This is a genomic window from Streptomyces sp. NPDC003023, from assembly GCF_042888225.1.
GTDB lineage: Bacteria > Actinomycetota > Actinomycetes > Streptomycetales > Streptomycetaceae > Streptomyces.
The window spans coordinates 102,232-159,902 of sequence record NZ_JBIAPL010000006.1; the positions used below are offsets into that span (position 1 = coordinate 102,232).

Annotated in this window: 45 protein-coding genes, 2 tRNA genes and 2 pseudogenes (1 of these 49 running past the window's edge); 20 read left to right on the top strand and 29 right to left on the bottom strand. The window is 69.8% G+C overall.

The window, feature by feature from the left end:
• The 15 genes and pseudogenes from ACFYV1_RS20790 to ACFYV1_RS20860 all read right to left on the bottom strand — a co-directional run.
• A pseudogene (locus tag ACFYV1_RS20790) lies at positions 1 to 650 on the bottom strand (ribonuclease E/G); the annotation flags it as partial.
• 233 nt (positions 651 to 883) lie between these two features.
• Positions 884 to 1,663 carry a TIGR03936 family radical SAM-associated protein gene (locus ACFYV1_RS20795; RefSeq protein ID WP_389396993.1) on the bottom strand — a complete coding sequence of 260 codons (780 nt, stop codon included), beginning with the start codon at positions 1,661 to 1,663 and terminating at the stop codon, positions 884 to 886.
• 121 nt (positions 1,664 to 1,784) lie between these two features.
• A complete protein-coding gene (locus tag ACFYV1_RS20800) occupies positions 1,785 to 2,294 on the bottom strand; it encodes a hypothetical protein (protein WP_389396994.1) in 510 nt (169 codons plus the stop codon).
• Between the two features lie 261 nt (positions 2,295 to 2,555).
• Entirely contained in the window at positions 2,556 to 2,765 is a 210-nt protein-coding gene (locus ACFYV1_RS20805) for a hypothetical protein (protein WP_389396995.1), read from the bottom strand.
• 83 nt (positions 2,766 to 2,848) lie between these two features.
• Positions 2,849 to 4,774, bottom strand: a complete 1,926-nt coding sequence (locus ACFYV1_RS20810) for a TIGR03960 family B12-binding radical SAM protein (protein ID WP_389396996.1) — start codon at positions 4,772 to 4,774, stop codon at positions 2,849 to 2,851.
• Positions 4,775 to 4,824: 50 nt separating this feature from the next.
• Positions 4,825 to 6,342, bottom strand: a complete 1,518-nt coding sequence (locus ACFYV1_RS20815) for a CHAD domain-containing protein (protein ID WP_389396997.1) — start codon at positions 6,340 to 6,342, stop codon at positions 4,825 to 4,827.
• 142 nt (positions 6,343 to 6,484) lie between these two features.
• A complete protein-coding gene (gene rodA / locus ACFYV1_RS20820) occupies positions 6,485 to 7,684 on the bottom strand; it encodes a rod shape-determining protein RodA (protein ID WP_389396998.1) in 1,200 nt (399 codons plus the stop codon).
• Positions 7,685 to 7,687: 3 nt separating this feature from the next.
• Complete coding sequence (gene mrdA, locus ACFYV1_RS20825; protein WP_389396999.1) at positions 7,688 to 9,859, bottom strand: penicillin-binding protein 2; 2,172 nt, start codon at positions 9,857 to 9,859, stop codon at positions 7,688 to 7,690.
• 16 nt (positions 9,860 to 9,875) lie between these two features.
• Positions 9,876 to 10,547, bottom strand: a complete 672-nt coding sequence (gene mreD, locus ACFYV1_RS20830; protein WP_389397000.1) for a rod shape-determining protein MreD — start codon at positions 10,545 to 10,547, stop codon at positions 9,876 to 9,878.
• Between the two features lie 16 nt (positions 10,548 to 10,563).
• Positions 10,564 to 11,613 (bottom strand): rod shape-determining protein MreC, encoded by a 1,050-nt coding sequence (gene mreC, locus ACFYV1_RS20835; RefSeq protein ID WP_389397001.1) that lies wholly within the window; start codon positions 11,611 to 11,613, stop codon positions 10,564 to 10,566.
• 130 nt (positions 11,614 to 11,743) lie between these two features.
• Positions 11,744 to 12,763 (bottom strand): rod shape-determining protein, encoded by a 1,020-nt coding sequence (locus tag ACFYV1_RS20840; RefSeq protein ID WP_389397290.1) that lies wholly within the window; start codon positions 12,761 to 12,763, stop codon positions 11,744 to 11,746.
• Between the two features lie 257 nt (positions 12,764 to 13,020).
• The gene (gene ndk / locus ACFYV1_RS20845; RefSeq protein WP_389397002.1) at positions 13,021 to 13,434 is read right to left on the bottom strand and encodes a nucleoside-diphosphate kinase; all 414 of its coding nucleotides are present in this window, start codon (positions 13,432 to 13,434) and stop codon (positions 13,021 to 13,023) included.
• Positions 13,435 to 13,525: 91 nt separating this feature from the next.
• Entirely contained in the window at positions 13,526 to 13,873 is a 348-nt protein-coding gene (locus ACFYV1_RS20850; protein ID WP_389397003.1) for a DUF4233 domain-containing protein, read from the bottom strand.
• A 7-nt stretch (positions 13,874 to 13,880) separates the two neighbouring features.
• Positions 13,881 to 15,407 (bottom strand): bifunctional folylpolyglutamate synthase/dihydrofolate synthase, encoded by a 1,527-nt coding sequence (locus ACFYV1_RS20855; protein ID WP_389397004.1) that lies wholly within the window; start codon positions 15,405 to 15,407, stop codon positions 13,881 to 13,883.
• A 134-nt stretch (positions 15,408 to 15,541) separates the two neighbouring features.
• Positions 15,542 to 18,163 carry a valine--tRNA ligase gene (locus ACFYV1_RS20860; RefSeq protein ID WP_389397005.1) on the bottom strand — a complete coding sequence of 874 codons (2,622 nt, stop codon included), beginning with the start codon at positions 18,161 to 18,163 and terminating at the stop codon, positions 15,542 to 15,544.
• A 137-nt stretch (positions 18,164 to 18,300) separates the two neighbouring features.
• On the opposite strand from ACFYV1_RS20860, the gene ACFYV1_RS20865 reads away from it, so the two are divergent.
• Positions 18,301 to 19,269 (top strand): hypothetical protein, encoded by a 969-nt coding sequence (locus ACFYV1_RS20865; RefSeq protein ID WP_389397006.1) that lies wholly within the window; start codon positions 18,301 to 18,303, stop codon positions 19,267 to 19,269.
• Between the two features lie 76 nt (positions 19,270 to 19,345).
• On the opposite strand, the gene clpX is transcribed toward ACFYV1_RS20865, so the two are convergent.
• The 5 genes from clpX to ACFYV1_RS20890 form a co-directional block, all read right to left on the bottom strand.
• Positions 19,346 to 20,635, bottom strand: coding sequence for an ATP-dependent Clp protease ATP-binding subunit ClpX (clpX, locus tag ACFYV1_RS20870; protein ID WP_389397007.1), 1,290 nt, complete (start codon positions 20,633 to 20,635; stop codon positions 19,346 to 19,348).
• Between the two features lie 148 nt (positions 20,636 to 20,783).
• Positions 20,784 to 21,494, bottom strand: coding sequence for an ATP-dependent Clp protease proteolytic subunit (locus tag ACFYV1_RS20875; protein WP_389397008.1), 711 nt, complete (start codon positions 21,492 to 21,494; stop codon positions 20,784 to 20,786).
• 41 nt (positions 21,495 to 21,535) lie between these two features.
• Positions 21,536 to 22,141, bottom strand: a complete 606-nt coding sequence (locus tag ACFYV1_RS20880) for an ATP-dependent Clp protease proteolytic subunit (protein WP_389397291.1) — start codon at positions 22,139 to 22,141, stop codon at positions 21,536 to 21,538.
• Positions 22,142 to 22,425: 284 nt separating this feature from the next.
• Complete coding sequence (gene tig, locus ACFYV1_RS20885; protein ID WP_389397009.1) at positions 22,426 to 23,814, bottom strand: trigger factor; 1,389 nt, start codon at positions 23,812 to 23,814, stop codon at positions 22,426 to 22,428.
• A 150-nt stretch (positions 23,815 to 23,964) separates the two neighbouring features.
• Positions 23,965 to 24,041, bottom strand: a tRNA-Pro gene (locus ACFYV1_RS20890).
• Between the two features lie 142 nt (positions 24,042 to 24,183).
• Here ACFYV1_RS20890 and ACFYV1_RS20895 point away from each other — a divergent pair.
• Positions 24,184 to 24,254 (top strand) — tRNA-Gly (locus ACFYV1_RS20895).
• A 284-nt stretch (positions 24,255 to 24,538) separates the two neighbouring features.
• Here ACFYV1_RS20895 and ACFYV1_RS20900 read toward each other — a convergent pair.
• A complete protein-coding gene (locus ACFYV1_RS20900; RefSeq protein ID WP_383072735.1) occupies positions 24,539 to 24,733 on the bottom strand; it encodes a hypothetical protein in 195 nt (64 codons plus the stop codon).
• Positions 24,734 to 25,154: 421 nt separating this feature from the next.
• Between ACFYV1_RS20900 and ACFYV1_RS20905 the strand changes: the two genes are divergently transcribed.
• The gene (locus tag ACFYV1_RS20905; RefSeq protein ID WP_389397010.1) at positions 25,155 to 26,321 is read left to right on the top strand and encodes an acyltransferase family protein; all 1,167 of its coding nucleotides are present in this window, start codon (positions 25,155 to 25,157) and stop codon (positions 26,319 to 26,321) included.
• Positions 26,322 to 26,689: 368 nt separating this feature from the next.
• A complete protein-coding gene (locus ACFYV1_RS20910; protein ID WP_389397011.1) occupies positions 26,690 to 27,856 on the top strand; it encodes an acyltransferase family protein in 1,167 nt (388 codons plus the stop codon).
• A gap of 16 nt (positions 27,857 to 27,872) precedes the next feature.
• On the opposite strand, the gene ACFYV1_RS20915 is transcribed toward ACFYV1_RS20910, so the two are convergent.
• Positions 27,873 to 28,328, bottom strand: a complete 456-nt coding sequence (locus ACFYV1_RS20915) for an HD domain-containing protein (protein WP_389397012.1) — start codon at positions 28,326 to 28,328, stop codon at positions 27,873 to 27,875.
• Positions 28,329 to 28,516: 188 nt separating this feature from the next.
• On the opposite strand from ACFYV1_RS20915, the gene ACFYV1_RS20920 reads away from it, so the two are divergent.
• The gene (locus ACFYV1_RS20920) at positions 28,517 to 29,737 is read left to right on the top strand and encodes a cation:proton antiporter (protein WP_389397013.1); all 1,221 of its coding nucleotides are present in this window, start codon (positions 28,517 to 28,519) and stop codon (positions 29,735 to 29,737) included.
• Here ACFYV1_RS20920 and ACFYV1_RS20925 read toward each other — a convergent pair.
• From ACFYV1_RS20925 to ACFYV1_RS20935, 3 genes are all read right to left on the bottom strand, one after another.
• Entirely contained in the window at positions 29,694 to 30,839 is a 1,146-nt protein-coding gene (locus ACFYV1_RS20925; RefSeq protein WP_389397014.1) for a PP2C family protein-serine/threonine phosphatase, read from the bottom strand. The genes ACFYV1_RS20920 and ACFYV1_RS20925 overlap by 44 nt on opposite strands.
• 510 nt (positions 30,840 to 31,349) lie before the next feature.
• Positions 31,350 to 32,162: an Fpg/Nei family DNA glycosylase gene (locus ACFYV1_RS20930; RefSeq protein WP_389397015.1), complete on the bottom strand. Its 813-nt coding sequence runs from the start codon at positions 32,160 to 32,162 to the stop codon at positions 31,350 to 31,352.
• Between the two features lie 69 nt (positions 32,163 to 32,231).
• Positions 32,232 to 32,720 (bottom strand): ribose-5-phosphate isomerase, encoded by a 489-nt coding sequence (locus tag ACFYV1_RS20935; protein ID WP_389397016.1) that lies wholly within the window; start codon positions 32,718 to 32,720, stop codon positions 32,232 to 32,234.
• A 126-nt stretch (positions 32,721 to 32,846) separates the two neighbouring features.
• Between ACFYV1_RS20935 and ACFYV1_RS20940 the strand changes: the two are divergent.
• Positions 32,847 to 33,059 (top strand): annotated as a pseudogene (locus ACFYV1_RS20940) (amino acid transporter); the annotation flags it as partial.
• A gap of 315 nt (positions 33,060 to 33,374) precedes the next feature.
• Here the strand turns inward: ACFYV1_RS20940 and ACFYV1_RS20945 are convergent.
• On the bottom strand, positions 33,375 to 33,959 hold the full coding sequence (locus tag ACFYV1_RS20945; protein WP_389397017.1) for a biotin transporter BioY: 585 nt from the start codon (positions 33,957 to 33,959) through the stop codon (positions 33,375 to 33,377).
• Positions 33,960 to 34,453: 494 nt separating this feature from the next.
• Between ACFYV1_RS20945 and ACFYV1_RS20950 the strand changes: the two genes are divergently transcribed.
• On the top strand, positions 34,454 to 35,872 hold the full coding sequence (locus ACFYV1_RS20950; RefSeq protein WP_389397018.1) for an amino acid permease: 1,419 nt from the start codon (positions 34,454 to 34,456) through the stop codon (positions 35,870 to 35,872).
• A gap of 277 nt (positions 35,873 to 36,149) precedes the next feature.
• Positions 36,150 to 36,785, top strand: a complete 636-nt coding sequence (locus ACFYV1_RS20955) for a superoxide dismutase (protein ID WP_389397019.1) — start codon at positions 36,150 to 36,152, stop codon at positions 36,783 to 36,785.
• Between the two features lie 148 nt (positions 36,786 to 36,933).
• Here ACFYV1_RS20955 and ACFYV1_RS20960 read toward each other — a convergent pair whose 3' ends face one another.
• Positions 36,934 to 37,572 carry a DsbA family protein gene (locus ACFYV1_RS20960; RefSeq protein WP_389397020.1) on the bottom strand — a complete coding sequence of 213 codons (639 nt, stop codon included), beginning with the start codon at positions 37,570 to 37,572 and terminating at the stop codon, positions 36,934 to 36,936.
• 116 nt (positions 37,573 to 37,688) lie between these two features.
• Here ACFYV1_RS20960 and pepN (ACFYV1_RS20965) point away from each other — a divergent pair, with 116 nt between their 5' ends.
• Complete coding sequence (gene pepN / locus ACFYV1_RS20965) at positions 37,689 to 40,280, top strand: aminopeptidase N (protein WP_389397021.1); 2,592 nt, start codon at positions 37,689 to 37,691, stop codon at positions 40,278 to 40,280.
• Between the two features lie 308 nt (positions 40,281 to 40,588).
• On the top strand, positions 40,589 to 41,611 hold the full coding sequence (locus tag ACFYV1_RS20970) for a hypothetical protein (RefSeq protein WP_389397022.1): 1,023 nt from the start codon (positions 40,589 to 40,591) through the stop codon (positions 41,609 to 41,611).
• Here the strand turns inward: ACFYV1_RS20970 and ACFYV1_RS20975 are convergent.
• Positions 41,587 to 42,054, bottom strand: a complete 468-nt coding sequence (locus ACFYV1_RS20975) for an NUDIX hydrolase (RefSeq protein WP_389397023.1) — start codon at positions 42,052 to 42,054, stop codon at positions 41,587 to 41,589. The two genes, ACFYV1_RS20970 and ACFYV1_RS20975, sit on opposite strands and share 25 nt — an antisense overlap.
• Before the next feature lie 197 nt (positions 42,055 to 42,251).
• Here ACFYV1_RS20975 and ACFYV1_RS20980 point away from each other — a divergent pair, with 197 nt between their 5' ends.
• The 10 genes from ACFYV1_RS20980 to ACFYV1_RS21025 all read left to right on the top strand — a co-directional run bounded on the left by ACFYV1_RS20980 (position 42,252) and on the right by ACFYV1_RS21025 (position 56,805).
• Positions 42,252 to 45,581, top strand: a complete 3,330-nt coding sequence (locus ACFYV1_RS20980) for a S8 family serine peptidase (RefSeq protein ID WP_389397024.1) — start codon at positions 42,252 to 42,254, stop codon at positions 45,579 to 45,581.
• 167 nt (positions 45,582 to 45,748) lie between these two features.
• Entirely contained in the window at positions 45,749 to 46,777 is a 1,029-nt protein-coding gene (locus ACFYV1_RS20985) for an aspartate-semialdehyde dehydrogenase (protein WP_389397025.1), read from the top strand.
• Between the two features lie 185 nt (positions 46,778 to 46,962).
• Entirely contained in the window at positions 46,963 to 49,542 is a 2,580-nt protein-coding gene (pepN, locus tag ACFYV1_RS20990; protein WP_389397026.1) for an aminopeptidase N, read from the top strand.
• A gap of 240 nt (positions 49,543 to 49,782) precedes the next feature.
• Entirely contained in the window at positions 49,783 to 51,357 is a 1,575-nt protein-coding gene (locus tag ACFYV1_RS20995) for a sensor histidine kinase (RefSeq protein ID WP_389397292.1), read from the top strand.
• Entirely contained in the window at positions 51,354 to 51,770 is a 417-nt protein-coding gene (locus ACFYV1_RS21000; RefSeq protein ID WP_389397027.1) for a roadblock/LC7 domain-containing protein, read from the top strand. Before ACFYV1_RS20995 ends, ACFYV1_RS21000 begins: the two co-directional genes overlap by 4 nt.
• Positions 51,767 to 52,126, top strand: coding sequence for a DUF742 domain-containing protein (locus ACFYV1_RS21005; protein WP_389397028.1), 360 nt, complete (start codon positions 51,767 to 51,769; stop codon positions 52,124 to 52,126). The genes ACFYV1_RS21000 and ACFYV1_RS21005 overlap by 4 nt, the downstream gene beginning before the upstream one ends.
• On the top strand, positions 52,107 to 52,727 hold the full coding sequence (locus tag ACFYV1_RS21010) for an ATP/GTP-binding protein (protein WP_389397029.1): 621 nt from the start codon (positions 52,107 to 52,109) through the stop codon (positions 52,725 to 52,727). Before ACFYV1_RS21005 ends, ACFYV1_RS21010 begins: the two co-directional genes overlap by 20 nt.
• Entirely contained in the window at positions 52,724 to 54,157 is a 1,434-nt protein-coding gene (locus tag ACFYV1_RS21015) for a cytochrome P450 (RefSeq protein ID WP_389397030.1), read from the top strand. The genes ACFYV1_RS21010 and ACFYV1_RS21015 overlap by 4 nt, the downstream gene beginning before the upstream one ends.
• 170 nt (positions 54,158 to 54,327) lie before the next feature.
• Positions 54,328 to 55,422 carry a selina-4(15),7(11)-diene synthase gene (locus ACFYV1_RS21020; RefSeq protein WP_389397031.1) on the top strand — a complete coding sequence of 365 codons (1,095 nt, stop codon included), beginning with the start codon at positions 54,328 to 54,330 and terminating at the stop codon, positions 55,420 to 55,422.
• 24 nt (positions 55,423 to 55,446) lie between these two features.
• The gene (locus ACFYV1_RS21025) at positions 55,447 to 56,805 is read left to right on the top strand and encodes a cytochrome P450 (protein ID WP_389397032.1); all 1,359 of its coding nucleotides are present in this window, start codon (positions 55,447 to 55,449) and stop codon (positions 56,803 to 56,805) included.
• A 718-nt stretch (positions 56,806 to 57,523) separates the two neighbouring features.
• Here the strand turns inward: ACFYV1_RS21025 and ACFYV1_RS21030 are convergent.
• On the bottom strand, positions 57,524 to 57,671 hold the 3' portion of the coding sequence (locus ACFYV1_RS21030) for a hypothetical protein (protein ID WP_389397033.1). The gene runs 83 nt beyond the window's last position; the window shows 148 of its 231 coding nt (coding positions 84–231); the start codon falls outside the window, past its right edge; it ends in the stop codon at positions 57,524 to 57,526.

A 57,671-nucleotide genomic window follows, 5' to 3' on the forward strand; every position in this document is an offset into this window, starting at 1 on the left:
GCACCACCGGCCTCCGCCTCCACAGCCTCCGCCGCGGAAGGCGCACCGGCCGGAGCCGTCGCCTTACGAGTCGCACGACGACGCGCACGCGGCGCGGGCGCCTCCTCCGACTCCACGACCTCACCCTGCTCGCCCCGCTCCACAGCGACCGGCGCACCCGCCGGAGCAGAAGCCCGACGACGCCGACGCGGCGCAGCCGCCTCAGCAGCAGCGGACTCGACACCAGCGGCCTCGGCGGTCACCGCGGTCCCGTCACCGGCACCACCGGCCTCCGCCTCCACAGCCTCCGCCGCGGAAGGCGCACCGGCCGGAGCCGTCGCCTTACGAGTCGCACGACGACGCGCACGCGGCGCGTCGGTCACGGCCTGCGCCACCTGGGCCGCCTCTGCGGCGGCGGGCTCGGGCGTGTCTTCCGCTGCCTTGTCGGAGCCCTCCACGACCGCACCCACGGCGGCGACGGCCGGGATCACGGCCTCGGCGGCCTGTACCTGCGCGGCGCCCGTGTCGGCACCCCCGGTCGCCTGCGGCGCCCCCGCGGGTCGCGACGCGGCGCGACGCCGACGGCGCGGCGGCAGGGTGTCGCTGGGACTGTTGTTGTGGTCTTCGTTCTCGTTGTTTCCGGCGGTGCCGGATTCGGTCGGCTCGAGCATGCGGGCGGTTCTCCCGTCACGCTCCCGGGCGCCGCGCCTGGTTCCGGTCCGGCCGCGGCCCGCGTGATGTCCGCGGTGCCGCCGTCCGGGGCGCGTGCGCCGCACGGGAGCTGATGTCTGGCTCGCCGGTTCCGTACGCGATGTACGCACGGCCTGGCGAAAGTCTTCTGTGTCATCGCGCGGCCCGACCCAGGTGGCTCCCGAGTGCAAGAGCCGCGCTACGACGACCGTCCTTACGCGGCGGGACCTTCCGGCGCCGTCGCAGAAGCGGTCCCGGCGGCCGTGGGTGGAGCGGCCGGGGCTGCCTCGCGGTCGGGCGCGAGCGGGTCGGTCACCGTGCCGGACTCCTCGTCGAAGAGCCCCTGCGCCAGCCTGGTCACCGCTGCGGGGACCGGCGGCGCCAGGTCGGCCACAGCTCGGAGACCGGACAGGACGTCGTCGGGTCGCACGGCAGGTGTCACGTGCCGAACAACCAGCCGCAGTATCGCACAGGGCCCGTCCTCGGTCCTATCGGACGCCGCGGGAGAGGCCACGAGGTCGGACACGGCGCCGCGGGCGTCGAAGGTGCGCATGCCGTTCTTCGTCTTCCGCTGGACCTCTACGGCCTCGGCGGCGAGGAAGGCGGCCACGGCATTCTCGGCGTCCTGCGGCGCGACACCTTCCAGGCGCAGCTCCCACACGGAGGCGGTGAGCCGGTCGGCGAGGCCCGACGTGCGGGCCTCGACGGCGTCGGTGATGTCGAGACCGCCCGGCAGCGACTCGTCCAGCAGCTCGCGCAGCTTGTCCGGGTCGCGGTGCTCGGTGAGGGCGATCTCCAGATACTCGGCCTCGCTGCCCGTACCGGTGGGGGCGGCATTGGCGTACGACACCTTCGGGTGCGGGGTGAAGCCCGCCGAGTACGCCATGGGCACCTCGGCGCGCCGCAGCGCCCGCTCGAACGCACGCTGGAAGTCACGGTGGCTGGTGAACCGGAGGCGGCCGCGCTTGGTGTAGCGCAGTCGGATGCGCTGCACCGCAGGTGCGGGCGGCGGGCCTTCGGGCTGTCGCTTGCCCAGTGGTTCTTCTCCTCGGTGTGGAGCGACGCGGGTGGCGCGCCGCCCTCAAGTGCGGGGTGCTCCCCGGGGGCCGACCGGTTCACCCCCGCTTGAGCAGGGAGATCTCGGATTCGGCCGCCGCGCCGGGAACGGTCTGTGTTTGTTGTCTGCCACCCAGGTTACGCGCCTGCCCCGCCCTGTCCGCCACGGACCGCTGCGCACGGGGCGCGCCGAACAACGCCCGCCAGGCGTCGCGCCTGGCCTGCCGTACGGTTTCGCGAACCGATGCCGGCACCGCCGCGGCCGCGCGTGCGGCCCGCGCGGCGGCCTTCGCGGCGGGGCGCCACAGGGAGTCACGCACGAAGTGTCCGACCGGGGTGCACACCTCGCGCCAGAACCAGCGGACCGGCCGGCCGACCAGATTCCACGCGAGCCACTTCAGGCCCCAGCCCACAGCGCGCGAGATGTGGCCCGCGATCCGCCAGGCCACGCCCACGGCCGCCGCGATCTCCCGGCCGACAGGGGCGAGGACGTACCGGTGGAGCCAGACCGCGGGCGCCACGAGCAGCGTCCTGACCAGCCATGCGAGAACCCGCCAGAGCGCTCGCACCAGCCAGGCGCGGGCACGAGGAGCAGGTGCTCCACCAGCCAGGCGATGCCGTGCCCCACCGGGGTCAGCACCTGCCGGTGGACCCACACCAGAGGCGCCACCACCCCGTACGTCACCACAGGCACCACCACGTACCGCCACAACGCCACCCACGGCCCTAGAACAACGCCTTGCCCACGAAGACGGCCGGCCAGGCCACGCCGCGCCCGACGGGGGCGATCACGTTCTCGAAGAACCAGGCCGGCACGCGCCCCAACGGCCTCAGCAACAGGCGCTCAGCGGCCGGCCGCAGACCACGAGGACGTCCCACACCATCCGGACGGGAACGACGACGAGCAGGACCACGATGCGCACCGGGATCCGGATGAGCCGGACGAGGCAGCCGTCACCCGGTTCGTGGTCCTCGGGCGCCGTGTGCGCGCCGAGGAACGAGGCGTGGACCCCCGCATGCGGGGCGATGAGGTGCGGCATCCCTCATTGTGACGAAACGGAGGAGGGCCCGGCCACAGGTTTGTTTCCCTGCGGCCGGGCCCTCCCCCGATGCGCGGCGGACGCTACTTCACGACGGTCAGCGGGAGCAGCTTCTTGCCGGTGGGACCGACCTGAATGTGCGTGTCCATCTGCGGGCAGACGCCACAGTCGAAGCACGGCGTCCAGCGGCAGTCCTCGACCTCGGTCTCGTCGAGCGCGTCCTGCCAGTCCTCCCAGAGCCAGTCCTTGTCGAGACCGGAGTCCAGGTGGTCCCAGGGCAGGACCTCCTCGTACGTGCGCTCACGCGTGGTGTACCAGTCGACGTCCACGCCGAAGTCCGGCAGCGTCTTCTCGGCGCACGCCATCCAGCGGTCGTACGAGAAGTGCTCGCGCCAGCCGTCGAAGCGGCCGCCGTCCTCGTACACGGCGCGGATGACGGCACCGACACGGCGGTCACCGCGCGAGAGCAGGCCCTCGACGATGCCGGGCTTGCCGTCGTGGTAGCGGAAACCGATCGAGCGGCCGTACTTTTTGTCGGCCCGGATCTTGTCGCGCAGCTTCTCCAGACGCGCGTCGGTCTCCTCCGCGCTCAGCTGCGGCGCCCACTGGAACGGCGTGTGCGGCTTGGGCACGAACCCGCCGATGGACACCGTGCAGCGGATGTCGTTCTGCCCGGAGACCTTGCGGCCCTCGGCGATGACGTTGACCGCCATGTCGCCGATCTGCAGCACGTCCTCGTCGGTCTCCGTCGGCAGACCGCACATGAAGTACAGCTTCACCTGCCGCCAGCCGTTGCCGTAGGCGGTGGAGACCGTACGGATCAGGTCCTCTTCGGAGACCATCTTGTTGATGACCTTGCGCATGCGCTCGGAGCCGCCCTCGGGGGCGAAGGTCAGACCGGAGCGGCGGCCGTTCCTGGTGAGCTCGTTGGCGAGGTCCACGTTGAAGGCGTCCACCCGCGTCGAGGGCAGCGACAGGCCGATCTTGTCCTCTTCGTAGCGGTCGGCCAGGCCCTTGGCGATGTCGCCGATCTCGCTGTGGTCCGCGGAGGAGAGGGAAAGGAGGCCGACCTCTTCGAAGCCGGTCGCCTTGAGTCCCTTGTCGACCATGTCGCCGATGCCGGTGATGCTTCGCTCCCGCACGGGGCGCGTGATCATGCCGGCCTGGCAGAAGCGGCAGCCGCGGGTGCAGCCGCGGAAGATCTCTACGGACATCCGCTCGTGGACGGTCTCCGCGAGCGGGACCAGCGGCTGCTTGGGGTAGGGCCACTCGTCGAGGTCCATGACGGTGTGCTTCGACACCCGCCACGGCACGCCCGACTTGTTGGGGACGACCCGGCCGATGCGGCCGTCGGGCAGGTACTCGACGTCGTAGAAGCGTGGCACGTAGACGTTGCCGGTCTTCGCGAGCCGGAAGAGGACCTCCTCGCGCCCGCCCGGTCGGCCCTCGGCCTTCCAAGCGCGGATGATCCCGGTCATGTCCAGGACGGCCTGCTCGCCGTCGCCGATGACCGCGCAGTCGATGAAGTCCGCGATCGGCTCGGGGTTGAACGCGGCGTGCCCGCCGGCCAGCACGATGGGGTGGTCGACCGTGCGGTCCCTGGACTCCAGCGGGATGCCCGCGAGGTCGAGGGCGGTGAGCATGTTGGTGTAGCCGAGTTCGGTGGAGAAGCTCAGCCCGAACACGTCGAACGCGCCGACGGGCCGGTGGCTGTCCACGGTGAACTGCGGCACCTTGTGCTCGCGCATCAGCTCTTCGAGGTCCGGCCAGACGCTGTACGTGCGCTCGGCGAGCACGCCTTCGCGCTCGTTCAGGACCTCGTAGAGGATCATGACGCCCTGGTTGGGCAGGCCGACCTCGTAGGCGTCCGGGTACATGAGCGCCCAGCGGACGTCGCAGGACTCCCAGGGCTTGACGGTGGAGTTCAGCTCACCGCCGACGTACTGGATGGGCTTCTGCACATGCGGGAGCAGCGCTTCGAGCTGTGGGAAGACCGACTCGGCAGACATGGAAACCTTCGTGGGCAGCAAGGGGGCGACTCTCAAGCGTACCCGCATGCTCAGCCGTCCAGTGCCGCCCGGATTCCGGGGGCCGACGCCTGTGCCCACACCCCGGGAAGTTCGGCCTCGCGTTCCCCTGCGCGGGTCTCCTCCCTGCCGTACAGCAGGCCCCAGACGAAGGCGTTCTCCCCGGCGGCGTGCGCCCGGATCGCGAGGTCCCGCAGCGCTTCGCGGGCGACGACGCTGTCCTGGTGGTCACCGAGGACCTTCTGCACGGCCTTCATCCGCCCGCCGAACCGCTTGGCGGCCTTGCCGAGTGCGGGCCGGGCCACCTCCGCCGCGTACCGTGCGCGTTTGGCGGCCTTGCGGGCCTCGTGCATGGCGACGTCCCGTTCCTGGCCTTCCGGCAGCGAGAGCGCCTTCTCCATACGGGCTGCCAGCCGGCCGTACTCCTTGAGCACCGCCTTCGCGAGGACCGCCGCGGGTGCGCGGGGGGCCGCCTTCAGCAGCGGCGGGTCTGCGCGCAGTGCGTCCAGCGCGTCGAGGAGCGCGAGGTAGCGGTCGCTGTCGAGCGCGGCGACGGCGGTCTTCCGTGCCTCCGCCGCACCCTCGGCGGACCACGCCCGCAGCCGTGCGCCGACCGGGCCGAGCGACAGCGTCGTCGGCACCTCGTCCACGTGGGCGCCCAGCCGCTCGGCGAGCACCTCCTGGTCCCGGGCCACGCCCAGCTCCCCCGCGAGCCACTTGAGTTCGTCGACCAGGGGCCGGGTGGCGTCGCGGTCGAGGACCTTGCGGTACGTCCTGAGCGCACTGCGCAGTCGCCGGGTGGCGACGCGCATCTGATGCACGGCGTCGGGCAGGTCGCGGCGCACACCCGGGTCGTGGGCGACGATCGTGTCGGCCTGTTCGGCCACATAGGCGAGCACATGGCCGCCGGCGGTCTTGGGCCGGGACGGCTCCGGCCGGGGCGCCGGGACGTCACCGGTCTCTGTCAGTGCCCTGGCGAGTTTCGACGGCGCGGCGGCCGCACGTACCCCGGTCCTGCGGAGCCTCTTGTCGACGGCGTCGAGAAAGTCCGGGTCGCCGCCGTCCGCCAGCTCCACCTCGATCTCGTCCCACTGGGCGGTTCCCTCTCCCCCGTCGAGCCGTTCCGCGACCACGGCGTCCCGGCTGAGTTCGGCGAGCAGCTCGCCGTCGGCGTCCACCAGGTGCTGCACGTCCCGTGACGACAGGAGGCGTACCACGGGTGTGAGTTCCCGTTCCCGTGCGTATGCCCGCACCAGCGCGGCCAGTGCTGCGGGCACCTCGTCGGACAGCGGTGCGGCGATCTCGTCGCGTACGCCGGGCGAGACGGGCAGCTTGAGGTGCCAGCCGGCGTCGCCGCCGCCGGTCCTGCGGCGCAGTGTGACCGATGCGGCAGCGAGTCTCAGGTCGGCGGTGTCGTAGTAGACGGCGTCCAGTTCCGCCGTCCCCTTCCCGACGACCCGGGCCACACCGGCCACCTTCTTCAGGTCGGGCATGGGGGTGTCGGGGGTGGCTTCGTACTTCCGCTCGATCTCGCGCTTGGTGTCCGCCATGCCTTCGAATCTAGCCCGGCACAGGCGCGGACGGCAGGCCGTACCCGTCTCCGTCTCCGTGTCTCACAGAACCGGGGCTGTGCCAGGCCCCGGCTCGGGACCCGGGCACAGCCCCGGTTCGGTACCGCCGCCCGCCTGAGGGCTACGCGCCTATGGGCCGCTGCACCCGGATCGACTGCAGCAGTCCCACCGCGATCCACACCGCGAACATCGACGTGCCTCCGTACGACACGAACGGCAGCGGCAGGCCCGCCACCGGCATGATGCCGAGTGTCATGCCGATGTTCTCGAAGGACTGGAAGGCGAACCAGGCGATTATCCCGGCGGCCACGATCGTCCCGTAGAGCTCCGTCGTCTCGCGTGCGATCCGGCACGCGCGCCAGAGCACGACGCCGAGCAGGACGAGGATCAGCCCGGCCCCGAGGAAGCCGAGTTCCTCACCGGCGACGGTGAAGATGAAGTCGGTCTGCTGTTCGGGCACGAACTGGCCGGTGGTCTGGTGCCCGTTGAAGAGCCCCTCGCCGTACAGTCCGCCGGACCCGATCGCGATCCGTGCCTGGTTGGTGTTGTAGCCGACGCCGGCGGGGTCGAGTTCGGGGTTGGCGAAGGCGGCGAAGCGGTTGAGCTGGTACTCGTCGAGGAGGCCGAGCGCGGTGACGGCCACCGCGCCCAGCGCTCCGGCGCCCAGGAGTCCGAAGACCCAGCGGTTGGACGCGCCGGAGGCGAGCAGTACGCCGAGGACGATCACCACCATGACCATGACCGAGCCGAGGTCCGGCATCAGCATGACGATGACCATCGGCAGGACGGCGAGGCCGAGGGACTTGGCGACGGTGCCGTGGTCGGGGTGCACCTGGTCGCCCGCGTCGACCCGGGCCGCGAGCATCATCGCCATCCCGAGGATGATCGTGATCTTCACGAACTCGGAGGGCTGGAGGGAGAACCCGCCGCCGAGCTGGATCCACGCGTGCGCGCCGTTGATGGTGGCGCCCAGCGGGGTGAGGACGAGTACCACGAGCACCACGGAGAGCCCGTAGAGGAAGGGGACCGCGCCGCGCAGGTTGCGGTGTCCCATCCAGACGGTCCCGACCATCAGCACGAATCCGATGCCGGTGTTGAGCAGGTGCCGGACCAGGAAGTAGTAGGGATCGCCGTGGTTGAGCTCGGTGCGGCCGCGCGTCGCGGACCACACGAGCAGCGCGCCGATGAGGGACAGCGCGATCGCGCTGAACAGTATCGGCCAGTCGAGCCTGCGCACCATGGAGTCGCGGGCGGTGAGCCTGTTCCAGATCCCGCCGCGCTCCGGGCCGTACCCGGAGACTGAGAAGCCGCTTGCGACCATGGCTCAGTCCCTCCTGACCGGTGACGGCCCCGCGAGCGCCGGCGCGTCCGAGGGCTTCGGCTTGTCGGGGACGTACGGCGTGACCGTGGGTGCGTCGATGGAGCCGTCGGGGGCGATCTTCGGGAGTTCCTTCTGCGGCTTGGGCAGCAGGGCCTTCTTCAGGTCCTGGTTGCCCTGGTCGTCGAGGCCGTAGATCGCGTCGTAGATGTTGCGGACGGCGGGGCCGGAGGCTCCCGAGCCCGTACCGCCCTGGGAGATCGTCATGACGATGGTGTAGTCGTCGGTGTAGGTGGCGAACCACGAGGTGGTCTGCTTGCCGTAGACCTGGGCGGTACCGGTCTTGGCCCGCATCGGGATCTTGTCCTGCGGCCAGCCGCCGAACCTCCAGGCGGCGGTGCCGCCGGGCTCGACGACGGAGCGCAGGCCCTTGTCGAGGTCCTTGATGGTCTGGGCGTCCACCGGCAGCTTGCCGTGCGCCTCGGGCTTGATCTCCTCGATCTTCTTGCCGTCGGGGCTGATGACGGCCTTGCCGATGGTGGGGTTGTAGAGGGTGCCGCCGTTGCTGATGGCGGCGTAGGCGGTCGCCAACTGCACGGGGGTGATGAGGACGTCGCCCTGGCCGATGGCGAAGTTGATGCTGTCGAAGGCCTTCAGCTGATTGCCCTCGAGGCAGCTCTCGTAGGCGATCTGCTCGACGTAGGTGCCGCCCTTCTTGCCCTGCTTGCACCAGGAGTCCTTGTTGGCCTCCCAGAAGTCCTGCTTCCACTGACGGTCCGGGATGCGTCCCTTGACCTCGTTCGGGAGGTCGATGCCGGTCACAGCGCCGAATCCGAAGTCACGGGCGGTCCGGTAGAACCAGTCGTTGGCGTTCTTCTTGGGCTTGAGGCCGCCGTCGCGCTGCCACTCCTGGTGGCCGAGACGGTAGAAGACGGTGTTGCAGGAGTACTTGAGGGCTTCGCCGAGGGTGATGGGGCCGTGCCCCTGGGACTCGAAGTTGGCGAAGCTGCGGTTGCCCATGCTGTAGGAGCTGCTGCAGTTGTAGAGGTCGTCGAAGGGGTGCCCGGCCCGGACGGCCGCGCTCGCCGAGACCACCTTGAAGACGGAGCCGGCGGGTGCCTGGCCCTGGGTGGCCCGGTTGAGCAGCGGGTAGTTGGAGCTTTTGCCGGTGAGCTTGGCGTAGTCCTTGGCGGAGATGCCGCCGACCCAGGCGTTCGGGTCGTAGTCGGGCTGGGAGGCCATGGCGACGACCCGTCCGGTCTTGGCCTCCATGACGACGACGGCGCCGGCGTCGGCCTCGTACGGGCGGCCGGTGATCTTGTCGGTCTCCTTGCGGACCGTCTTCATCGCCTGGTGGAGCTCGTACTCGGCGACGGACTGCACGCGGGCGTCGATGCTGGTCACCAGGTGGGACCCGGCTACGCCGGGGTCCGACTCGGTCTCGCCCATGACCCGGCCCAGCTTGTCCACCTCGTACGCCGTGACGCCCGCCTTGCCGCGCAGCTCCTTGTCGTAGGTGCGTTCCAGGCCCGAGCGGCCCACCTGGTCCGATCGCAGGTAGGGCGAGTCGGTGTCCTTGGCCTTCTGGATCTCCTCGTCGGTGACGGGGGACAGATAGCCGAGCACCTGCGAGGTCCGGGCCTTCGCGGGTGAGGTGTAGCGGCGTACGGCGGTGGGCTCCGCGGTGATGCCGGGGAAGTCCTCGGAACGCTCGCGGATCTGCAGTGCCTGCTGGGTGGTGGCTTCGTCGGTGACCGGGATCGGCTGGTACGGGGAGCCGTTCCAGCAGGGCTGCGGCGTCTTCGAGTCGCAGAGCCGGACCTTGTCCATGACGTCCTTCGGCTTCATGCCGAGGATGCCGGCGAGCCGGGTGAGGACGGCCTTGCCGTCGTCCTTCATCTTCATCAGGTCGGTGCGGGACGCGGAGACCACGAGGCGGGTCTCGTTGTCCGCGAGCGGTACACCGCGGGCGTCGAGGATCGAACCGCGCACGGCGGGACGGACGACCTGCTGGACGTGGTTGCTCTTGGCCTCGTCGGTGTACTCGTCGCCGTTGCGGATCTGGAGGTACCAGAGGCGGCCGCCGAGGGTGAGGAGGAGGGAGAAGACGAGTACCTGGATGATGACGAGCCGGATCTGGACCCGGGGGGTCCGTCCGGTCTCCGGAATGTTGCTCACGCTGTTGCCCCCTCGCTCACAGTCGCTTGACTCCCTTGATGCGTCCGGCCCGTGCGGCCCGCGTCTTCGCCGCCTTGAGCCGCAGGCCGCCGCGCTGACTGCCGATGCGCAGCCCGGTGCCGGAGGCCAGCCAGCCGGCGGCCACGTCCTTGACACCGGTGTCCGGGCTCTCGGCGAGTGGATCGTTGTCGCTGCGTCTGGCGAGCCACATGATCAGCGGGACGGTGAACGGCGCGAGGAGCAGGTCGTAGACCGCGGCGGTCAGCAGCAGGCTCGCCAGGCCCACATGGCGGGCCGCGGTGTCGCCGACGAGAGCCCCGACCAGGGCGTACAGCAGTGTGGAGCCGATGGCAGCGGCGACGACGACGGCCATCGGGCCGGTCGCGGACCGCAGTGGCTTGCCGTTCTCGGGACGGACGAGCCCGGCGAGGTAGCCGATGACGCAGAGAACGAGCGCGTAGCGGCCGGCGGCGTGGTCGGCGGGCGGGGCGAGGTCGGCGAGCAGCCCGGCTCCGAATCCGATGAACGCGCCGGCCATGTGGCCGTAGACCATGGCGAGTCCGAGGACCACCAGCAGCACGAGGTCGGGAACCGCGCCGGGCAGTTGCAGGCGCGAGAGGACGGAGACCTGGATGACGAGGGCGACCACGACGAGTGTCGTGGAGAGCAGCATCCGGTTGAAACGCATGGCGGATCAGCTCCTACTAATCGTCGTTCTGGCCTGTGGCGTCACCGGTGCCCGGATCGAGCCCGTCCTGCGGCTGCCCGGACTCCCGCGCCTGGCCGCCGTCCTGGGTCCCGCCGTCCTCGGTGCGTCCTTCGACGCCGCCCTCGGGAGGGGTCGCTCCGGGTGTGACCGTCACGGTGACGGTCGGCGTGGGCTTGGGGCCCGCCGGCTTGGGCGGCAGGACCGTGTCGCGCGGATCGGTGCGCGGGGCCTGGACGACGACGCCGACGATGTCGAGCTTGCTGAAGCCGACGTAGGGGCGCACGTAGACGTTGCGGGTGAGGTCGCCCCGGGCGGGGTCCACCCGGACGACCTCGCCGACCGGGACACCGGGCACGAACGGCTTGCTGTTCTGCGAGCCGAAGGTGACCAGGCGGTCGCCCTTCTTGACCTTGGACTTGCCGTTGAGGAGCTGGACCAGCAGGGGCCGGTCGCCCTGGCCGGTCGCGAAGCCCAGTTCGTCGGTCTTCTCCATACGGGTGCCGACGGTGAAGTCCGGGTCGCTGGCGAGCAGCACGGTCGACGTGCGCGGGCCTACGGTGGTGACCCGGCCGACGAGGCCCTCGTTGTTGATGACGGTCATGTCGCGCGTGATGCCGTCGTCGGAGCCGATGTCGATGGTCACCGTCCAGGAGAAGCCCTGGGCCGCTCCTATGGCGATGACCTCGGCGCCCTTGATGCCGTACTGGCCGGCGGCGGCGGTCCTGATCATGCCGTCGAGCTGGCGCAGCCGGCTGTTCCTGCGGTCGTCGCTGCCGAGGCGCTGCTTCAGATCGGCATTCTCCAGCTGGAGCTGCTTGATGCGGTCGTGGCGGGCGCCCGAGTCCCGGACCGCTCCGATCGCGTTGCCGATCGGATCGACGGCTGCCGCGACGCCGTTCTCGACGGGGCCGAAGACCGACGCGGCGGCCTGTCGGGCACCGTCTACCGGTGACTCCTCACCGCCGCGGATGTCCACCGTGATCAAGGCGAACGCGATGGCGATCAGCAGCACCAGGAGCAGCCGGCTCTCCTTTGTGTCCCTCACGTGCGGCGGCCGTGCCTTCCTCGTAGGAATGGTCGTGTCGGTAGAGCAACGATCCTTCCCCGGTGTCGGGGGCGGGGAAGGACCCCATGTGGGGGCTTCCCGGCCCCCGTACGGCTTTTTGTCCGACCGTCTAACGACGCGGCTGGGCGTCCAGTACCTGCTGGAGCGCCTCGAACTCCTCGACGCACTTGCCGGATCCGAGGGCCACCGAGTCCAGCGGGTCCTCCGCGATGTGGATCGGCATGCCCGTCTCGCGGCGCAGTCGCTCGTCGAGGCCGCGCAGCAGGGCGCCGCCACCGGTGAGGACGATGCCGCGGTCCATGACGTCGCCGGACAGCTCGGGCGGGCACTTGTCGAGGGTCGTCTTCACGGCGTCGATGATCGCGTTGAGCGGTTCCTCGATCGCCTTGCGGACCTCCGCCGCGGAGATGACGACGGTCTTGGGCAGACCGGAGACGAGGTCACGGCCGCGGATCTCGGTGTGCTCGTCCTTCTCCATCTCGTACGCGGAGCCGATGGTGATCTTGATGCTCTCCGCGGTGCGCTCACCGAGCAGGAGCGAGTACTCCTTCTTGATGTGCTGGATGATCGCGTTGTCGAGCTCGTCGCCGGCCACTCGGATCGACTGTGCCGTGACGATTCCTCCCAGGGAGATCACGGCTACCTCGGTGGTGCCGCCACCGATGTCGACGACCATGTTGCCGGTGGCCTCGTGGACGGGGAGCCCCGATCCGATCGCGGCCGCCATGGGCTCTTCGATGATGTGCACCTGCCGGGCGCCCGCCTGGGTCGATGCCTCGATGACCGCGCGGCGCTCGACGCCCGTGATGCCGGAGGGCACACAGACGACGACGCGGGGCCGGGCGAGGTAGCGGCGCTTGTGGATCTTCAGGATGAAGTAGCGGAGCATCCGCTCGGTGATCTCGAAGTCGGCGATCACGCCGTCCTTCAGCGGTCGGACGGCAACGATGTTGCCCGGCGTCCGGCCGATCATCTTCTTCGCCTCGGCGCCGACCGCGAGAATGCCGCCCGTGTTGGTGTTGATGGCGACGACGGACGGCTCGTTGAGAACGATCCCCCGGCCTCTGACGTACACCAGCGTGTTGGCGGTCCCGAGGTCGACAGCCATGTCACGGCCGATGAACGACATGTTGTTCCCCATGAGGATGCGTCTGGCCTTCCCAAATCGAGCGTTGATGGCTTTTCAGGATGGCGAGGTGGGTGCGTGTGGCGTGGAGGCTTACATCGTAGTGCCGCCTGCACGGACACCGCGCGGTGGTCCACCTCTTGTTTATGGTGACGATGCGTTTGGGCGATGCGTTCCCGCAATGTGCCGGCGTATGCCGAAGGGCGACCGAAATTCCATCGGTCGCCCCAGGACAAGAGCGCTGTATGGCTGACGCGCTGTCAGGAAAGACCGGGGAAGAAAATCTTCAGTTCCCGAATGGCGGACTCCTCCGAGTCCGAGGCGTGGATCAGGTTTTCCCGGACGATCGTGCCGAAGTCGCCCCGAATGGACCCAGGAGCGGCCGCGATCGGGTCGGTCGGTCCCGCCAGTTGGCGTACACCCTCGATCACACGCTCGCCGTCGACGACCAGCGCGACGACCGGACCGGACAGCATGAACTCCACCAGCGGCTCGTAGAACGGCCGGCCGACGTGCTCGGCGTAGTGCTGCTCGAGGGTGGCGCGGTCCAGCTGACGCAGCTCCAGCGCCGCGATCTTCCAGTCGGCCTTGCGTTCGATGCGGCCGATGACCTCGCCCACGAGTCCGCGACGGACAGTGTCCGGCTTGAGAAGGACGAGGGTGCGCTGAGTCATGGTGTGCGGCTCCTTGCAGGCCTGGAAGTGTGCGGTTGGGGGCGAGGTTACCCGTTGTGACGCCTGGGGTGTCACCCGCCCCGTGCACCGGCTAGCGAGCCTCGGCCTCCGCCTGCGCGGCCCACTTCGCCTTGGCCTCGTCGATCTTGCGGCCGAAGTGGACCGACGCCCACCACAGACCCGCGAAGAGCGCGCCGAGGAAGAACATCATGGGCACCACGAAGCCGCTGGCGATCAGCGCGACCTGCAGCGCCCAGCCGAGCTGTACGCCGCCGGGGCGGGTGATCATGCCGCACAGCAGCAGCGACAGCACCATCAGGGCGCCGCAGACGGTCCAGACCGCAGCCATCGAGGCACCGTCCGACTTCATGGCGACCAGACCGGCGAAGCCGATCACGAAGAACTCGCCGATCAGGGTGGATGCACAGAGCGTACGCACGTCGATGTCAGCCCTTCCCGAGCAGCAGCCGGGCCTCGCCGACCGTGATCACTGAACCGGTGACCAGCACACCCGCGCCGGCGAACTCGGACTCCTCCTCGGCGAGGGTGATCGCCGCCTCGAGCGCGTCGTCGAGCCGCGGCTCCACGACCACCCGATCGTCGCCGAAGACCTCCACGGCGATCGCGGCGAGCGCGTCCGCGTCCATCGCGCGATGGCTCGAGTTCTGCGTCACGACGATCTCCGCGAAGATCGGCTCGAAGGCCTCCAGGAACCCCCGGACGTCCTTGTCACCGCTCGCGCCCACCACACCGATGAGGCGGGAGAAGCCGAACGACTCAGTGATGCCCGCCGCGGTCGCGCGCGCGCCCGCCGGGTTGTGCGCCGCGTCCAGGACGACGGTCGGGCTGCGGCGCACGACCTCCATCCGGCCGGGGGACGCGACCGAGGCGAAGGCCTTGCGGATCGTGTCCACGTCCAGCGTGCGGGCCTCGCCGGCTCCCACTCCGAAGAACGCCTCCACCGCGGCGAGCGCCACCGCCGCGTTGTGCGCCTGGTGCGCGCCGTAGAGAGGAAGGAAGATCTGCTCGTACTCGCCGCCGAGCCCGCGCAGGGCCAGCAACTGGCCGCCGACCGCGACCTCGCGCGAGACCACGCCGAACTCCATGCCCTCGCGGGCCACGGTGGCGTCGACCTCGACGGCCTTCTTGAGCATCACCTGAGCGGCGTCCACCGGCTGCTGCGCCAGGATCACGGTCGCGCCCTGCTTGATGATCCCTGCCTTCTCCACAGCGATCTCCGCCGGCGTCGAACCCAGCCGGTCGGTGTGGTCCAGGTCGATGGGGGTGACGACCGCGACCGAGCCGTCGATCACGTTCGTCGCGTCCCAGCTGCCGCCCATGCCGACCTCGACCACGGCCACGTCCACCGGCGCGTCGGCGAAGGCCGCGTACGCCATGCCCGTGAGCACCTCGAAGAACGACAGCCGGAAGTCCTGGCTCGTGTCGACCATCTCGACGTACGGCTTGATGTCGTTGTACGTGTCGATGAACCGCTCCGCCTCGATGGGCGCGCCGTCCAGGCTGATCCGCTCGGTGATCGACTGCACGTGCGGCGAGGTGTAGCGGCCGGTGCGCAGTTCGAACGCGGAGAGCAGTGCCTCGATCATCCGGGCCGTGGACGTCTTGCCGTTCGTCCCCGTGATGTGGATCGAGGGGTACGCCCGCTGGGGCTCGCCCAGCACGTCCATCAACGCCTCGATACGGGCGACGGAGGGCTCCAGTTTGGTCTCGCCCCAGCGCCCCGCCAGGTCCGTCTCGACCTGGCGCAGCGCCTTGTCGACCTCCGGGTCCACGGGGCGGGCCGGCACGTGGTCCGGCTTCAGCGAACCGGCCTGCGCACGCAGGGTGCGGCTGCCGGCCTCGATCACCGCCAGGTCGGGGTCGCGGTCGGTCTCTGCGTCGACGATCTCGTCGAAGCGGTCGGACTCGTCGGAGGCGTCGGACTCGTCGAACGGATCGGGGTGCTCACTCACGGGACCAGTCTACGGACGGGGACCGACAGAAACGGTCGAGGCCCCGGGGGGCGTCCCCGGGGCCTCGACCGATGTCCACTCGCCGATCGCTCGCCGATCGCTCGGCAGCTGCTCGCCGCTTGTGCGGCAGCGGCTCAGCTCGCGGGCAGGTTGCCGAGCTGGGTGTTGATCCGCGCGATGTCCTCCTCGGCCTTGGCGAGCCGGGTACGGATCTTGTCGACCACGTTGTCCGGTGCCTTGGCCAGGAACGCCTCGTTGCCCAGCTTGGCCGTCGCCTGCGCGACCTCCTTCTGCGCCGCGCCCAGGTCCTTCGTCAGCCGCTTGCGCTCGGCCGCGACGTCGATAGTGCCCGACAGGTCGAGCGCGACGGTGGCGCCGGCGACCGGCAGGGACGCGGTGGCGTGGAAGCCCTCGCCCTCCGGCTGAAGGCGCAGCAGCTGGCGGATCGCCGGCTCGTGCGGCGCGAGGGAGGTGCCGTCGAGGGTGAGCCTGGCCGGGACCTTCTGGCCCGGCTGCAGCCCCTGGTCGCTGCGGAAGCGGCGGACCTCGGTGACGACCCGCTGGACGAGCTCGATCTCCCGCTCCGCGGACGCGTCGCGGAAGCCGCTGTCGGCCGGCCAGTCGGCGATGACCACGGACTCCTTGCCGGTGAGGGTGGTCCACAGGGTCTCGGTGACGAACGGCACGACCGGGTGCAGCAGTCGGAGCGTGACGTCGAGGACCTCGCCCAGGACGCGGGCCGACACCCTGGCGGCCTCGCCACCCGCGAAGAACGTCGTCTTCGACAGCTCGACGTACCAGTCGAAGACCTCGTCCCACGCGAAGTGGAAGAGCGTCTCGGACAGCTTCGCGAACTGGTAGTCCTCGTAGAACGCGTCGACCTCGGCGACGACCGAGCCCAGCCGAGACAGGATCCACCGGTCGGTGGAGGACATCTCCTCGGGGGCGGGCAGCGGGCCTTCGACCGTGGCGCCGTTCATCAGCGCGAAGCGGGTGGCGTTCCAGATCTTGTTCGCGAAGTTGCGCGAACCCTGGACCCAGTCCTCGCCGATCGGGACGTCGACACCGGGGTTGGCGCCGCGGGCCAGTGTGAAGCGCAGGGCGTCGGAGCCGTACTTGTCCATCCAGTCCAGCGGATTGACCGCGTTGCCGAAGGACTTCGACATCTTCTTGCCGAACTGGTCACGGACCATGCCGTGCAGGGCGATGGTGTGGAACGGCGGCGTGCCGTCCATCGCGTACAGGCCGAACATCATCATCCGGGCGACCCAGAAGAAGAGGATGTCGTAGCCGGTGACCAGGACGGAGTTCGGATAGAACTTCGCGAGCGACTCGGTCTGTTCGGGCCAGCCGAGCGTGGAGAACGGCCACAGACCGGACGAGAACCAGGTGTCCAGGACGTCGGTCTCCTGGTGCCAGCCCTCGCCCGTCGGGACCTCGTCGTCGGGGCCGACGCAGACGATCTCGCCGTTCGGGCCGTACCAGACCGGGATGCGGTGGCCCCACCACAACTGGCGCGAGATGCACCAGTCGTGCAGGTTGTCGACCCAGTCGAAGTACCGCTTCTCCATCTCCTGCGGGTGGATCTTGACCCGGCCGTCGCGGACGGCGTCACCGGCGGCCTTGGCCAGCGGGCCGACCTTGACCCACCACTGCATGGACAGGCGCGGCTCGATGGTGGTCTTGCAGCGCGAGCAGTGGCCGACGGAGTGGACGTAGGGACGCTTCTCGGCGACGATCCGGCCCTCGGCGCGCAGGGCGCCGACGATGGCGCTGCGCGCCTCCAGCCGGTCCAGGCCCTCGAACGGCCCGGGGACGGTGATGACCGCGCGCTCGTCCATGACGGCGAGCGACGGCAGGTTGTGGCGCTGCCCGATCTCGAAGTCGTTCGGGTCGTGCGCGGGCGTCACCTTGACGGCGCCGGTGCCGAACTCCGGGTCGACGTGCGTGTCGGCGACGACGGGGATCGTACGGTCGGTCAGCGGCAGCTTGATCTGCTTGCCGATCAGGTGCGCGTAACGCTCGTCGTCGGGGTGGACGGCGACCGCGGTGTCACCGAGCATCGTCTCGGCGCGCGTCGTCGCGACGACGATGGTGTCATCGCCCTCGCCGTACTTCATGGAGACGAGCTCGCCGTCGTCGTCCTGGTACTCGACCTCGATGTCCGAGATCGCGGTCAGACAGCGGGGGCACCAGTTGATGATGCGCTCGGCGCGGTAGATCAGCTCGTCGTCGTAGAGCTTCTTGAAGATGGTCTGGACCGCCTGGGAGAGGCCCTCGTCCATGGTGAAACGCTCACGCGACCAGGCGACTCCGTCGCCGAGCCGGCGCATCTGGCCGGAGATCTGGCCACCGGACTCGCCCTTCCACTGCCAGACCCGCTCGATGAACGCCTCACGGCCGAGGTCGTGGCGGGACTTGCCCTCCTTGCCGAGCTCGCGCTCGACGACGTTCTGCGTGGCGATACCGGCGTGGTCCATGCCCGGCTGCCACAGCGTCTCGTAACCCTGCATCCGCTTGCGACGGGTGAGGGCGTCGATCAGCGTGTGCTCGAAGGCGTGGCCCAGGTGGAGGCTGCCCGTGACGTTCGGCGGCGGGATGACGACCGTGAACGGAGGCTTGTCGCTCTTCGCGTCCGCCTCGAAGTAGCCGCGTTCTACCCAGCGCTCGTACAGCGTCCCCTCGACCTCGGCCGGCGCGTACTGGGTCGGCAGTTCGGAAGTGGGCGCTGTCTGCTGCTGAGTGTTCTCGGTCACCGGGCCAGTTTAGAGGTGTCACAGCGTCGCACTGAAACCCGATTGTTCGGTAACGGTGTGCCCCCCGCCGCCCCGGGGTGCCATGGCTTGGGTCAGGATGTCGGCAACACATAAACATCACGAGGGGAAAACCCGTAATGAGCTACAACCAGCCGGGCCCGTACGGCGGGCAGCAGCCGCAGCAGCCCGGACCGTACGGACAGCCGGGTCCCTACGGTCAGCCGCAGGGTCAGCCGGGCCCTTACGGCCAGCAGCCGCAGGCCCCGCAGCCCGGTTACGGGTATCCGCAGCAGGCGCCGCAGGGCGTCCCTCCGCAGCAGCAGCCGCCGTACGGCTACCCGCAGCAGCCCGGCCAGTACAGCCAGCCCCAGCAGCCCGGCCCCTACGGCCAGCAGCCGGGCGGCTACCCGCCCCCGCCGCCGGCCCAGGGCGGTGGCAAGAAGACCGGCCTGATCGTGGGCTCGATCGTCGTGGCGCTCGCGGTACTGGGCGGCGGCGGCTACTTCCTGCTCGCCGGCGGGGGCGGCCTCGAGGACGACGGCGCGCACAAGCTCACCACGCCCGCCACCGTGCTGAGCGATTACAAGCGGCTGTCGAAGGACGGCCAGGAGCTCGGCGGCGACTCCGCCGCCAAGGACCTGGAGAAGAGCGGCATCTCGGGCGGCAAGTCCGTGATGGGTCAGTACACGACCGCCGACATCAGCAAGTTCGACCCCAACGACCCGACTTCGGTCCCGGACCTCGCCACCGCGAAGGGCATCACCTTCATCGGTGCCTACGGCAAGGTCGCGGACCCGCAGAAGGCGCTGGACACCTTCTTCGCCGAGATCAACAAGGACTCCGCGTCCAGCACCGGCGACGGCCCCAAGATGGTCGGCTCGCCGGAGGCGGTCACCCCCGACGGCTTCAACGGCCTCATGAAGTGCCAGGCCGCCAGCGGCAAGGACGCGCTGACCAAGAAGAACAAGACCGACTGGTTCTGCGTCTGGGCCGACCACAGCACCCTCGCGATGGTGTCGCCCGGCGACGCCACCAAGGGCATCGACAAGGAGACGGCGATCAAGCTGACCGTGGACACCCGCAAGGCGATCCGCGTCAAGGCGTGACACCACCCGTCACACGGAAGGGGCGCCCGGTCAACGACCGGGCGCCCCTTCCGTGTTCTTCGCGTGTGCCGCGTGCTTACGCGCTCTTCTCGTGGCGGCCGTTGCCGTCGTCCTTCACGATGCGCGGGACCAGCGTCGGGTTGACGTTGTTGTGGACGACGTCCTTCGTGATGACGACGCGGGCGACGTCCTTGCGCGACGGGACCTCGTACATCACCGACTGGAGGACCTCCTCCATGATGGCGCGCAGGCCGCGTGCGCCGGTGCCGCGGAGGATGGCCTGGTCGGCGATGGCCTCCAGGGCCGGAAGGTCGAAGTCCAGCTCGACGCCGTCGAGTTCGAACAGCCGCTGGTACTGCTTCACCAGCGCGTTGCGCGGCTCGACGAGGATCTTGAGCAGAGCCTCGCGGTCGAGGTTGTGGACCGAGGTGATGACCGGGAGGCGGCCGATGAACTCGGGGATCATGCCGAACTTGACCAGGTCCTCCGGCATGACCTCCTGGAACTGGTCGCTCGCCTCGATCTCGCGCTTGGAGCGGATCGTCGCGCCGAAGCCGATGCCCTTCGCTCCCGCGCGGGACTCGATGATCTTCTCGAGGCCGGCGAAGGCGCCGCCCACGATGAAGAGCACGTTCGTCGTGTCGATCTGGATGAACTCCTGGTGCGGGTGCTTGCGGCCGCCCTGCGGGGGCACGGACGCGGTGGTGCCCTCCAGGATCTTGAGCAGCGCCTGCTGGACGCCCTCGCCGGAGACGTCGCGGGTGATCGACGGGTTTTCGCTCTTACGGGCGACCTTGTCGATCTCGTCGATGTAGATGATCCCGGTCTCGGCCTTCTTGACGTCGTAGTCGGCCGCCTGGATCAGCTTGAGCAGGATGTTCTCCACGTCCTCGCCGACGTAACCCGCCTCCGTGAGCGCCGTCGCGTCGGCGATGGCGAACGGGACGTTCAGCATGCGGGCGAGGGTCTGGGCGAGGAGCGTCTTGCCGGAGCCGGTGGGGCCCAGCAGAAGGATGTTGGACTTCGCGAGCTCGATCGCGTCGTCACGGCCCTGCGCGCCGCCGTTCTCGCCGGCCTGGACGCGCTTGTAGTGGTTGTACACCGCGACCGAGAGCGCCTTCTTGGCCGGCTCCTGGCCGACGACGTAGCTCTCCAGGAACTCATAGATCTCTCGCGGTTTGGGGAGTTCCTCCCACCGCACCTCGGAGGTCTCCGCGAGCTCCTCCTCGATGATCTCGTTGCAGAGATCGATGCACTCGTCGCAGATGTACACCCCGGGGCCTGCGATGAGCTTCTTCACCTGCTTCTGGCTCTTTCCGCAGAACGAGCACTTGAGCAGGTCGCCGCCATCACCGATGCGTGCCACGAGGTGCTTCCCCTTCGCCTGGGAGCGGCTTGGTTCAGCCGGCTCCTGGTGCCTCATATTCGACGGTACCTTGCCGAGCCCCCCGTTCGGGCCCCCCTTGGCGCGGTTCACACATTGTCGTGTACCGCGCCAAGGGCCGTCGGGCCGGTCAGGCTGCCGACGCGGCCGTGCTCTTACGGGTGGAGACGATCTGGTCGACGAGGCCGTATGCCAGCGCGCCGTCGGCGGTGAGGATCTTGTCGCGCTCGATGTCGTCGCGGATCTTCTCCAGCGGCGTGGTCGAGTGCTTCGCCAGCATCTCCTCCAGCTGCTCACGCATGCGCAGGATTTCGTTGGCCGCGATCTCCAGGTCGGAGAGCTGCTCACGGCCGGTCTGCGAGGACGGCTGGTGGATCAGGACGCGGGCGTGCGGCAGAGCCATCCGCTTGCCCGGCGTACCGGCGGCCAGCAGTACGGCCGCGGCGGAGGCCGCCTGGCCCATGCAGACCGTCTGGATGTCCGGCTTCACGAACTGCATCGTGTCGTAGATCGCGGTCAGCGCGGTGAACGAACCGCCGGGGCTGTTGATGTAGATCGAGATGTCGCGGTCCGGGTCCATCGACTCCAGGCACAGCAGCTGCGCCATGACGTCGTTGGCGGACGCGTCGTCGATCTGGACGCCGAGGAAGATCACGCGCTCCTCGAAGAGCTTCGCGTACGGGTCGTACTCACGCACGCCCTGCGAGGTGCGCTCGACGAAGCGGGGGACGACGTAGCGGTTGTCCACCGCGGGGCCGGTGTAGAGGCCGCTCGCGGACGCGCCGGAGTTGCCTGACAGACCGGGGATGCCGGAGAAGTTGCTCATATGGGTGTTCACCATCCTGGTGGCGTTCGGCGGGCGGGGGCTCGGTGCGGTGCGGCTCAGGCGCCGGTGCCGCCACCGCCCGGGACGCCCGAGGCGGCGGAGATGATCTCGTCGATGAGGCCGTAGTCCTTGGCCTCCTCCGCGGTGAACCAGCGGTCCCGGTCGCCGTCGCGGATGATCGCCTCGACGGTCTGTCCGGAGTGCTGGGCGGTGATCTCCGCCATGCGCTTCTTCGTACGGAGCAGGTACTCGGCCTGGATCTTGATGTCGGAGGCGGTGCCGCCGAGGCCGGCCGAACCCTGGTGCATGAGGATGTCGGTGTTGGGCAGCGCGAACCGCTTGCCGGCAGCACCGCCGGTGAGCAGGAACTGGCCCATGGACGCCGCCATGCCCATGCCGATGGTCACCACGTCGTTCGGGATGTACTGCATGGTGTCGTAGACCGCCATGCCGGCCGTCACCGAACCGCCGGGGCTGTTGATGTAGAGGTAGATGTCCTTGTCCGGGTCGGCGGCAAGGAGCAGCATCTGCGCCGTGATCTTGTTGGCGATGTCGTCGTCGACCTGCTGGCCGAGGAAGATGATGCGCTCGCCGAGCAGCCGGCTGTAGACCTGGTCGCCGAGGCCACCACCGAAGGACGGCTCGCCGGCGGCTGTAGGCATCAGATTCGTCACGTATCCACCTGCTCGTCTCTGACGGCTTCGACCGTCTCAGCGTCTTCGTACCGGGGGCGGGGACTCCCCTGCCCTCGTATTCATGGACCCTAACGCGCAGGTCGGACAGAGCCATCCCGCTTCCCGAACTGTTCGCTCGGAGCGCAAGGTCGAAGGCCGTCCGGCGACGCACCGGCGGAGCCCCTGCACGGGCCTGCGGGAGCCCCGTTGTACGCGTACGGGCCCCGGGCGCGTGGTGGCGTCCGGAGCCCGTAGCAGAGTCAGCGCGAGGCTCAGGCCTCGTTCTTCTCCTCGGCCTCACCGTCGACGACGGCCTCGACCGCCTCGGCGGCGGCCTCGGTCTCGTCCTCGTCGTCCTCGAGGTCGACGACCTCACCGTTGGTGTCGGTGACCTTGGCGGCCTCGACGACCACAGCGAGCGCCTTGCCGCGGGCGACCTCGCCGACGAGCATCGGCACCTGGCCACCCTCGACGACGGCCTGGGCGAACTGGTCGGGGCTCATGCCGGAGGACTGGGCACGCCGCATGAGGTGCTCGGTGAGCTCCTCCTGGTTGACGTTCAGCTTCTCCTTGTTGACGAGCTCGTCAAGGATGAACTGGGTCTTGATGCCCTTGACCGCCTGCTCCTTGGTCTCGGCGTCGAACTCTTCCTCGGTCTTGCCCTGGATCTCCAGGTACTTGGCGAGGTCGAGGCCCATCTGGCCGAGCTGGTGGTGCTCAAGGTTGTGCTTGCGGGTCTTGACCTCGTCCTCGAGAAGCTTCTCGGGGATCGGGACCTCCGCCAGCTTCAGCAGCTCGTCGAGGACGCGCTCCTGGGCCTGGGTGGCCTGGTCGTACTGCTTCATGTTCTCGAGGCGCTTGCGGCTGTCGGCCTTGAGCTCGTCGAGGGTGTCGAACTCGCTCGCCATCTGGGCGAAGTCGTCGTCGAGCTCGGGGAGCTCACGGGCGGCGACGGCGGTGACCTTGACGGTGACCTCGGCGTCCTTGCCCTCGGCGGAGCCGCCCTTCAGCTGCGAGGTGAAGGTCGCCTCGCCGCCGGCCTCCAGGCCGGTGACGGCCTCGTCGATGCCGTCGAGGAGCTCGCCGGAACCGATGGTGTAGGAGACGCCCTCCGCGACACCGTCGGGCAGGACCTCGCCGTCGACCTTGGCCTCGAGGTCGATCGTGAGGACGTCGCCGTCGGCGGCGGCGCGCTCGACCGGGTTGGTCGAGGCGAAGCGCTCACGCAGCTGCTCCACGGACTTCTCGACGTCCTCGTCGGTGACCTCGACGGCGTCGACGGTGACCTCGATGCCGGAGTAGTCCGGGATCTCGATCTCGGGGCGGATGTCGACCTCGGCGGTGAAGGCCAGCGTCTCGCCGTCCTTCAGCTCGGTGATGTCCACCTCGGGCTGGCCCAGCGGGTTCAGCTCGGCCTCGTTGACCGCCTCGGTGTAGAGCTTGGGAAGCGCGTCGTTGACCGCCTCCTCCAGCACCGCACCACGGCCGAACCGCTGGTCGATCACTCGGGCAGGGATCTTGCCCTTGCGGAAGCCCTTGACCGTGACCTGCTGGTTGATCTTCTTGTACGCCGCGTCGAGGCTGTCCTTGAGCTCCTCGAAGGGCACCTCGACAGTGAGCCGAACCCGGGTCGGGTTCAGGGTCTCCACGGCGCTCTTCACGGTTCGGTCTCCTTGGTGGCTGACATCTTGGGGTTCTGCTGGCGCCGGACTCGGCGGTTCAGCGGATCGGGCCCGGCACATCAGACACACGGGCACGCAGCTTGCATAGTAACGGCAAGCAGGAGGCGCCTCACAACGCGATCTTGCTGGTGGTCGGGGTGGCCGGATTCGAACCGACGACCTTCCGCTCCCAAAGCGGACGCGCTACCAAGCTGCGCCACACCCCGTCGGTGCGAACCGTAGGGTACATGCCCGGCGGGCGTGCGCCGCCCTCGTTTGCGGCGTGACCCATGGGGTGTGCACCGTGCGCCCCGGACCCGCTACGATGCTTCTCGTGCCGCGGCCTTCGTGACCTGCGGTGCGAGCATTGCGGGCGTAGCTCAATGGTAGAGCCCTAGTCTTCCAAACTAGCTACGCGGGTTCGATTCCCGTCGCCCGCTCTCAACGGCTCAGGGCCAGGCCGGAGGTTCATCCTCCGACCTGGCCCTGATGCGTTTCGGAGCCGCCCCGTCCCGCCCGCGGGCCGGCCGACGCCGGAACGGGAACGGGAACAGTGGGGCATCTTCCGCGCCTGGAAGGCGAGTTGTGAATCGGGGCAGACCACCCGGGACACGCGTCCCGGAGCGGCGGCGCCATCGCACGCCACGGCGAACTGCAGGCGGCCCGCCTGACGGCACCGCGCCGCGGCCGGCAGCCCGCTGTGACGGGTGCGGGCGCTCCTCCCTCAGAAGCTGATCTGGTTGATCGTCTCGGCTATCGAGTTCATGAACCTGTTGATCGACGGCGCGATGCCCGTCGAGGCGAGGAAGAAGCCGAAGAGGACCGCCACGATGGCGGGCCCGGCCTTTATGGAGCCGCCGCGGATCAGCACCACGAGGACGATCGCCAACAGAAGCACCACTGACAGTGAAATGGCCACAACTGATCACACCCTCGGTCGGTCCGCCTTGCCGGCCAGGGAGCGCGCGGCCCAGCCCGCTCCCGTCTGCACCATCGTGCCACCAACCCACCTGCCCCTGCTGGGTCATGACGAACCGTCGTGGGCAAGATCACGCGACCTCCGAGCGGACGGCCTGGTCACAAGGTCGGCCCGCCTGTCCCCGGCGAGTGAAATGCGGTGGGAAATTCAGGCAGATCGTTTCACAGTCCCCACATCCTGGTCACAAATGGAGATCAAGAGGCCCCGGAGGAGGGGAGAACCTTCCGACGGCGAGGCGAAACATCCGAATCACCCCGGTTCGGATCGGGGCATACCGGCACAGGTTCCCTCCTGTATGAAATCGTGATCTGTGAATGCACAACCTTTTTACGAAATGGAACGGCCGGGCTATGGTCCTCGAATGCCCTTCGCTGCGCATGGATACGTGAGGCCCTCTCTCCCCAAGGCCGAGGAGACGGGGTCCGTCCCTACGACGCAGGCCGTCACCACTTCGGTCCCCACGACCACCGGCCTGAATCCCCCCACGCAGCCGGCCTCCAAGTCCACACCCAGAGACCCGTATTTCGACAACGTCAAATACCTGGCCATCCTGCTGGTGGCCCTGGGCCATGTATGGCCCCATGTGATCGAGTACAGCCGGGCCACCCGCGCCCTCTACATGTTCGTCTACACCTTCCACATGCCGGTGTTCATCCTGATCTCCGGTTACCTCTCGCGCAGTTACACCGGCCGCCCGGATCAGCTGCGACGACTCCTGACCGGAGTGGCCCTGCCCTACGTCGTCTTCGAGGTGGCGTACACGCTCTTCGCGAGATACGGGACCGACTACCCCGAGAAGCCCATCAGCCTTCTTCAGCCCTCCTATCTGATGTGGTTCCTGCTCGCGCTGTTCATCTGGCGGCTGACGACCCCGCTGTGGCGGGTGGTGCGGTGGCCGCTGGCCGTGTCGTTGGTCATCGCGGCGCTCGCGACCGTCACCCCCGGCATCGGCCCCGCCCTCGACCTCGTACGGGTCCTGCAGTTCCTGCCGTTCTTCGTACTGGGCCTGTGCATGAAGCCCGGGCACTTCCGGTTCCTCCGGCGGCGCGGGCCGAGGGCGCTCGCCGTGCTCGTGTTCGCCGGCGCGATCCCCTTCACCTACTGGGTGACCCCCAGCATCCCGATGAACTGGTTCTACCGGTCCAGGAGCGTCCAGGAGATCGGGCTGGCGTGGTGGCCGGGGCTGATCCGGGCCGGCGTGCTGTTCTGCTGCACGCTCGTGCTGATCGCGGCGTTCCTCGCCCTGGTCCCCGCCCGGCGGCACTGGTTCACGGTCCTCGGCGCCGGGACCATCTGCGGGTACGTGCTGCACGGCTTCCTGATCCGCGGAGCCGGATACGCCGGCCTCTTCGATCACCACCCGTCGCTGAGCACGCCGACCGGCAGGGTCGCGGTGACCGTGGCCATCCTCTTGATCATGACGCTTCTGTGCACACCGCCTGTGCGCCGGGTGATGAAATTCGTGACGGAGCCCGAGATGAAATGGGCGTTCCGCCGGGATGGGGCGGAGCCGAGACCCCGCGCCTGACGCCCCGCGGCATCCTCGGACCACCGGTCATCAGGTCCCCGTTCCCGCCACCGGCGAGGGCGGGGACCTCGTTCTTCCCCTTGCGGCAGCGCTGCGCCGCGGTTTTCAGCGCAACCGCCAGGACCGGTCGGGTGAAATACGAGCAGGGATTCGACCTGCCCCGTTTCAGCGTCCCCACACTTTGGTCACGAGAAATTCGAGGATGCGTGGTGAGGTAATTCACGCGAGGCTTCCGCTTCGGGAGACAAGCCCTGCTCAGGGCCGTCCACCGGGTGCGGGCGGGCCTATAGGTGACGGTTTCCCATTCGAATGACACGGCCGCGCGGCATGTTTTACGAAATCGAATGGGCCCGGCTAGGGTGCCTCGAATGTTCCACGCAGCGCATGGATACGAGAGGACCGCGGCCCCCGAGGTCAAGGAACCCGGGTCCACCCGGACGGCAGGGGCGGCGACCGCCGCCACCGCTGCCTCGAGTGGCCTGCGGTCCGCCCCGCAGACGGCTCGCAGAACCACCGCCCGGGACGCCTACTTCGACAACGCGAAGTACCTGGCCATCGTCCTGGTGGCCGTGGCGCACGCCTGGGAGCCGGTGATGGAGGGCAGCAGGGCCACGCGTGCCCTGTACATGGTGATCTACACCTTCCACATGCCGGCCTTCATCGTCATCTCCGGCTACTTCTCCCGGAGTTATCAGGGAAAGCCGCACCAGCTCAGACGACTGCTGACGGGCATCGCCCTGCCCTACGTCGTGTTCGAGGTGGCCTACTCGCTCTTCGCGCGGTACGGGAACGACGATCCCGAACAGCCCGTCAGCCTGCTCGACCCGTACTACCTGACGTGGTTCCTGGCCGCCCTGTTCATCTGGCGGCTGACCACGCCCCTGTGGCGGATCATCCGGTGGCCCATTTCGACCGCGCTGGTCATCGGCGCGCTCGCCACGGTCACTCCGGACATCGGGGCGGACCTCAACCTCGCGCGTGTGCTGCAGTTCCTGCCGTTCTTCGTCATCGGGCTCTCCATGAAGCCCGAGCACTTCCAGATGCTGCGCCGGCGCGAGGTGCGGCTGCTGACCGTGCCGGTCCTCGCCATGGCGCTCGTCACCGCGTACTGGGTGGCGCCCCGGATGGACCTCGGCTGGTTCTACCGGTCCAGCAGCGTGCAGGAGTTGGGCCGGCCGTGGTGGTCGGGACTGTTGGTGATCATCGCGTTCTTCGGGTGCGCGCTGCTGCTGAGCGCGGCGTTCCTCGCTCTCGTCCCCGGTCGCCGCGCATGGTTCACGGTGCTGGGCACCGGCACCATCTGCGGCTATCTGCTCCACGGTTTCGTCATCAAGGCCGCCGACTTCTGGGGTCTGTTCGACAGCAACCAGTGGCTCGGTTCCCCGGCCGGTCTGGTCGTGGTGACCGTGTGCGCGACGGGCATGGTGACGCTGCTGTGCTCACCCCCTGTGCGCCGCGGCCTGAAACCCGTCACCGAGCCCGACATGAAGTGGGCGTTCCGCCAGGACTCCGCCGAGCCCGGCACGTCCCGGTGACCGGTGGGGGCATGGCCTAGTCAGCGGTCAGGCCCAGCAGTCGGCGGGTTCTGGCGTACTTCTCGGACAGCCGGTTCCGGGTCGCCTCGTCGAGTACGGCGAGGCGCGCCGGGTCGGCGTTGTGGGCCAGGTCGGCCTGTTTGACCAGCAGCGCGCCGGGTGTGGCCAGGATGCGCCGCGTATATGTCTCCAGGTCCTCGCCCTCACCCTTGGTGAGCGCGAGGACCATGTCTTTCACGGACCGCGGCAGCGCGGCCCCCTCCAGCCATTCACGGCTCAGCACGTCGTCCTCGACCGTGTCGTGGAGCCAGCCCGCGGCGATCTGGTCGTCGCTGCCGCCCCGTGCGCGTACGCCCTCCGCGACGGCCGCGATGTGCTGCGCGTAGGGGCGGCCCGCCTTGTCCTGCTGCGCGGCGTGGGCCTCGCGGGCGATCGCCTCGACCTCGGCCAGGGTCAGCATCTGCTGCGACATGGCACGACTTTACGCGTACCGGGCTCCGGCAGGGACCGGCCACCTGGAGTGGGCAAGTAATCGTTTGGTAAACTAATTACTGACGCTTTCTTGACACTCTCTTGACCATTGCGCGCCGTGGCCTCGTTCCGGCGTGTGCCCGATGCGAAGGGATTGAGCCCATCGGCCACGCAGACACCCTCATCGCCATGGGCGGCGCCTTCCTCGCCGCCGCCGTCCTCGCCCGCTTCGGCCGCCGGATCGGACTGCCGACCATCCCCCTGTTCATCCTGGCCGGAATACTCCTCGGCCCCCACACCCCCGGAGTCGTCCTCCTCTCCGACCCGCACGACCTCGAGATGCTCTCCGCCCTCGGCCTGGTCCTGCTGCTCTTCTACCTGGGTCTGGAGTTCCACCTCGACGACCTCAAAGCGGGCGGCCGCAGGATGGCGCTGGCCGGAGGGGCGTATCTCGCGCTGAACGTGGGTGCCGGGCTCGCCTTCGGCTTCGCACTCGGCTGGGGCACCTCGGAGGCGCTGGTGCTCGCCGGTGTCATCGGCATCTCGTCCTCGGCCATCGTGACCAAAGTCCTCGTCGATCTCGGCCGGCTGGGCAACAGCGAGACGAAGCCGATCCTCGGGATCATCGTCGTCGACGACATCTTCCTCGCCCTCTACCTGGCAGCGCTCCAGCCCGTCCTGTCCGGCGCCCAGAACCTGACCGCGGCGGTCATGGACGGAGGGAAGGCCTTCGGCTTCCTGCTGCTGCTCGCTCTCGTCGCGCGTTTCGGCACCCGCGTCGTGAGCCGCCTGATCGACACCCGTGACGACGAACTGCTCGTCATCTCCTTCCTCGGCGCGGCCGTCTTCGTGGCCGGGGTCTCCGACTGGTTCGGAGTCGCGGACGCCATAGGCGCGTTCATGGTCGGCCTGATGCTCGGCAGCACCACGTCGGGCGACCGCATCCGCAAGCTGGTCCATCCGCTGCGGGACGCCTTCGGCGCGATCTTCTTCTTCTCGTTCGGTCTCTCCATCGACCCCGGCGACCTGCCGGTGGTCCTGTGGCCGGTCCTCGCGGCCGTCGCCGTGACCATCCTGATGAACGTGGCATCGGGGCTGGTCACCGCACGGCTCCACCGCTTCGACACCCTGCAGGCCGCGAACATCTCCACCACGCTGCTCGCGCGCGGCGAGTTCGCGCTCATCCTCGCGACGATGGCGGCCGGCGCGGGACTGGACGACCGGCTCTCGCCGTTCATCGCCGGGTACGTGCTGATCCTCGCCGTCCTCGCCCCGCTCGCCGTGGGGCGGTCGCACTGGCTGGCCCGAGTGCTGCCGGGACGGCGCGGTGGCGGTGGCGCCGGGGGTGCGGGAGGACTCGCCGCCGTCACACCTGACGGCACAGCAGCAGCAGTGCCCGGTCGTCGTTGACGTCCTTGGCGACCGCCTCGATCAGATGCCAGGCAGCGCCCTCGAAGCCCGAGGCGACATAGCGGTCGGCCTCACCGGTGAGACGGTCGATGCCCTCGCTGATGTCCCGACCCGACGCCTCCACCAGACCGTCGGTGAACAGCATCAGTACGTCACCAGGGCGCAGGGAGCCCTTGACCGGGTCGAACTGCGCCCCGTCGTAGACACCGAGGAGCGGCCCCTCGCCGGCCTTCTCCTCCCAGCGTCCGCTTCCCGCGTGGAGCTGGAGCGCGGGCAGATGGCCCGCGGAGAGCAACTCGTAGTCCCCCGAGTCCAGGTCGAGCACGAGGTGGATGGACGTGGCGAAGCCCTCGTCCCAGTCCTGCCGCAGCAGATAGCCGTTGGCCGCGGGCAGGAAGCCGTGCGGTGGCAGCGAGCCCAGCAGCCCGCCGAACGCCCCGGACAGCAGCAGCGCGCGCGAGGCCGCGTCCATTCCCTTGCCGGACACGTCCGTGAGGACGACCTCCAGGGTGCGGCCGCCGCTCGTGCGGGCGGCGACCACGAAGTCACCGGAGAACGACTGGCCGCCCGCCGGACGGAGCGCCATCTCCTGGTGCCAGCCCTTGGGCAGCCGGGGCAGGGCGCTCTGCACCCGGATGCGCTCGCGAAGGTCAAAGAGCATGGTGCCGCCGCGCCGCCACGGCACGCCGACCCGTGCCCTGAACTGTGCGATGAGCAGCCCGAAGAGGCCGCACGCCGCGACGACGAGGACGACGCCGGGAGTGACCGTGGCCGGGTCGTCCGTGTAGGGCCCGAGCGCTATGGACTCGACGATGAGGGCCGCGGCGGCGGCCGCGTAGAGGCCGAGCAGGCTCGCCGGCCGCAGCAGCAGCCCGCCGGCCACGATCGGCAGGACCAGCGCCACCGGCGAACTCCACACCGGTGAGACGACCGTGGCCCAGGTGATCGCCGGAACGGCCAGCAGGAGCCCCGCCAGCGCGAGCCAGTCGGAGCCGTCACCGCGGAAGTAGTCGACGGCGGACCGGCGCAGCGCTGTGCGGGCCCGGTGCGCGGCTCTGCGCATCCGGGCCGTGAACGAGTCTGCTGCAGCGCCTCGGGCCATTGCCGTGGACCCTATCCACCCGCCGCCCCGGCGTGCAGGGGGACCCCGCGACATTGTGTTCGAAATCGGGTCGCGGCGGGCCGCGTAAGGCAGCTAGGTGTGGCATATGCCAACAGAACCGCGGGGGTACGGCACGGGGGTTTCCGTCTTCTCCGTCCGCGGCGGGCGGCACGTTCGCGGCGGGCGGCACGTTCGCGTCCGGGACCCGGAGCGTGAGTCGCGACGCCCGCCGAGGACGTACGGCTGGGACTCCCGCGCCTCAGCGAAGGCGCAGAGGCGCGCGAGGAGGTGCGCCGACGCACGACCGGCGCGCGCCGGAAGGGCTCGCGCGCCGGGCGGTCCGGGAGCGGGTGCCGTTTCCCGACCCGCCGGGCGGGCAGAAGGCGATGCCTGTCCCGACGTGGAGCGTCCCGGCGGATCAGACGGCCGGACGGGCCGAAGGCACCGCCGCGCGCGGCGATCTCGGCCCGCCGCCGGCACATGCCGCGGCCGCCCGGCCCCCGGGCGGCGTCAGGCGGAGGACTGGCAGGAAGGACACCAGAAGAGGTTGCGCGCGGCGAGGCCCGCGGTGCGGACCGGTCCGGCACAGATGTGGCAGGGCAGATTCGCCCGACGGTAGACGTACACCTCGCCGCCGTGGTCGTCGACCCGCGGCGGGCGCCCCATCGCCTCCGGCGTGTGTTCCTCGCGGACGGTGTCGATGCGGTTGTTGCGTACGCCCTCGCGCATCAGGGCGACCAGGTCGTCCCAGATCGCGTCCCACTGCCGGCGCGTGAGGTCCCTGCCCGTCCGGTAGGGGTCGATGCCGTGGCGGAAGAGCACCTCGGCCCGGTAGACGTTGCCGACGCCCGCGATGATCTTCTGGTCCATCAGCAGTGCGGCGATCGTCGTACGGGAGCGGGAGATCCTGGCCCAGGCCCGGTCCGGGCCGTCGGACGGCCTGAGCGGGTCGGGGCCGAGCCGCTCGTGCACCGCCCGCTTCTCGTCGTCGGTGATCAGGGCGCAGGTGGTCGGGCCGCGCAGGTCGGCGTAGTGCTCGTCGTTCACGACACGGAGGCGGACCGTGTCGGTCGGCGGCGGGGCCGGAGCGGTGCCGAAGCCGAGCTTGCCGAACAGGCCGAGGTGGATGTGGATCCAGCCGGTGTCCTCGAAACCGAGGAACAGGTGCTTGCCGTGCGCGTCGGCGCCGTCCAGCACCCGGCCGTCGAGGAGTGCCGCGCTGCCGGAGAACTTGCCCTGGGGGCTGCTGACCCGGACGCTCCACCCGGCGAAGCGGTCGCGGTAGTCCTCCGCGAGGCGGTGGATCGTGTGCCCCTCGGGCATGGGGTCGTCTCCTCCTGGACGGCATGGCTGTGCCGCCGGGCGGACCCGGCGGCACATGGGAGTGGGCGCTCAGCCCTGCTGCGGGTGGTGGGCCGGGATCGGAGGGAGCTCGCCGGTGGTCTCGTACGCGGTGAGCATGTCGATGCGCCGGGTGTGACGCTCCTCACCCGAGTACGGGGTGCCGAGGAAGATCTCGACGAACTTGGTCGACTCCTCCAGGGTGTGCATCCGGCCGCCGATCGCCACGACGTTGGCGTCGTTGTGCTCACGGCCGAGCGCCGCGGTCTGCTCGCTCCACGCGAGCGCGGCGCGGACGCCCTTGACCTTGTTGGCGGCGATCTGCTCGCCGTTGCCGGAGCCGCCGATCACGATGCCGAGGCTGCCCTCGTCCGCGGCCGTCCGCTCTGCGGCACGCAGGCAGAAGGGCGGGTAGTCGTCCTGGGCGTCGTAGATGTGGGGACCGCAGTCCACGGGCTCGTGGCCTTGGGCCTTGAGCCACTCGACGAGGTGGTTCTTGAGTTCGAAACCGGCATGGTCCGAGCCGAGGTACACGCGCATGGTTCGAGTGTGGCACGAGGGGAAGGCGCGACTCGGCGCGGGGCCGGGCTCGGGGCGCGCCGGAGTGACGAGCGCTACGAAACGGAGTTCGCAACCCGAGCGGCACCGAGACATAAGGATCCGTCCATGACGCCCCGGACGACCCTCACAAAGGAAAGCGTCCAGCCCGGCACTCCGGGTCAGCCGCCCTCCCCTGACGGTCTCAAGGCAGGTCTCAAGAACCGCCACCTTTCCATGATCGCCATCGGTGGTGTGATCGGCGCAGGCCTGTTCGTCGGATCGAGCTCGGGCATCGCCGCCGCCGGACCCGCGATTCTCCTGTCGTACGCGCTCGTGGGGCACGGGAAACCTGACGGCACATGTCAGGTGACCAGGGAGGCTCGCCGTGACGTCCGAACAGGAACGAACGGAGAGCCTCCCCGGTGTGTTCCACCGCCACCCATGTCCTGCCCCCGGTGACGAGGACCACGAAGCCGAACTGGCGGGCTTCCAGACCGGTTTCGTCCGGCGCCCCGAACTCGTCGTCGCCGCGCGCATCGCGCAGGACGCGACCGTCCGGGCGCAGGCGTGCACGGTCCGGATACGCGGAAGAGGCTCGCCGGTCTCAAGTCGCGGTACGACCCGGCGGGCCTCTTCTCCGGCTGCGGCCGGGCGTCAGCCGCGGCGGCCGATGAGCTTCCAGGCGGTGGGCAGGGAGCCCATCGCCAGGGCAGCCTTCAGCGCGTCGCCGATCAGGAACGGCACCAGTCCGGCGGCGACGGCCTCACTGAAGGACATGCCGGTGGCCAGCGCCAGGTAGGGGACGCCGACCGCGTAGATGATCGCCGAACCGGCAGCCATCGTGCCCGCCATGCGCAGCACCGAACGGTCGGCGCCGCGGCGCGCGAGGCCACCGACGACGGTCGCGGCGAGCAGCATGCCGAGGATGTATCCGAAGGACGGCATCCCGTAGCCGGAGGTGGCCTGGGCGAACCACGGCACCCCGGCCATGCCGGCCACCGCGTACAGGGCGAGGGAGAGGAAGCCCCGGCGGGCGCCGAGCGCCGTGCCCACGAGAAGGGCGGCGAAGGTCTGGCCGGAGACGGGGACCGGTGAGCCGGGGACCGGGACGGCGATCTGTGCCGCGAGGCCGGTGAGAGCGGCGCCGCCGACGACCAGGGTGATGTCCCGGACGCGGGACTGGGGCAGCAGGTCGGCGAGGACGAGCCCCGATCGGACGGGGGCGGCAGCAGTGCTCATCGGGACTCCGCAAGAGTGAGGGCAGTTCGGGACAGGGTGACCGTAGCCCACGGAGAATCACTCGATCACCAGCAGTCGCCCACAAAGCGGCGCGTTACGGCTTGATGGACTTCCGACAAAGAGCGGCGGACATGCCGAGCCCGACGTGATGCTCGTCACTGAGGTACGGGGCGTGGAGCGCGGTTTTGCGCGAACGACGCGTACTCGGGAAGACTGTAGGGATTCCATAATCGGAGCGGAACGGCGACCGCACCCCGAACCGAGCCGACGGCGGTCCTTTCGCGACGGCTCCGAGCGAGGGGCGGCCGCGGCGCCTCAGGGTCGCCCCTTGGGACCGGGCGCGGCGCGACAGCACCCGAGATGTGGATGCCTCGTGAACGACTGTTGACCTTCCGTGAACATCGTGACCGTATAGCGGACATCTATTCCCTGTAAGCGGGGCTCGTGCCCAGACTGGTCCGCTCCCCCGTCTCAGCTATGAACAGGGCACGCCCATGTCTCGGACCACCGCGCCCACGCCCGTCGACCAGCAGGCCGACGCACCGCTCACGCACGGCCTCAAACAACGCCATCTGTCGATGATCGCCCTCGGCGGCGTCATCGGCGCCGGGCTCTTCGTCGGCTCCGGAGCCGGTATCGCCGCGGCCGGCCCGTCCATCGTCGTCGCGTACACCCTCTCGGGTCTGCTCGTCATGCTGGTGATGCGCATGCTGGGCGAGATGTCGGCGGCGAACCCGGCCTCCGGCTCCTTCTCCGTGCACGCCGAGCGGGCCATCGGGCCATGGGCGGGATTCACGGCCGGCTGGGCGTTCTGGTTCCTGCTCTGCGTGGCCGTCGGCCTGGAGGCCATCGGCGCCGCCGGAATCATGACGGGCTGGTTCCCGGACACCCCCGAGTGGGCGTGGGTGGCGCTGTTCATGGTGGTGTTCTGCGGCACCAACCTGGCGGCGGTGAAGAACTTCGGCGAGTTCGAGTTCTGGTTCGCCGCCCTCAAAGTCGGCGCGATCGTGCTGTTCCTGGGCATCGGCGTCCTGGCGATCGTCGGCGTACTGCCCGACACGGAAGCCCCCGGCATCACCAACCTCACGGGCGGCGGCGGCTTCATGCCCAACGGCACCGAGGGCCTGATCGTCGGTCTGCTCGCCTCCGTCTTCGCGTACGGCGGTCTGGAGACGGTCACCATCGCCGCCGCCGAGTCCGAGCACCCCGTGCAGGGCGTCGCCAAGGCCGTGCGCACCGCGATGTGGCGTATCGCCGTCTTCTACATCGGCTCGATGGCGGTCATCGTCACCCTGGTGCCGTGGCACGACAAGGCGGTCGTCGACAAGGGCCCCTACGTCGCGACCCTGGACCACCTGGGCATCCCCGCCGCCGGACAGATCATGAACGTCGTCGTGCTGGTCGCCCTGCTCTCGGCGATGAACGCCAACATCTACGGCGCCTCCCGCATGGCCTGCTCGCTGGTCGCCCGGGGACAGGGACCGCAGGCGCTGGGCGAGGTCTCCGGCGGAGTGCCGCGCACCGCCGTCGTCGTCTCCTCGTTCTTCGGCTTCCTCTGCGTGCTGCTGTCCTACTGGCGGCCGGAGGACATCTTCATGTGGCTGCTCAACACGATCGGCGCGATCATCCTGGTCGTCTGGTTCTTCATCGCCGTGTCCCAGCTGCTGCTGCGCCGGCGCACCGAGCGCGAGGCGCCCGAGAAGCTGGTCGTACGGATGTGGCTCTTCCCCAGTCTGACCCTGCTGTCGCTGGCGGGCATGGTCACGGTCTTCGCGCTGATGCTCCGCGAGGAGGAGACCCGGCTGCAGCTGCTCGGCACCGGCATCCTGACGCTGGTGCTCGCGATCATCGGCTACGCGATCCAGAAGTCCCGCGAGCCCGGGGCGGCCGCCGGGGCCGGCAGGACGGACTGAGGGCGGGCCGCTCGCGCAGCGGCGCGACCCGGACGCCGCACGGACGCGGCGCGGACACACGACACACGACACACCCGGACCCCCGGGCCCCAGCGGCCCGGGGGTCCGGCGCGTCTCAGGGCGGGCGCGTCTGAGGGCGGGCGCGTTTCAGGGCGGGCGCGTCTCAAGGCATCGCCCCCGGGGCGGAGTGCTGATCAGCACCGGCCCCTCTTGCTGCTAGCGTGCAGTTGCATATGCTTGGCAATAAGCAGTTGGCAGCCGGAGGGACCACCGGACCATGGCCATCTACACGCTTCCTGAACTTCCGTACGACTACGCGGCGCTCGAGCCGGTCATCAGCCCCGAGATCATCGAGCTCCACCACGACAAGCACCACGCCGCGTACGTGAAGGGCGCCAACGACACCCTCGAGCAGCTCGAGGAGGCGCGCGACAAGGAGGCATGGGGAACGATCAACGGGCTGGAGAAGAACCTCGCGTTCCATCTCTCCGGGCACATCCTGCACAGCATCTACTGGCACAACATGACGGGCGACGGCGGCGGCGAGCCGCTCGAGAAGGACGGTGTCGGCGAACTGGCGGACGCGATCTCCGAATCCTTCGGCTCCTTCGCCAGGTTCCGGGCCCAGCTCACCAAGGCCTCGGCGACCACCCAGGGTTCGGGCTGGGGCGTCCTCGCCTACGAGCCGGTCAGCGGCCGGTTGATCGTGGAGCAGGTCTACGACCACCAGGGCAACGTCGGCCAGGGCACCGTGCCGATCCTGGTCTTCGACGCCTGGGAGCACGCCTTCTACCTGCAGTACAAGAACCAGAAGGTCAACTTCATCGACGCCATGTGGCAGGTCGTGAACTGGCAGGACGTGGCGAAGCGCTACGCCGGGGCGAAGGGCCGCACGCCACTGATCGCCCCCTGACCCGGACACCCCGGGCGCCCCGAAACGCCCTGCTCGTGATCGTCTTCTCAGCCTTCACCGGGCAGGCGGCATGACGAACGGCCCCCGCGAGGACAGGACTCGCGGGGGCCGTTCGCCGTCGGCACGGGGCGGGACGGGGCGGGACGCGTCAGTCGAAGATCGGGCCCTGGGTGCGGGTCCGCTTGATCTCGTAGAAGCCCGGGATCGAGGCGACCATCAACGTGCCGTCCCACAGCTTCGCCGCCTCCTCGCCCTTGGGGGCAGGGGTGACGACCGGGCCGAAGAAGGCGATCTGCTCACCGTCGGCTCCGGGCACCGCGATGACCGGGGTGCCGACCTCCTGACCGACCTTCTCGATGCCCTCCTTGTGGGAGGCACGCAGCTGGGCGTCATAGGTGCCCTTGTCCGCGAAGTCGGCGAGGGAGGTGGGCAGACCGACTTCCTGGAGCGCGGCGACGACCGCCTCACGGACGGGCCCCTGACCCTCGTTGTGGAAGCGGGTGCCGAGCGCGGTGTAGAGCTTGCCGACGACCTCGTCGCCGTGCTCCTGCTGGGCGGCGATGACGACGCGCACCGGGCCCCACGCCTGGTTCTCGAGCATGTCCCGGTACTCGTCAGGCAATTCGTCCAGTTTGTCCTCGTTGAGCACGGCGAGGCTCATCACATGCCAGCGCACCTCGACATCGCGGACCTTCTCGACCTCCAGCATCCAGCGAGAGGTCATCCAGGCCCACGGACACAGCGGGTCGAACCAGAAGTCCACGGGTGTCTTGCCGTTGTGCGACATATCACTCCTCGAGAAGGGCGGCGCCCTGCGCGCCTCATCGGGGCAACGCCGCCGACGACCCCCGCGATTCCCATGGGAGGATCGTTCCTGTTCGAACGAGACACGAAGGAGTGCTTGTGCCCGGTGAGAATCTGTCCCGCGACGAGGCCCGTTCCCGGGCCGGGCTGCTGTCCGTCGACGGGTACGAGGTGGCCCTCGACGTGCGTTCCGCGGTCGGGGAGCCCGAGAACACCTCCGGGCCGCGCACCTTCCGGTCCGTGACCACGATCCGGTTCCGGGCCGAGGAGCCGGGCGCTTCGACCTTCGTGGACCTGCTGGCACCGGCCGTGACGGCCGTCACGCTCAACGGCGAGAGGCTGGACCCGGCCGTCGTCTTCGACGGCTCGCGGATCGCACTGGAGAACCTGGCCGCCGAGAACGTCCTGATCGTCGACGCGCAGTGCGCGTACAGCCGCACCGGCGAGGGTCTGCACCGGTTCGTCGACCCCGAGGACGGCGAGGTCTACCTCTACACCCAGTACGAGCCCGCCGACGCCCGCCGTGTCTTCGCCGGCTTCGAGCAGCCCGACCTCAAGGCGCCGTTCCGGTTCGAGGTGACGGCCCCCGAGGGCTGGACCGTGTGGAGCAACCGGGAGGGTGCCCGCGCCGAGGACGGGACATGGCGCTTCGCGGAGACCGCGCCGATCTCCACGTACATCACCGCGATCGTCGCCGGGCCGTACCACTACGTGACCGACGTGTACGAGCGCGAGATGCCCGGGGGTACCTCCCAGGCCGAAGGCTCTGGGGGAGGAGAGGTGCTGCGGATCCCCCTGGGCGCGATGTGCCGCAAGGGGCTCGCCCGGCACTTCGACGCCGACGAGATCTTCCTCGTCACCAAGCAGGGCCTGGACTTCTTCCACGATCACTTCGACTACCCGTACCCGTTCGGGAAGTACGACCAGGCGTTCGTGCCCGAGTACAACATCGGCGCCATGGAGAACCCCGGCTGCGTGACGTTCCGCGAGGAGTACGTCTTCCGCGGCAAGGTGACGCAGGCGGCCTACGAGCGCCGCGCCAACATCATCCTGCACGAGATGGCGCACATGTGGTTCGGCGACCTGGTCACCATGCAGTGGTGGGACGACCTGTGGCTCAAGGAGTCCTTCGCCGACTTCATGGGCTCGTTCTCGATGGTGGAGGCGACCCGTTTCACCAACGGATGGGTCACCTTCGCCAACAACCGCAAGGCATGGGCGTACCGCGCCGACCAGCTGCCGTCGACCCACCCGATCACGGCGGACATCCGTGACCTCGAGGACGCCAAGCTCAACTTCGACGGGATCACGTACGCCAAGGGCGCGTCCGTGCTCAAGCAGCTGGTCGCGTACGTGGGGCGGGACGCGTTCCTCGAAGGCGCGCGGCGCTACTTCAAGCGGCACGCGTACGGCAACACCCGGCTCGGCGACCTGCTGTCCGTGCTGGAGGAGACGTCCGGGCGCGACATGAAGGAGTGGTCGCGGTCCTGGCTGGAGACCTCCGGCGTCAACTCGCTGACACCCGAGGTCGCCTGCGGCGAGGACGGGCGCGTCCTGGAGCTCGCGATCGCCCAGGACGGCGAGACGCTGCGTCCCCACCGGGTGCACGTCGGCCTGTACCGAGTCGAGGGCACCGAGCTGGTGCGCTACGCACAGGCCGGGGCGGACATCACCGGAGCGCGCACGGTCGTTCCGGAACTGGCCGGCGAGGAACGGCCCGGGCTGGTCCTGGTCAACGACGAGGACCTGACCTACTGCAAGGTCCGCTTCGACGAGACGTCGCTGGAGACGCTGCGGGCCTCCCTCGGCGACATCACCGACCCGCTGGCGCGGGCGCTGTGCTGGTCCGCGCTGTGGAACCTGACGCGCGACGCGCTGATGCCCGCCCGGGACTTCGTGGCCCTGGTGCTGCGGTTCGCCGGGCGTGAGACCGACATCGGTGTGCTGCAGATGCTGCACGCGTGGACGCGGTCGGCCCTGGTCCACTACGTGGCGCCGGCCTGGCGCGAGGAAGGCGGCCGGCTGGCCGCCGAGGGCGCGCTGCGGGAACTGCGCGCCGCGGAGCCGGGCAGCCAGCACCAGCTGACGTGGGCACGGTTCTTCGCGTCGGCGGCCGAGTCCGAGGCGGACCTGCGGCTGCTGGGCGGCCTGCTGGAAGGCACCGAGAAGATCGACGGACTGGACGTCGACCAGGAGCTGCGCTGGTCGTTCCTGGAACCGCTCGCCGCGCACGGCGTCGCCGACGAGACCGCGATCGCGGCGGAACTGGCGCGCGACGACACGGCGTCGGGCAAGCGGCATGAGGTTCGCTGCCTGGCCGCGCGTCCGTCGGCGGCGGTCAAGGAGCAGGCGTGGGCGGCGGTCGTCGAGTCGGACGCGCTGTCCAACGCGCTCGTCGAGGCGACGATCTCCGGCTTCGTCCAGCCGACGCAGCGGACGCTCGTCGCGCCGTACGTCTCGAAGTACTTCGAGGTGATCGAGCGGGTGTGGGCGGAGCGGTCGATCCAGATCGGCATGGACGTGGTGCGCGGGCTGTACCCGTCGCTGCAGGACTTTGAAGCCACGGTCGCCGCGACGGACGAGTGGCTCGCCACGCACGGCGCGGCGGCGCCGGCGCTGCGGCGGCTGGTGGCCGAGTCGCGGGACGACCTGGCGCGGGCGCTGCGGGCGCAGGAGCGGGACGGGGCCTGAGTCTCCGACCGGGGGCGGGGCTCGGCCCCGCCCCCGGAATGGGCCGCGTGTCGGTACCGGGGCGTGCGTGCCGCGTGTCGGTACCGGGGCGTGCGTGCCGCGCGTCCGGGACCGGGGCGTGCGTGCCGCGCGTCCGGGACCGGGATGGGCCGCGCGCCCGCCCCCGGGGCGGCCCCGGTAGCCAGGAGCCGACGCAGGGGCCCTGATCGGCAGTCGAACGTGCGTACTTTAGGACAGCGATGTCCTGAATTGTCGACGGGTTTGTAACAGCGGTTAGGCCGGACCGGCGACGCGGGCATCTCATCGGCATGAACCAGCCCAACACTTCCCTCCCCTCCCTCACCGAGGCCACTCCCGGCCCCCACCCCCTCCGGGGCGTCGTGTCCGGTGCGCAGCTGCGGGCCCGAGGGCTCGCGCCGTCGCGGGTCGCGGAGCAGTGCCGGCCCGGTGGGGCATGGCAGGTGCTGCTGCCAGGGGTGTACCTGCTGCACGCGGGTCCGCCCACCGGCGAGGAGCGGCTGCACGCCGCGCTGCTGTACGCCGGCCGGCCCGTCCTGCCGGCCCAGCGACGGAACTCGGCCCCGTACGGCGAAGCCATGGTCACCGGGCTCGCCGCGCTCGCACTGCACGGGTTCTCCGCGGGGCCGCCACTGACGGCGCTGGAAGTAGTGGACGTGCTCGTGCCGCGTACGCGTCGGCTGCGGTCCACCGGGTGTGCCCGGCTGCTGAGGGGACACACGATGCCGGTCGCGGAGCAGATCACCGGCGTCCCCGTCGCGCCCGCGCCCCGCGCGCTCGCCGACGCCGTGGCGCAGCTGGACGACACGCGGTTGATCGGCCGGCTGATGACGGAGGCCGTGCGCGGCGGACACTGTGAGCCGGCCGCTCTGGTGCGGGAGTTGAGCGACGCCCGGCTGCTGGACCGGCCGAACGTCGTGTGCGCCGTGGACGACCTGCTCGCCGAGGGCCGGACGCTGGCCGAGGGCCGGTTGTACGGGCTGGTGCGCGACGGCGGTCTGCCCGACCCGCTGTGGAACGTGGACCTGCGTCTTCCCGGCGGTCCCCGCCTCGGCGGGGTGGACGCGTACTGGCCGGAGCAGGCCGTCGCCGTGGAGCTGGACACCCGCGCACCCCGCCACGACGAGGACGCCGAGTGGTCGCGGTACGCGCGCAGGCGGGATCACCTGGAGCGTCTGGGCATCACCGTCGTGCACCTGACGCCCCGCAAGCTGCGGGAGGCGCCCGAGCAGCAGGCGACCGTGGTGCGGACGGCGCTGATGGCCGCGGCGGACCGCGAGCCGGCCGCCTACGTGGTCGTGCTGCCCCGCTGAACGGCCCTGCCGAGGGCGGGCCTGGAACGCCACAGCTCCAGGCCGACGTCGACGAGTTCCACACGATCGAGGTCAGGCACTGCCGCCAGGGAGTGCCAGGCGGCCAGGTCCGTCGAACCGTTGGTCTCGTTGCGCAGTTCGCCGCCGGTGATCCGGCCCTCGTACACGATCCGCAGCCCCTGGAAGTCGGCGAACGCGCCCAGTTTGCGCGGGTAGCGGCGGCGTACCGAGTCGAGGCCGAGCAGGGCCGTCATCTCCGAGGTGTGCCCGGTCTCCTCGGCCACCTCGCGGACGACGGTGTCGAGGGGGTCCTCGCCGTGGTCCATTCCTCCGCCGGGCAGCGTCCACTTCTTCGTGCCGTCACGCGCGACCCACCGGGCGAGCAGGATCTGATCGTCCCGTATGCAGACGGCGTACGCCGCGACCCTCAACTCCTTGTTCATTGGGTGAGATTAGCGGCCGACCAGACTCGAGGGGGCAATAACACCCGATTCGTACCGCATGGCGCAGGACATCCTGTGGCGGAAATACGCCATGAACACATCCCGTCTCAATCAACCCTCCACAAACCCCTGTCATTTACGACAGGCTGAGCGGTCATCCGGCACCGTATTCCGGACCCTTTCTTTCACAAACAGGGATGCTGATGACCCCCCAATCTGAGAGCTCCGCAACAGGACGCTCGACGCCCGGTCACAGACGCGTCGCCCGCGTCGCCGCGGCCGCCTCGATGGTGGCCGCGCTCGTCGCCGCCGGCGTCGTGCCGGCCTTCGCCTCTGCTCCCGCCGAGGACCCGGCCGGCAGCAAGGAAGTGAAGACCGCCAAGTCCTCTTCGGACAAGCTCGGTGCGGCCGACGAGGAACTGCTCGCCGAGGCCGAGGCCAAGGGCGAGAAGAGTGTCACCGTGATGGTGGCCACCGCTCCGGGAGCGACCGAGCAGGTCGCCGACCAGTTGGACGCCGTCAAGGGCTCCGTCGTCGGTCGCACCTTCGACGAGCTCGGCTATGTGCGTGCCACGCTGCCCACGGACAAGGCGGAGGCGGCTCTCAAGTCGGCCGCCAAGCTCTCCAGCGTGCACGGCATCGACCTCAAGCACGAGATCGAGCTGGACGACCCGACCCCGGCCGGTGACACCGTCAAGGCCGCGGGCACCGCCGACGCGCAGGTCGGGCAGTACCCGGCCCCCGACGGCAGGACGCCGGCGAAGAACCCGTACAACCCGTCCTTCGAGACCGGCGCGGTGGACTTCGTCAAGAAGCACCCGAAGGCCGACGGCCGCGGCGTGACCATCGGTGTCCTCGACTCCGGTGTCGACATCGCCCACCCGGCGCTGCAGAAGACCACCACCGGCGAGCGCAAGATCGTCGACTGGGTCACGGCGACGGACCCGGTGGCCGACGGCGACCGCACCTGGCTGCGGATGAACACGGCCGTCTCCGGCCCGACGTTCGCCGTGAACGGGCGCACCTACAGCGCCCCGGCCGGCGCCCACCGCTTCAACCTGTTCGCCGAGGCCGCCACCAAGGGCGGCGACATGGCCGGCGACCTGAACCGGGACGGCGACACCACCGACGTCTGGGCGGTCCTCTACGACGAGGGCACCCGGACCGCGCGCGTCGACCTGAACAACGACGCCGACTTCACCAACGACACGCTGATGAAGCCGTACAAGAACGGCTTCCAGGTCGGCTACTTCGGCAAGGACGACCCCAAGACCGAGATCGCCGAGCGGATCCCGTTCGTCATCGAGGTCCGCACGGACGTCGTCTACAACAGTGCCGGTGCGACCGCCGACTACGTCAACATCGGCGTCATCGAGGGCTCGCACGGCACGCACGTCGCCGGTATCACCGCCGCCAACAGCCTCTTCGGCGGCAGGATGAACGGTGCCGCGCCCGGCGCGAAGATAGTGTCCTCCCGCGCCTGCACCTGGAGCGGCGGCTGCACCAACATCGCGCTCACCGAGGGCATGGCCGACCTGGTCATCAACCGCGGCGTGGACATCGTCAACATGTCCATCGGCGGTCTGCCGGCGCTGAACGACGGCAACAACGCGCGTGCCGAGCTCTACACCCGGCTCATCGACACCTACGGCGTCCAGCTGGTGATCTCGGCCGGCAACTCCGGTCCGGGCACCAACACGCTCGGCGACCCGGCCGTGGCCGACAAGGTGATCTCCGTCGGCGCGTCCATCTCCAAGGAGACCTGGGCCGCCAACTACGGCTCCGGTGTCGAGAAGCCGTACGCGATGCTGCCCTTCTCCTCCCGCGGTCCGCGCGAGGACGGCGGCTTCACGCCGACGCTCACCGCGCCCGGCGCGGCGGTCAACACCACGCAGACCTGGTCGCCCGGCGGCCCGGTGGCCGAGGCCGGCTACCAGCTGCCTCCCGGCTACTCGATGATGCAGGGCACCTCGATGTCCTCGCCGCAGGCGGCCGGCGCGGCCGCGCTGCTGATCTCCGCCGCGAAGCAGCACGGCATCGAGCTCACCCCGGCGCAGCTGCGCACCGCTCTCACCAGCACCGCCGACCGCATCGACGGTGTGCAGGCGCACGAGCAGGGCGCGGGTCTGATCAACGTCGTCGACGCCTGGAAGCAGATCGAGCGCGGCGTCGCCGCCCACGAGTACGCGGTCAAGGCACCGGTCGACACGGCGATCGACTTCGCCCTCAAGACGCCGGGCTTCGGCACCGGCCTCTACGACCGTGAGGGTGGTCTGAAGGTCGGCGGGAGCAAGACGTACGACGTCACCATCACCCGCACGACCGGCCCGAAGAAGGCGGTCGAGCACACGCTGCGCTGGAAGAACAACGACGGCACCTTCCGTCTGCTCAGCGGCTCCAAGGTGCGGCTCCCGCTGAACCAGCCGGTCACCGTCACCGTGCAGGCCCGGCCGAAGACGGCCGGCGTGCACAGCGCGATCCTGGAGGCGAACGACCGCGGCACGGTCGGCGTGGACAAGCAGATCCTGGCCACCGTGGTCGCCACCGACCAGCTCGCGAAGCCGGGCTACACCGTCTCGAAGTCCGGTTCGGTGCAGCGCAACAGCCACACGTCGTACTTCGTCACGGTCCCCGAGGGCGCCAAGAACCTCGAGATCGCGATGGGCGGGCTCGCCGAGGGCAGCCAGACCCGGTTCATCGGCATCCACCCGTACGGCGTGCCGTCGGACCCGACGTCGACGATCAACTGCTACCCGAACTACACCAACCCGGCGAACACCTGCCGTCCGGACGTCCGGTCCTACGAGAACCCGATGCCGGGTGTCTGGGAGATCGAGGTCGAGTCGCGGCGCACGTCCCCGCTGCTGGACAACCCGTACAAGCTGGACGTGACGGTGCTCGGCGCCGACTTCGACCCGGCCGTCAAGACGCTCCCCGAGGCGAAGGTCGGCACGCCGACCGCCGTGGAGTGGAACGTCACCAACGGCTTCGGGGCGATCGACGGCAAGCTGGCCGGCGGTTCCCTGGGCTCGGCGAAGGTCGCCCGTCCGTCGATCGCGGACGGCGAGTCGCAGCAGTCCACCGTCACCATCGGTGAGGGCGTGGAGCGCCTCGACGTGGCGATCGGCTCGACGTCCGACACCGGCGCTGACCTGGACCTGGTGGTCCTCAAGGACGGCGCCGTGGTCGGCCAGGCCGCGGACGGCGACTCCGAGGAGGCGGTGAGCCTGATCAAGCCGGCCGCCGGCACCTACACGATCGTGGTCGACGGTTACTCGGTCCCGGCCGGGACCACCGAGTTCGACTACCGCGATGTGTTCTTCTCCCCGTCGCTCGGCACGCTCAAGGTCGACACCGGCAAGACGGTCCAGCTGGCCAACGGTGCTTCCGCCCAGGTCGGCGCCGAGGTCGTGGTCGCCGGCGCGGCTCCCGAGGGACGCCAGTTCTTCGGTGAGGTGCAGCTGCTGAACAGCCGCGGCACGGTCGCGGGCGCGGGCAGCGTGGTGATCGGCAAGATCACCGAGTAGCACGCGGGTCTGCACGACGGCGGGGCGGGCGCTTCGGGAAGCGCCCGCCCCGCCTGCATGTTCTGTCTCACACGTCCCGCCCATCGGACAACGGATTGGACAAGGTGAGTGGGGACATACGCATCATGGAGCGGCACCAGGCCGCAGATACGTACGGAGGAGTCCCCGTGAAGGTCGGAATCGTCGGAGCCACCGGGCAGGTCGGCACGGTCATGCGCAGGATCCTTGCCGAGCGGAAGTTCCCGGTGGACGAGCTCCGGCTGTTCGCCTCGGCCCGTTCCGCGGGGTCCACGATCGAGTGGGAGGGCCGGGAGATCACGGTCGAGGACGCCTCGACCGCCGACTACACGGGCCTCGACATCGCGCTCTTCTCCGCCGGCGGCGCGACCTCCAAGGCGCTCGCCGAGAAGGTCGCCGCGCAGGGCGTCGTCGTGATCGACAACTCCTCCGCCTGGCGCCGCGACCCGGAGGTGCCGCTCGTCGTCTCCGAGGTCAACCCGCACGCGATCAAGGACCGCCCCAAGGGGATCATCGCCAACCCGAACTGCACGACGATGGCCGCCATGCCGGTCCTCAAGCCGCTGCACCAGGAGGCGGGGCTCGTCTCGCTGGTCGCCACCACGTACCAGGCCGTTTCCGGCTCCGGTCTGGCGGGCGTCGCGGAGCTCGACGACCAGATCAGGGCCGTCGCCGACCGTGCGGCGGAGCTGACGCACGACGGCGAGGCGGTGGCCTTCCCCGAGCCCGGCGTCTACCAGCGCACGATCGCCTTCAACGTGCTCCCCCTGGCCGGCAACCTCGTCGACGACGGGTCCCACGAGACGGACGAGGAGCAGAAGCTCCGCAACGAGTCCCGCAAGATCCTCGAGATCCCGGAGCTCAAGGTCTCCGGCACCTGCGTCCGTGTCCCGGTCTTCTCCGGCCACTCGCTGCAGGTCAACGCCCGCTTCGCGGACCCGCTGGCCGTGGAGCGCGCCTACGAGCTGCTGAAGGACGCGCCGGGCGTGGAGCTGTCCGAGATCCCGACCCCGCTGCAGGCGGCGGGCAAGGACGCGTCCTACGTGGGGCGCATCCGCGCGGACGAGACCGTGGACAACGGTCTGGCGCTGTTCGTGTCGAACGACAACCTCCGCAAGGGCGCCGCGCTGAACGCGGTGCAGATCGCGGAGCTCGTCGCGGAGGAGCTGCGCGGCTGACGCCGCACGGCCGGTCCTGCGACAGCCCGGAGGGGGCGGGCGCCGTGTGGGCGCCCGCCCCCTCCGGGCTGTCCGCCCCTCCGGCTCGATTCCCGCCGTGACGACAGCGGACGAATCCCCAGGGCGGGTGCCCTGTGCCGCGTGGAAGGATGAGCCGCAAACATCACAACCGAGGAGATGACCGGGTGCCTGGCACAAACCTGACCCGTGAAGAGGCGCAGCAGCGTGCGCGCCTGCTCACCGTTGACTCGTACGAGATCGACCTCGATCTCTCCGGGGCGCAGGAAGGCGGGACCTACCGGTCCGAGACAACCGTGCGCTTCGCGTCCGGGGAGGCGAACGCGGAGACGTTCATCGACCTGGTCGCACCCGCGGTCCACGACGTGGTGCTGAACGGGAAGTCGCTGGACGTGGCCGCGGTCTTCCGCGACTCGCGGATCGCGCTGAAGCATCTGCGCGAGGGCGACAACGAACTGAAGGTCGTCGCCGACTGCTCGTACACGAACAGCGGCGAGGGGCTGCACCGCTTCGTCGACCCGGTGGACCAGCAGGCGTACCTCTACACGCAGTTCGAGGTGCCGGACGCGCGTCGCGTCTTCGCGAGCTTCGAGCAGCCGGACCTGAAGGCGACCTTCGCGTTCACGGTGAAGGCCCCCGAGGGCTGGACGGTCGTCTCGAACTCTCCGACGCCCGAGCCGGAGGGCCCCGACGGCAACGTCTGGCGCTTCGAGCCGACGCCGCGGATCTCGACGTACATCACGGCACTGATCGTCGGCCCGTACCACAGCGTCCACAGTTCGTACGAGAAGGACGGGCAGTCCGTGCCGCTCGGCATCTACTGCCGTCCGTCGCTGTCCGAGTACCTGGACGCCGACGCGATCTTCGACGTCACCCGGCAGGGCTTCGACTGGTTCCAGGAGAAGTTCGACTACGCGTACCCGTTCGCCAAGTACGACCAGCTGTTCGTGCCGGAGTTCAACGCCGGCGCGATGGAGAACGCGGGCGCCGTCACCATCCGCGACCAGTACGTCTTCCGCTCCAAGGTGACGGACGCGGCGTACGAGGTGCGGGCGGAGACCATCCTGCACGAGCTCGCGCACATGTGGTTCGGCGACCTCGTCACCATGGAGTGGTGGAACGACCTGTGGCTGAACGAGTCGTTCGCCACGTACACGTCGATCGCCTGCCAGGCGTACGCGCCGGGCTCCAGGTGGCCGCACTCGTGGACCACGTTCGCGAACTCGATGAAGACCTGGGCGTACCGGCAGGACCAGCTGCCGTCGACGCACCCGATCATGGCCGAGATCCGCGACCTCGATGACGTCCTGGTGAACTTCGACGGCATCACGTACGCCAAGGGTGCATCGGTTCTCAAGCAGCTCGTCGCCTACGTCGGCATGGACGAGTTCTTCCAGGGCGTGCAGGCGTACTTCAAGGCGCACGCGTTCGGCAACACCCGTCTGTCCGACCTGCTGGGCGCGCTGGAGAAGACCAGCGGCCGGGACCTGAAGACCTGGTCGAAGGCATGGCTGGAGACGGCCGGCATCAACATCCTGCGCCCCGAGATCAGCACGGACGACAGCGGCGTCATCACCGCGTTCGCCGTGAAGCAGGAGGCCCCGGCGCTCCCCGCGGGCGCCAAGGGCGAGCCGGTGCTGCGGCCGCACCGCATCGCGATCGGCCTGTACGACCTGGACGGTGCCGGGAAGCTGGTGCGCCGCGAGCGCGTGGAGCTCGATGTCGACGGCGAGCTGACCGAGGTCCCCGGGCTGGTGGGGCAGACACGTCCCGCCGTCGTCCTCCTCAACGACGACGACCTGTCGTACGCGAAGGTCCGCCTCGACGAGGTCTCGCTGAAGAACGTCACCGAGCACCTGGGCGACTTCACCGAGTCCCTGCCGCGCGCGCTGTGCTGGGCCTCGGCCTGGGACATGACCCGCGACGGCGAGCTCGCCACCCGCGACTACCTGGCGCTGGTCCTGTCCGGGATCGGCAAGGAGTCCGACATCGGCGTCGTGCAGTCGCTGCACCGGCAGGTCAAGCTGGCCATCGACCTCTACGCGGCGCCCGCCTGGCGCGAGACCGGTCTCACCCGGTGGACGGACGCGACGCTGGCGCACCTGCGCGCGGCGGAGCCGGCCAGTGACCACCAGCTGGCGTGGGCGCGGGCGTTCGCCGCGACCGCGCGCACCCCGCAGCAGCTGGACCTGCTGCAGGCGCTGCTGGACGGTACGGAGACGGTCGAGGGCCTGGCCGTGGACACCGAGCTGCGCTGGGCGTTCGTGGAACGGCTCGCCGCTGTGGGCGTCTTCGACGAGGACGACATCGCGGGCGAGTACGAGCGGGACAGGACGGCCGCCGGTGAGCGCCACGCCGCGACCGCGCGGGCGGCACGGCCCACGCCGGAGGCGAAGGCCGACGCATGGGCCTCCGTCGTCGAGAGCGACAAGCTCCCGAACGCCGTGCAGGAGTCGGTGATCGCCGGTTTCGTCCAGACCGACCAGCGTGAACTGCTCGCGCCGTACGCCGAGAAGTACTTCGCGGCGGTCAAGGGCGTGTGGGACTCCCGCAGCCACGAGATGGCGCAGCAGGTCGCGATCGGTCTGTACCCGGCGCTGCTCGTGTCGCAGGAGACGCTGGACGCGACGGACGCGTGGCTCTCGTCCGCCGAGCCGAACGCGGCGCTGCGCCGGCTGGTCTCGGAGTCGCGCGCGGGTGTCGAACGCGCGCTGAAGGCCCAGGCCGCGGACGCCGCGGCGGAGTAGTCCGCTTCCTCTCCACAGGGGCGCCCCGGAACCGTCACGGTTCCGGGGCGCCTTTGCGACGCCCCGGTGCCGGGGCGTCCTGTCAATACCCGGTGGGTGAACTCGGCGTGCCCTGTTGCCATTTACCGCCGCACAGTTCGCGTCAGGGACATGACCCGCCGTCAAACCGGTGGTCCAGACCGGGATATGCTCCGGCCCGTCGTCATAAAGATCTTCCACCGTACGATTCTGAGGATGCTGATGGTTCGACAGGGAACGTCGACCGGAAGTCCGCGACCGCCGGCCCGCCTTGTCTGGCAGCTCTCCGTCGCCGCGACCGTCGCGGCCGCGATCGCGGCCGTCTCCCTGGTCTCCGCTTCGGCCCGCACCGTCGTGGCCGCGATCTGCGTCGTCGCGGTCGTCACGGTCACCGCCGCGTGCGCCGAGGTCATGCGACGCGGCAGAACGGTGGCCCGGCTGCGGCGGACCGTCGCCGAGCAGGACGAGGCCATCGCACGGCAGGCCGCCGAGACCACCCGGCTCACCGGCGACCTGCTGCCCCAGGTCGTGGAACAGCTCCGCAAGGGCGAGTTCCCCGAGGACGTGCTGTCGTCGATCGACGCCCCGGCCGAACACCGGGCTGTGCTCCGCTCGGTCGTCGAGGCGGTGAGCGCGGAGGAGGACCTGCGCGAGTCCGCCCAGCGCGCGTTCGTGAACATCGCCCGCCGCGTTCAGGCCATCGTCCACCAGCAGGCGCAGGAACTGCGGGAGATGGAGGACCGGCACGGCCGGAACCCGAGCGTCTTCGGCGACCTGCTCCGGATCGACCACGGCACGGCTCTCATCGGCCGGCTCGCGGACTCCATCGCCGTGCTCGGCGGCGCCCGCCCGGGCCGTCAGTGGAGCAGGGCCGTACCCCTGTACAGCGTGCTGCGCGGTGCCATGTCGCGGATCCTCGACTACCAGCGGGTGGAGCTGCACTCGGTCTCGGAGGTCGCCGTCGTCGGCACCGCCGTCGAGCCGCTGATCCACGCGCTGTCCGAGCTGCTCGACAACGCCACCCGTTACTCGCCGCCGCAGACGAAGGTGCATCTGACCGCTGTCGACGTGCAGTCGGGCATCGCCATCGAGATCGAGGACGGCGGCGTCAGCATGAGCGAGGAGGCCCGCCTGCGGGCCGAGCGGATGCTCCGCCAGGCGCAGCAGGGAATCGATGTCAACGACCTGGGCGAGACCCCGCGTCTCGGCCTCGCGGTGGTCGGCCGGCTCGCCCAGGCGTACGGCTTCCAGGTCTCGCTTCGCTCGTCCGCGTACGGCGGCGTACGGGCGGTGCTCGTCGTACCGCAGGATCTGATCACCACGACCTCCTCCGCGACCGGTCTCGCGCACGGCATCGGCACCTCCTCCGGGCCTCGCGCGGCTGATTCGAACACCTACGAGCGGCTGCCGAGGCCGGTCACCGGTCCGACGGCCTCGGTCCCGGCAGCGGCCGCTGTCCCTGCGGCCGCTGTTCCTTCGGCCTCCGTTCCTGCGGCGGCCCTGGCCGGAGACGACGTACCAGTGGTGACGGAACGCACAGCGAACGGGCTGCCGCAGCGGCGCCGCAAGACCCGCGCGACCGTACCCGCCGCACCGGAGACGCCCGCCGCGTCAGCTGCGTCCGCGATGACCGCCGGGGACGGGGTCCCCGCCGCGTCCGCAGCGTCCGGTCCTCCCTCCGCCGCCTCGGAGGACGGGGCCGCAGCGCCGGTGCAGCCCGGAATGTGGCTGGCCGCGTTCCAGAGCGGCCTGTCCGGTGACACCACCCAGCCAAGCAAGGGGAACAAGCAGCCATGATTCAGCGGCAGTCCAACCAGACCAACATGGACTGGATGCTCAAGGACCTGGCGGAGGGCGTTCCGCAGACCAGAAACGTCGTCGTCCTGTCCGCCGACGGTCTGCGCATGGCCCAGTACGGCGGGGACACCGACACCGCCGACCGGCTGGCCGCCGCCTGCGCGGGGCTGCAGAGCCTGGCGGCCGCCGTCGCCTCCGAACTGCCGCACGGCGCCGGGCAGATGCGCCTGGTCGTCATCGAGATGGACGGCGGCTTCTTCTATCTGATGGCGGCGGGGGCGGGCGCGTACCTCGCGGTGCTGGCCGACGAAGGAGTGGACGCCGGGCTGATGGGCCAGCGGATGCGGGATCTCGTGCTGCGGATCGGAGAGCACCTGAGCACGCAGCCGCGGCACGAGGGACAGACCGCGTGAGCAACGCGGGCGAGGACTGGGAAGAAGGCAGTCCCGAGCGGCTCTACGTCATCACCGGCGGCCGCAGCGGATCGTCCTCGCCCACCGAGCTCGACCTGGTCACCCTGATCGTGGCCAGGTCGGGTCCCGCACCCGGAATGCAGCCGGAGCACGCGGCGATCATCCGTATCTGCCAGGCACCGCTCTCCGTGGCCGAGATCTCCGCCTACCTCGGCCTCCCCGTGAGCGTCGTGACCGTGCTGCTCAGCGATCTCCTGGCCGAGGACAAGGTGCTGGCACGCGCACCCGTCCAGGCCGCCCGTCTCCCCGACCGCGCTTTGATAGAGGCAGTGATCGATGGACTTCAAAAGCTCTGAGCAGGCCGTCGGCCCGCGGAGCGAGGACGTGCTGCCGGAGACGGCCACGGCGGCCGTCAAGGTGGTCATCGTGGGTGGATTCGGCGTCGGCAAGACGACTCTCGTCGGTTCGGTGAGCGAGATCAGGCCGCTGACGACGGAGGAGACGATGACCCAGGCCGGGGTCGGCGTCGACGACACCCACGGTGTGGAGCGCAAGACCTCCACCACCGTCGCGATGGACTTCGGCCGCATCAGCATCAACGAGGAGCTGGTGCTGTACCTGTTCGGCACTCCGGGCCAGGAACGTTTCTGGTTCCTCTGGCGTGGCCTGTTCGAGGGCGCGCTGGGCGCCGTCGTACTCGTCGACACCCGTCGGCTCGAGGTGAGTTTCGACGTCATCGGGCGGCTCGAGGAACGCGGCGTGCCGTTCGTGGTCGCCGTCAACACCTTCCCCGACGCACCGGAACACCCTCTCGAGGAGCTGCGCGCCGCACTGGACCTGCCGGCGTCGGTGCCGATCGTGCTGTGCGACGCGCGGCAGCGCGGCTCCAGCCGGGACGTCCTGATGACGCTCATGCGCTATCTCCAGACCCTTGCCACGACGCAGGAGGCGTCATGACCACTCCCGCCCCCGACGGCTCCGCCCCCACGGCCCCCGTCCCGCCGCCGGGGTGCCCGGCCCACGGCATGGCGCCGAACGCGCTGCGCCGGTTGTACGGGCCGGAGGCGGAGTCGGATCCGCGTGCGATGTACGAGCTCCTGCGCAGGGAGCACGGCGCGGTGGCACCGGTGCTGCTGCACGGGGACCTGCCGGCGTGGCTGGTGCTGGGGCACCGGGAGAACCTCGAGGTGATGCGTTCGCCGTCGCGGTTCTCCAACAACTCCCGGCTGTGGTCCATGTTCCAGCAGGGCCGGGTCGGCCAGGACTCCCCGCTCCTGCCCATGGTGGGCTGGCAGCCCATCTGCGTCTTCGCCGACGGCGCCGAACACGAGCGCCTGCGGTCGGCGGTACGGGACGGACTCGAGCAGTTCGACCGGCGCGGTATCCGACGCTATGTGATCCGGTACACGAACCAGCTGGTGGACTCCTTCGCCGCGACCGGGCAGGCGGACCTGATCGGCGATTTCGCTGAGAAGCTGCCGATGCTGGTGATGACCCAGCTGCTCGGCATGCCGGAGGAGTACGGGCCGGGGCTGGTGGACGCGGCGCTGGACCTGATGAAGGGCAGCGAGACGGCCCTCGCGAGCAACGATTTCGTCGTCGACACGCTGCGGACTCTGACCGCCAGGAAGAAGGCCGAGCCGGGCCGTGACTTCACGAGCCGGCTGATCGGACACGAGGCCGGCCTCACCGACGACGAGGTCATGGAGCACCTTCGGCTCGTCCTCGTCGCCGCGAACGAGACCACGGTCAACCTGATCGGCAACACCCTGCGCCTGGTACTCACCGACAGGCGCTTCCGTGCGAACCTGGCCGGCGGACACATGACGCTGCCCGACGCCCTGGAGCAGGTCCTGTGGGACGAGCCGCCGCTCTCCGCGGTCACGGGGCGCTGGGCCACGGGCGACACCGTGCTCGGTGGCAAGCAGATCAGCGGCGGCGACATGCTGCTGCTGGGCCTCGCGGCGGGCAACGTGGATCCGGCGATCCGGCCCGATCCGAACAGGCCACTGCTCGGGAACCGGGCTCATCTCGCCTTCAGCAGCGGCCCGCACGAGTGTCCCGGCCAGGACATCGGCCGCGCCATCGCGGACACGGGGATCGACACTCTCCTCGCCCGGCTGCCTGATCTGCAGCTCGGCGTCCCCGAGACGGAACTGCGCTCCAGTGCCGCGTGGTTGTCCCAGCGACTGGTCTCCCTGCCGGTGCGGTTCGCCCCGCCGCTGAGGAAGGGCCGGGGCACCGCACAGCAGCCCGACGAGCTCGCCTCGACCATGCCGGGTCCGCTGCCGGCGACCGTGCCGGTCGTCCCGCGGCCCGCACCGGATGCCCTGTCGGCCCAGGAATCAGGGCGGACCCCGTGGTGGAAGTCACTGCGGCGTTCCTGAAGCGTTCCGTCGCACACGACCCGATGTGGCCGGTTCACGAGGAGATCATCCGATTGGATCGGCCAATCGGGCTGAGTACTATGCGCGATAGTTGATCAGTATCGGAGTGCGGGTCAGACGTACCAACGGGCGTCGACACAGGGCACACCGACATCGAGAGGCAGGCCGCCGTGGAGCCCGAGTTGTCCGTTCCGCCGATCTTCTCTCCCATCCCACCGGCGATCCACCCCAGCCACGCCGACATCGATGTACAGACGGCGGCCTGGGCAGAAACGTTTCGTATCGGCTCGGACGAACTGCGCGGCAAACTCGTCACCCAGGCGATCGGCACCTTCTCCGCACGCATCCTGCCCGAAGGGCGGGAGGAAGTCGTCTCCCTTCTCGCGGACTTCGTCCTGTGGCTGTTCGGCGTCGACGACGGCCACTGCGAGGAGGGCGAACTCGGCCACCGGCCCGGCGAGCTGGCCGGTCTTCTGCACCGCCTGATCCGCGTGGCGCAGAACCCCGAGGCGCCGATGATGCAGGACGACACGCTGGCCGCCGGCCTGCGCGACCTGCGGACGCGGGTCGACCGCTACGGGACCGCCGGTCAGGCGGCCCGCTGGGTGGACGCCCTGGGCGAGTACTTCTTCTCCGTCGTCTGGGAGGCCGCGCACCGGCGTGCGGGCACGGTTCCCGACCTCAACGACTACACCCTCATGCGCCTTTACGACGGCGCCACGTCCGTGGTTCTGCCGCTGCTGGAGATGGGGTACGGCTACGAGCTCCAGCCGCACGAGCGCGACAGCAGGGCGGTACGCGCAGCCGCCGAGATGGCGTCGTTCGTCATCACCTGGGACAACGACATCTTCTCCCACCACAAGGAGCGCAGGTCACAGGGCTACTACCTCAACGCCCTGCGGGTGCTGGAACAGCAGGGGGCGTCCACGAAGGAGGCCCTGAACACGGCGATAGCCCAGCGGGACCGCGTGATGTGCCTGTACCTGCGCCTGACCGAGAAACTGTCGGCGGAGGGCAGCCCGCAGTTGCGGCAGTACCTGCGCAGTCTCTCCAGTTTCATCCGCGGCGCCCAGGACTGGGGCATCAGCTCCGTGCGCTACACGACACCGGACGACCCGGCGGACCTGCCCCCGGCCTTCAGGGACACCCCCACGGACGACCGCCACGAACCACTGGACATCCCCGCCATCGCCTGGTGGTGGGAGCTCGTGCCCGCGCGTGCCGCGCGGCCGACCGGTCGCCGTCCGGTCGAGCAAAGCGTGTAGACGCCTACAGCAAAGGATGGTCCGGTGTCAGTCGGAACGCAGCCAGCCGCATTGCAGTCGGTGCCCGTCGCTCCCGGCGCGGTGCCGCTCCTCGGCCATGCCCTGAAACTGTGGCGTGACCCGCTCGGCTTCCTCAGGTCCCTGCGGGCGAGCGGTGACCTGGTCCGGGTGAACCTCGGCACCATGCCCATGTACGTGGCCACCTCCGCGGAGCTGATCCACGAGGTCACCGTGCGCCAGGCCCGCAGCTTCGAGAAGGGCCGCTTCTTCGACCGGCTGCGGCCGCTCGCGGGCGACGGCCTCGCCACGGCCGACGGTGAGGTGCACCGCAGGCACCGCAGGCTCATCCAGCCGATGTTCCATCCACAGCGGATCACCGCGTACGCGGAGGCGATGAGCTCCAACGCCCGTGCGCTCGCGGACTCCTGGACGGCGGGACAAGAGATCGAGATGGAGCAGGCGATGGCGAAGTTCGCCATCGAGACACTGGCCACGACGCTCTTCTCCACCGACATCGGGCAGCCGGCGGTGGTCGCCATTCGGGAGAACCTGCCGGTGGTTCTGCAGAACCTGCTGATACGCGCCGCGTCCCCCAAGTTCCTGGACCGTTTTCCGATCCGCCCCAACCGCGAGTTCGACGCCGCCGCGGCCCGACTGCGCTCTGTGATAGACGAGGTGGTCGCCACCACCCGCAGCGCCGGACCGAGCGAGCACAACGACCTTCTCTCCGTACTGCTCGCCGCCCGGGACTCGGAGACGGGCGAGTCCCTCACCGACACCGAGGTGCGGGACGAGCTGAGCACGATCCTCTTCGCCGGCGCGGAGACCACGGCGTCGACCCTGTCCTGGACCTTCCACCAACTGGCCCTGCACCCGCGTGTCGAGGCGGAGCTGGTGGCCGAGATCAGGGAGGTCGTCGGCGACCGTCCCGTCGCCGTCGAGGACGTCCCGAAGCTCGTGGCCGTACGCCGCGTGCTCGACGAGGTGATCCGCCTCCACGGCGTCACCATGCTGATGCGCCGCACCACCGCGCCCGTCGAACTGGGCGGCCACCTTCTCCCGGTGGGCACGGAGGTCGGCTTCAGTCTCTACGCGATGCACCGGGACCCGGCGCTCTACGACGAGCCGGACCGCTTCGATCCCGACCGCTGGCTGCCGGAGCGCCGCGGCGAGATCACTCGCCAGGCGTACATTCCGTTCGGCGCGGGCAACCGGAAGTGCATCGGCGACTCCTTCGTGTGGACCGAGGCGACCATCGCCCTCGCGACGGTGCTCGCCCGGTGGCAGCTTCGCCCCGTCCCGGGCCACACGCCCAAGGAGGTCGCCTCAGCCGTGGCCCACCCGGACCGCATGCCCATGAAGGTCCTGCCCCGCGAGGCCTGACCGGGGACAGGACGGGCGCAGACTCAAAGCCGCGCCGGACCGCCGCCACGGCCATGTGGTGCTGGCGGTCCGGCGCGGCTCCGGTCCCGGCGCTCCGCCTTCGTCCGGGGCACCAGAGCGCCCTCGTCCCGGCGTCCACCAAGCCGACGGTTCCCCAGGCGGTGGGTGCTTTCGAACCATGGCCCGCTGCCACCGAGGATCCACGGTTCGAGGGCACGGATCCGCCGACCGCGGGCATTAGCGGGCCGGCGGAGGGCCGGGCCGGCGGAGGGCCGGGCCGGCGGTGCCGCGTCCGAGAGTCGCCGAGCAGCGGCACCAGGGCGAACCCGGCGGGTCACTGGCCGAGGGCGCGTGCGCCTCCATGGACGGACCTCGAGGCCTTGGTGCTCGGCACACACGGCCGACGCCGTGCCGGCACGGCCGTCACACGGAGAGGGCGTCAGGGCCGTCGAATGCATTCGACGGGTTGTTGAAGGAGCCGAAGGCGCGGCGCGGGCGGAACGCCGGAGGGCAGACGGGCCGCCGGGCCACGGCCACCGGGACGGACAGCACGCGCCCCGGCCACGGACACCGGGGCACCGGGGTCTCCGGGCCGCCAGGTTGGTGCCGCCAGGACTCGGGGCCGCCAGGACTCGGGGCCGCCAGGACTTCGGGCATGACAAAGGCGCCCAGGGCGCATCGCACACCCGGGCGCCGTCAGGACGCGATCAGTCCTGTGTCAGCTCTGCTTCCTGGACTTGTCGAGCACCATCACCAGGCCCGCGATCACCGCGAACAGGGCGATCGGCGCCACCACGTACAGGCCGAGGGTCTCGACCACGCTCAGGCCGGGACCCGGGTCGTCGCCGTCGTCCGGGGTGAGCGCA

Coding starts and splice junctions, on each gene's coding strand:
- ndk (WP_389397002.1), bottom strand. CDS start 13,434: ATGACTCAGCGCACCCTCGTCCTTCTCAAGCCGGACACTGTCCGTCGC.
- ACFYV1_RS20810 (WP_389396996.1), bottom strand. CDS start 4,774: ATGTCTGCCGAGTCGGTCTTCCCACAGCTCGAAGCGCTGCTCCCGCAT.
- ACFYV1_RS20875 (WP_389397008.1), bottom strand. CDS start 21,494: ATGGTGAACACCCATATGAGCAACTTCTCCGGCATCCCCGGTCTGTCA.
- mreD (WP_389397000.1), bottom strand. CDS start 10,547: ATGCGTTTCAACCGGATGCTGCTCTCCACGACACTCGTCGTGGTCGCC.
- ACFYV1_RS20880 (WP_389397291.1), bottom strand. CDS start 22,141: ATGCCTACAGCCGCCGGCGAGCCGTCCTTCGGTGGTGGCCTCGGCGAC.
- ACFYV1_RS20960 (WP_389397020.1), bottom strand. CDS start 37,572: ATGTCGCACAACGGCAAGACACCCGTGGACTTCTGGTTCGACCCGCTG.
- ACFYV1_RS21015 (WP_389397030.1), top strand. CDS start 52,724: ATGACCACTCCCGCCCCCGACGGCTCCGCCCCCACGGCCCCCGTCCCG.
- ACFYV1_RS20950 (WP_389397018.1), top strand. CDS start 34,454: ATGTCTCGGACCACCGCGCCCACGCCCGTCGACCAGCAGGCCGACGCA.
- ACFYV1_RS20925 (WP_389397014.1), bottom strand. CDS start 30,839: ATGGCCCGAGGCGCTGCAGCAGACTCGTTCACGGCCCGGATGCGCAGA.
- rodA (WP_389396998.1), bottom strand. CDS start 7,684: ATGGTCGCAAGCGGCTTCTCAGTCTCCGGGTACGGCCCGGAGCGCGGC.
- ACFYV1_RS20980 (WP_389397024.1), top strand. CDS start 42,252: ATGCTGATGACCCCCCAATCTGAGAGCTCCGCAACAGGACGCTCGACG.
- ACFYV1_RS20935 (WP_389397016.1), bottom strand. CDS start 32,720: ATGCGCGTGTACCTCGGCTCGGACCATGCCGGTTTCGAACTCAAGAAC.
- ACFYV1_RS20930 (WP_389397015.1), bottom strand. CDS start 32,162: ATGCCCGAGGGGCACACGATCCACCGCCTCGCGGAGGACTACCGCGAC.
- ACFYV1_RS20955 (WP_389397019.1), top strand. CDS start 36,150: ATGGCCATCTACACGCTTCCTGAACTTCCGTACGACTACGCGGCGCTC.
- ACFYV1_RS20840 (WP_389397290.1), bottom strand. CDS start 12,763: ATGTCGTTCATCGGCCGTGACATGGCTGTCGACCTCGGGACCGCCAAC.
- ACFYV1_RS20920 (WP_389397013.1), top strand. CDS start 28,517: ATGGGCGGCGCCTTCCTCGCCGCCGCCGTCCTCGCCCGCTTCGGCCGC.
- ACFYV1_RS20815 (WP_389396997.1), bottom strand. CDS start 6,342: ATGGCGGACACCAAGCGCGAGATCGAGCGGAAGTACGAAGCCACCCCC.
- ACFYV1_RS21000 (WP_389397027.1), top strand. CDS start 51,354: ATGATTCAGCGGCAGTCCAACCAGACCAACATGGACTGGATGCTCAAG.
- ACFYV1_RS20945 (WP_389397017.1), bottom strand. CDS start 33,959: ATGAGCACTGCTGCCGCCCCCGTCCGATCGGGGCTCGTCCTCGCCGAC.
- ACFYV1_RS20865 (WP_389397006.1), top strand. CDS start 18,301: ATGAGCTACAACCAGCCGGGCCCGTACGGCGGGCAGCAGCCGCAGCAG.
- ACFYV1_RS20975 (WP_389397023.1), bottom strand. CDS start 42,054: ATGAACAAGGAGTTGAGGGTCGCGGCGTACGCCGTCTGCATACGGGAC.
- ACFYV1_RS20995 (WP_389397292.1), top strand. CDS start 49,783: ATGGTTCGACAGGGAACGTCGACCGGAAGTCCGCGACCGCCGGCCCGC.
- ACFYV1_RS20805 (WP_389396995.1), bottom strand. CDS start 2,765: ATGCCGCACCTCATCGCCCCGCATGCGGGGGTCCACGCCTCGTTCCTC.
- ACFYV1_RS21010 (WP_389397029.1), top strand. CDS start 52,107: ATGGACTTCAAAAGCTCTGAGCAGGCCGTCGGCCCGCGGAGCGAGGAC.
- ACFYV1_RS20970 (WP_389397022.1), top strand. CDS start 40,589: ATGAACCAGCCCAACACTTCCCTCCCCTCCCTCACCGAGGCCACTCCC.
- ACFYV1_RS20915 (WP_389397012.1), bottom strand. CDS start 28,328: ATGTCGCAGCAGATGCTGACCCTGGCCGAGGTCGAGGCGATCGCCCGC.
- ACFYV1_RS20905 (WP_389397010.1), top strand. CDS start 25,155: ATGCCCTTCGCTGCGCATGGATACGTGAGGCCCTCTCTCCCCAAGGCC.
- ACFYV1_RS20910 (WP_389397011.1), top strand. CDS start 26,690: ATGTTCCACGCAGCGCATGGATACGAGAGGACCGCGGCCCCCGAGGTC.